Genomic DNA, 57,671 nt, shown 5'->3' on the forward strand with positions numbered 1-57,671 from the left:
GTGCCGGGGTGGCACTCTATAACGGCGCCTCGGTTCTGGCACGAGGCAAGCGGAACCTGGCATTCGCGGCAAAGATGCTGGAAGAATATCTCGCCAATTATCCAAGAACAGAGGAAGCACCGGCGTTTGTTGCCTACACCCGCCTTGCAAAGCTAAGAGCACAGTTGGGCGATAAGAACGGCGCCTGGCAGGCGCGAACAGCCGCACTGAATCTTGCACACGATTACAAGCCGGCACTGGGGCTGACATTTTGATGGATTCGCGACCACGAACGAACAGCGGGAGACCAAGGACGGCAACGGTCATTGCCGGACTGGCAGCTGGACTTGCCTACGGGCTGGTTGGGTTGCCCGCTGCGGCACATGCCCAGGTGTCGCTTGCGACAGTGGTGGACCTGGCGCAGCGCAACAGTACAGGCGTGCGCGCGGCACAGGCCGATGTGAACAAGGCGAATGCCGTACTGTCTGAGACGAAGGATGCCGTGATTCCATCCCTCGAAGTCAGCACTGGTCTGCCTGTTTTTCCTGAGATAGGCTTCACGGGCTCGCCGCCGTCCATCTGGAGTGCAACCGTGCAGGCGCTGGTCTACAGCATTCCGCAGAAGCGCTATATCGATGCAGCAGGACTCGGGGTGCGTGCCGCGAGTGCCCGGCTGAAGGATGCGCGGGAGCAAGTCGCGCTGGACGCGTCGACTGCCTATATCGAACTCGACGCGGTAAACCAGGAACTCGAAGACGCGCGCAAGCAGGAACAGTTTGCCGGACGACTCGAGGACATTGAGCAGCAGCGCGCCGAGGCCGGCGTGGATCCGCTGAGCGAATTGTTGCAGACGAAGCTGACGGCCGCCGAGATCAAATTGAAACGGCTGCACCTCGAGGCGCGGGCGGCAGTGCTGAACAAGCAGCTGACAATTTTGACGGGACTTCCAGAGGGATCCATTCGGATCGACCACGCAAGTATTCCGGAGATTCCTCAGGTGCGTGGCGAGAAACCGACGCGAGGCCTTTTCGGCGTACATGCAGCGGAATTGATTGCGGAATCGAAGATCACCCAGGCAAAGGGGGACGCGGAAAGCAGTTATTTACCGGAGTTGCGCTTTTTTATGCAGTACAACCGCAACACCAACCTTCTGAACGATGTCAGCAGTTTCTTTGCGAAGCCACTTCCGCCAAACAACCTGGCTTCTGGAATTTCGATACAGGTTCCGATTTTTGACATGGGGCGGCGCGCGCGGGCCAAGGAGTCTGCCGCGGATGCGCTTCGTGCCAAGGTAGAAGCGGAGCAGGCAGAGAAGCAGAACGACCTTGAAATTGCAGATCTTAGCGGGAGTATTTTGGAGTTGGATACCCAGGCGGAGATCGCGAGTCTAAAACAGCAGATCGCGGACGAGCAGTTGAAGACAGTGATGGCGCAGTTGCAGTTGGGCAACGGAACCGGAAGTGGACCGGGTTCTCAACCCCAAACCAGCCCCAAGGCCGAGCAGTTGGCGCTGATCGATGCGCGCCAAAAGACTGAAGATGCACTGGATGCGGGTTTCGAGCTGGCAAAGGCACGTTTGAGCCTGCTGCGGGCACTGGGCCACATGACGGACTGGCTCAACGAATTGAAGGCCAAGTAACCACCGGGATACACACCCTGAAGCCGTATAAAACCTCGCTAACTGATAGAATTGGAGGGATGCCTATGCCTCTGAAAACACTCTTCCTGAACCCACCTTCGTTTGAGAATTTCGACGGAGGCGCAAGCTCGCGCTGGCCCGCAACGCGCGAAATCGAGTCGTACTGGTACCCCGTGTGGCTCACCTACCCGGCAGGTCTGCTGGAAGGATCGCGCGTGCTGGATGCGCCGCCGCACCACGTATCGGCGGACGAGACGATCAAGATTTGCAAGGACTATGAATTCCTTGTCCTGTTCACCTCGACGGTGGGATGGGAGGGCGATCAGCGGTTGGCTGAAGCCATCAAGAAGGCGAATCCATCGATTCGGATTGCGTTCGTCGGACCACCGGTGACGACTGATCCGGACCGTGCGTTGAACGAGTGCGCCGTGCTGGATTTTATCTGCCGCCGCGAATTCGATTTCTCTGTAGTGGAGTTTGCCCAAGGCAAGCCGCTGAACGAGATACTTGGAATCAGTTACAAGCAGGGCGACAAGATCCTCCACAATCCGGATCGTCCGCAGGTGGAAGACCTGGACGCGATGCCGTGGGCGACCAAGATCTACAAGCGGGACATGGACGTGACCAAGTACAACGTGCCGTTCCTGCTGCACCCATATATCGCACTGTATTCGACGCGCGGATGCCCGGCGCAGTGCACCTTCTGCCTGTGGCCGCAGACGCTGAGCGGACATGCGTGGCGCAAGCGGTCTACCGAAGACGTTGCGGCGGAATTGAAGTGGGCGCATGAGAACTTCCCGCACGTGAAGGAGTTCTTCTTTGACGATGACACGTTCAACATTCAGAAGGGCCGGACGATTGAGCTTTGCGAAAAGCTCAGGCCTCTCGGGATCACGTGGAGCTGTACCTCAAGAGTTACAACAGACCGCGACACGCTGAAGGCGATGAAGGATGCGGGATGTCGTTTGCTGATCGTGGGATTTGAATCGGGCGATCCGCAGATCCTGAAGAACATCAAGAAGGGCGCGACGGTTGAACGTGCGCGGGCCTTTGCGAAAGATTGCAACGATCTCGGCCTCGTGGTTCACGGCGACTTCATTCTGGGGCTGCCGGGCGAGACGAAGGAGTCGATCCGCAACACGATCAACTTTGCCAAGACGCTTGATTGCGAAACGATCCAGGTTTCAATTGCGCACGCCTACCCAGGAACGGAATTCTACGACTACGCCAAGGCCAACGGCTTCATCACCAACGAGAAGATGGAAGACGGCGGCGGACACCAGATGGCGCATATCGAATATCCCGGCCTGCCTGTAGACTACGTGATGGAGATGGTGCATCGCTTCTACGACGAGTACTACTTCCGTCCGAAGGCGGCGTTCCGCGTGGTATGGAAGGCGATTGTGAATCGCGATGTGCCCCGACTGTACGTTGAAGCGAAGGCATTCATGAAGCTCCGTTCAGAGCGCAACAAGGCGGTCAAGCAGAAGCGCCGCCAGCCTGCTAAGCCCACTGCACCGGTGAACGCGGGCGCGTAACTGGCGCTTTAGCATTCAGCGGCACGATACATTGGAGGGCGGCGCGCTGCGTCTGCCCTCCTTTTCTTTTGCGGGAAAGGATGCCGCGGCAGACGCATGACTCATCACCGGCTCACTTTCAATCAGTATCTGATCCTGGCGTTTGTGTCGGTGAGCGTGCCGCTGGGCGACGCTGCTCTTTCGCGCGGCATGAAGAGCCTTCCGCCGATTTCAGCCGGACATCCTCTGTCGCTGATTGGTGCGGTGTTTACCCCGTGGATTGCGCTGGGCATTGCGCTGCTGATCGGATATTTTGCCAGCTACCTCACCGCGCTGTCGTGGGCAGACCTGACTTTCGTGATGCCGGCGACCGCGCTCGGCAATGTGTTTCTGGCGCTGCTGGCGCACTTCTGGCTGCGCGAACAGATTTCGTTGATGCGCTGGATGGGGATCGTATTAATCACAGTAGGTGTAGCGTTCGTTGCGCGCGGACCAGTGAATACGACTCCGCCGATAAGTGCCTTGGCGGCCCCGACGCCGGAAGAACTCGACGCAAAAGGGGCGGGACGATGACGCTGGCGGGAGTGCTGCTGGAGGCCTCGTTCTGGAAGGCCGCGGGGATGATCGCGACGATTGTGATTACGTCGTCGACGGGCGAGGTGCTGACAGCGGCCGCGATGAAGTCGATGGGCGACCTCGATGATATTCGCGCGAAGAGCGGACTGGGCGGCGCGATCAAGGCGGTTGTGACTTCCCCGCTGTTTGTGAGTGGGATCTTTTTTATGGCGGTGGCGTTCTTCTCGCTGCTGTTCGCTTTGAACCATATGAACCTGAGCCTGGTGGGTCCCGCGGCGGCTTCGCTGACGCTGGTGTTGAACACCGTGGCGGCGCAGTTGTTTCTGCATGAGAAGGTCGATCGGCGGCGATGGACGGCGGCGGTGCTGGTGTGCGTTGGAGTCTATTTTCTCGCACATTGAAAGACACTTTCCAGTCGTCAGTTGTCAGTTTTCAGGATCAAACGCCTCGGTGTCCGGTGAAAACCCTCCCATCATTGGGTGGCCACTTCCAGATGTCTGATCAACGAGCGATGAGCCGCATCAGGCCTTGGGGCTTGAGGTCGGGGACGAGGAAACGGCAGTCTTCGATTTTGCTCGCGTAGAGGGCGTCGGCGGCTAGATGGCCGGAGCGGGCGGCGCTTTCCATCGTTGAGGGCCAACCGGTGGCGATCCAGTCGCCGGCGAGGAAGCAGTTGGGCCAGGGGGACGCTGAGGGTGGTCTGAGGCTGTCGATTCCCGGCGGGACGCCGAAGGTAGCGCGGACTTCTTTGATGAGAGCGGCCTTTTCGAGCTTCGCTTCCTTAATGGTCGGGAAGAACTCGGCGAGTTCGTTGAGAGCCTGATCGATGGCTTGCTGGCGTTCGAGTTCGGCGAATTTTCGCGACGCGGACTGGACGAGTTCGAGGTAGCTGCCTTTCGTATTACGCCACGGCTGCAGGACGCTCTTGTTATACATCCAGTGGACTTCGCGATCGAGCAGGACGGCGTGAGGGAGATCGGTGATCTGGCGATCGAACCAGAGGTGCACGCTGCAGATAGGCCAGTGCTCAAATCGGTCGACCTGGCGCGCGAGTTCTTCCCCGTGCAGCGCGGGCGGCATGTGCGGCAGCAGCTTCTGCATGGCTTCGAAGGGCAACGCGATGAGGAGAAATTCAGAGATGAGCGGCCCGGTGCGCGTGTTAATTGTCCACTGAGAGACTTCTTCGTCCCATTCGGCGGATTCGACGTTGGTGTTGAGGTGCACGGTCGAGCCGTGTTCTTCCAAGAATGATTTTGCTGCACCGTAGAGTTCGCTCAGCGGAACGGAACTCATGCCCATGGCGCCGGCTTCGGCGGAGTTCATGAAGAGTTCGCGGATGACTTTGGCGGCATAGGGGACAGCGATGGCGTCGAGGTCGGCATTGAGGGCGCTGGCGATGACCAGGCGCCAGAAGCGCTCGATGGTGCCGGGGGTTTGTCTGTGGCGAAGGAGCCAGGCGGAGAGCGATTCGGTCGAGTCGAGTGGGATGGGGCGCATCATGGCGCGAAATGCGCGGGCGAGGGCAAACTTGTCGGCACGGGTGAACGCGTGGGCGCTGAGTAATTTGGGCAGCCCGTGAAGCGGAGCGGGAAGTGAGGATGGACCGAGCTTCGAGCGCCAGCCGCCGGGCTCGATCATGGTCATCTCGCGGGTCCAGTGGATTTTCTTTTCGACGCCGATGCGGCGATAGAAGCCGATGAGGTTGGTGCAGCAGCCGAATAGGACGTGCTGGCAGTTGTCGATGACTTCGTTGACGCCTGAATGCAGATAGGAGGAGGCACGGCCGCCGAGATAGCCGCGACGTTCGACGAGTTGCACGCGATAGCCCGCTTCGGCGAGGGCGCAGGCTGCGCTCATGCCGGCTACTCCGCCGCCGATGACACTGACGGTGCGAAGTGTCTTTTTTTGTAGAGCTTCCTGCAAACTTTACCTCAGGGCTAAAGACCGAATCTTATTGACTCTGTTTCGGCACGACTAAAATCGTGTCCTGACGCTTCTTGCCGTCCTGAAATCTATTAGATGGTTTCGGAATTTGTGCTCTGGTACAAACCGCACTGTGCCTCCTGATCCATTCATTCACGTTGAGAGACGTTCAACGGCCATGCGGGCCATTCCGGCAGCGAGAATTGTGACTTTCTGGGCTGTGGGAACACTCGCTCTCTCTGTAAAGACATCGTAATTGGCACGCTCAATGCGACGAAGAAGCGCGTGATAGATCGAGACCAGAACCCACATGGCGGGGCGGCTCTCGCGATCGATCAGCGGGAGCAGTTTGGCGGCAGAGGCGTAGTAGGACGCAGCACGCTTGCCGATCCCGGCCAAAAGCGTGCGTTCATCCGCTGACGGTGGCGTTCTCTTCGCACGGTGCAGCAGCGAATTGAGCGTGACGTGATGAGCGGCGAGGTCTTCAAGGGGCAGATAGACACGGCCTCTCTCGGCGTCCTCGGCAACATCGCGCAGGATGTTGGTGAGCTGAAAAGCGATGCCGGTTTCCTCAGCGAGTTTCTCGGCGGCGGGGTCGGTGTAGCCGAAGATGCGGATGCAGACGAGGCCAACGACCGATGCGACGAGGTAGCAGTATTGATAGAGATCAGCAAAGGTGGCGTACGTATCGGGACCGTCGCCGGGGTTTGTTTTCAGGTCTGACGTCGTGCCGGCGATGAGCTCGTCGAGAAGGCTGAGAGGGATGTTGAAACGCTGTGTGGCATCGCGAACGGCAATGAACACGGGGTCTTGGGTCGCTCCAGTTTGCGAAGCGCTGCGCCACGCGCCCTGCCATTGCTCGATAATCCGGAGGCGCTGCTCGCGGGGAATGCTTTCGTCATCGGAGAGGTCGTCGGCCTTGCGCATGAATGCGTAGATGGCGCAGATGGCGTTGCGGCGCGGTTCAGGAAGGGCGACGAATGCGTAGTAGAAATTTCTAGCTTCCCGTTTGGCGATGGCCCTGCATGTTGCGTACGCCGATTCCAGTGTGATCGCTTGCGTCAATCCGCTTTCCCTTTGGGTCCCAAACGCAGGAACGGTAGAAATTTTCCGCTTACGGCGCGCAGAGCAAGTTGAAGCTTCGTTCGTTTTGAAATCGCGGGGCGAGCGCTGAGCACATCATAATCTCGATGCTCGATGGCGTTGAGGATTTCGAGGCCGCCACGGCTGAAGAGATCGAGATCGAGGGCGAGATCGCGGTCGACCATGTTGATGAGCGGCAGACCTTCGTAGAAGAGATTCCGTGCGAATTCCACTTCATGCTTGAGGAGCGCGCGGAATTCAGGGGTCGCGATTCCCTGCTGGATAATTGCATCGCTGACACCGAAGCGCTGCATGTCGTCTTGCGGAATGTAAACGCGGTCTTTGGCGAAGTCGACTTTGACATCCTGCCAGAAATTCGCGAGCTGAAGCGCAGAGCATGTGGCATCAGACAGGCGAAAGCGCTCTTCGTCGGTGTAGCCGCAGGTGTAGAGGACGAGGCGACCAACGGGGTTCGCTGAGTTGCGGCAGTAGCCGAGCACGTCCTGCATGGTGGCGTAACGGGTAACGACCTGATCCTGACGGAACGCGGTGAGCAGATCAGCGAACGGCTCTTTGGGAATGTTGCAGGCGCGGATGGTTTCAGCCAGTGCCACAAATACAGGATGGCGCGCGCGGCCTTCGTAGCAGGCGTCGAGTTCGCAGCCCCACAGATCGAGAAGAGCTAACGACTGCTCGGTGTTGCCGACTTCGTCGCCGAGATCATCGGAGACCCGGCAGTAGGCGTAGATGGCGTGGAAGTGCGGCCGCAAAGCTTCGGGCAGAAACCATGAAGCGACGTGAAAATTCTCGTAGTGCATTTCAGCGAGATGTTTGCACCAGGCGCGGGCTTCGGCCAGGGTGGGTGCGATGTCGGGAATACGATAGCTGGCGGGGAGCGCGGACCATCCAAGCGCGATTAGGTCGTCGTGTTGGGCCGCGGTAGGCATACTGACATTTTAACGAGTGCAGGGTCGGGGTTCCCGAGATTCGCAAAAGCAGATCCTTCGCTTACCACCCCCAAGCTCTGCCCCAAAGAGCCCAAATCGCTCATTGGGGACCCCGAGAAGAAAACGCTTGGGGACCCGTGCGCTCAGGATGACGGCTGATTTAGGCACCAACTCTCATGGCACAATCGCGGTCTTGATTTCGCTGGAGCGGTTCATCAGCTTCTCAAAGACGCGATTGAGTTCGTAGAGGTGAGCATGGCCGGTGATGAAAGCACCCGCCTGGAATCGGCCGCTGGCGATGAGGTCGAGGGCTTTGCGACAGATGGCCGGGGTGTGGTGGAACGTGGCGCGCAGGGTGATGTCGCTGTAGTGGATGCGATTGGTATCGAGTGTGACACGGGTGCCGACGGCGCATCCGCCGAAGAAGTTGACTGTGCCGCCTTTGCGCACCATTTCGACGGCTTCTTCCCACGCCTCGGGAACGCCGACGGCTTCGATGGCAATATCAACTCCGCGATTATTTGGCGTGAGAGCGCGGGTTTCGCGGATTGCCTTCTGAATCGACGAAGACTTGATGACGTGCGCTGCTCCCAACTGTTTCGCTGCAACCACCTGGCCGTCGTGCTTGACGATGGAAATGACGTTGCACCCGGAAAGCGCGGCGACGTGGACCATCATCAGGCCCAAAGGGCCACCGCCGATTACTGCGATCGTGTCTTCAGGATGCGGGTTGGAATCGAGAAAGCCATGGACGGCGCAAGCGAGGGGTTCAGTGAGTGCGGCGTTCTCCAGCGGAACATGGTCGGGCACAATAAGCGTGTTCTTGGAGACGATGCGGGCGGGGATACGGATGAACTCGGCATAGGCGCCGTTGTTGAAGAGCAGGTCGTCGCAAAGATTCTCCTGACCACGCTTGCAGAAGTAGCACTGACCGCAGGGGGCAGAATTCAGGGCCACCACGCGGCTGCCGTTCGGAAAGCCCTCAACTCCCTCCCCCGCCTCGACGATGGTTCCCGCCAGCTCGTGGCCGAATAGGGCGGGAGGGACGATCATGCGGGCATGGTAGCCGCGGCGAAAAACTTTCAAGTCTGTTCCACACGTGAGGGCAGCGCCGACGCGGACAATCAGCTCGCCATACGCAGCACGAGGAACTGGCACGTCTTCGATTCGGATGTCCTGACGGCCGTGCAATACCGCTGCCTGCATGGTTCCCTGGCGCAGTTGGCGCGCAGACTCGACGGTATTGCGGCCGACCTGAATGACCTCTTCAACGGTGCTTCTGCCAACGTGGAGGACTTCCTCGACGGTATTGCGGCCGATCTGGAGCACATCGCCGACGGTACTGCGGCCGACCTGAAGGACATCCTCGACAGTCGGGCGGCCGCGTTTCACCGGGTTTGGCATCGATTGCTCCTCAAGCGGCTCCGGAAAAGCTCGCTCATTGGCCCAGTCCGGAAGTGGCCGCGTTCAAGAGGCCCGATACCTGAGAAGGAGCCTGCGAAAAGGCGACGGCGGAAGTCCGGCAAAGGGCCCCTCAGATTCATCACTTTGCTCCCTCGCCGGAAACGGGCTCGATCATAATCTTCATTGAGTCGGCTTTGGGGTGTGATGCGATATCGATTGCCGATACGGCTTCGTCGAGCGGAAAGCGATGCGAGATGAGCTGAGTCAGATCAAATCCATTGCGGTAACCGTTGAATACCAGGTCCGTGACTTCGTCGAGGATTGCAAACGAAGAAGAGTAGGACCCCATCAGCGTCTTCTCGTCCATACAAACCACGCCGGGATCAAAAGTTGCGTCGCCGCGCTGGGTCTGGGCAAAAAGCATGACCTTTCCGCCGCAGCGTGCCGCGTCGATCGCGGTCCGGATGAGGGCGTTGCCGCCCACGGCGAGAATGACGGCATCGGCGCCGCGGCCTTCCGTCTCGGCCAGGACGCGTTCGACAACATTTTCGCTGCCTGCGCGAATGGGATCTTTGAGGCCATATTTCGCGGCAATGGCATGGCGCTCGGGATAGAGGTCCGAGGTGAGAACACGAGCGCCAGTGCGGCCGGCGAGAACGGCATGCATCAGGCCGATGGGTCCCTGGCCAATGACAAGCACCGTGTCGTCGGAGTGGAGGTTGAGCATCTTTATGCCTTTCAGCACGGTGTTGACTGGCTCGACAAAGGCGGCCTGCTCGAAGGGGACGTCGTCAGGAATGGGGACGACGCCGCAGCTCGAGGCCACCCAATCCATCACGCGAATATACTCCGCGAACCCGCCTCCGGACGGTTCGAAGCCGGCCGTAACGCCAACCTTTTTGTAGAGGGGACATTGGGCGGGGGTGCCTTTGCGGCAGTAGAAACATTCTCCGCACGGGACGTGATGGTGAACAACGACGCGCTCGCCGCCCTGGAAGCGGGTTACTCCTTGGCCCACAGACACGATGGTGCCCGACATTTCGTGGCCAAAAATGCGGGGGGCGGAGTGGGAGCCGGTATGGATTTTCTTGAGGTCGGTGCCGCAGATGCCGCATGTGGCAACTTTGACGAGCAGCTCCCCGGGGCCGATGGGTGGCACTGGCACTGTCTCGACACGCATGTCGTTGATACCGCGGTAGACTACGGCGCGCATGGTTGCGGGGATCCGGTTGGCGATGTTGCTGGCGGCATTGGTGGTTTGGGTAGCCATCCGTATTGGTGTGACCTCACTCGTTATTAATTCGTCATTCGCTCAGGAGTTCGTGGATCTGCTCCGCAATGCTCTGGGAAGCTTTCCTACTATTTTCGCCCATTTGGACGAGCGAAGGCCATATCCACGGCCTGAGGAGAGCAAAAAGTACCAACTTCCGCGTCAGAAACTGGCCATTTTGATCGATAAAGCGGTTGAAATCAGGCAACTTCGCGTCAAGTAGGTCGCTAATGCCCTTGATCGCGTAGAACGGGATGCTACGCATGGCGGCGAGACGGGCGATGGCGGCAGCTTCCATGTCGACCAGGGAAGCTTTGTAAGTGGTGGCGAGGCGGTGCTTTTCGGGTTCGTCGGCAACGCGAGGACTAGTGGCAAGCCAGAGAGGACCGGCACCCGCGTCGCACCGAAAGCGCTCGCCGGTGCGCGCATCGACGACGCCGGCACAGTTGTGGGCGCTGCCGGCAGCGACGTCGGGCGAGAGGGCGCCAGCCCAGCCGATCGAGAGGACGAGGTCGATGGGTCCGCCGTCTTCGATTCCGGCGAAGGCGCGAGTAACCGCGTCGAGGCCGGCTCCGGCGCAGGCGGCGATCCATTCTTCTTCTTCGGTGCGCTGCGCCCAGAAGTGGACGGTGCCGCGGGTTGAGTGAGGCCAGTTGCGGACGAGGGGTTTGAGTTCGCCGGGCATGGCGGCGATGATGGCGACTCGGGTCATGGATGCCCTTCTTCTTTTTCCGAGTCGGGTTCGTGGCACCATGTGCTTTTTAAAAGCACCTGCAGGTTCCTCCGCGCGCTGCGCTTGGTCGGAATGACAATGCTGTTGAGATTCTTATAGCTTCGGTCATGGGGCGTAGCCGTTGGCGCGAAACCACTCTATGGCGGCGCGCATGGCGGGGTAGACGGGGACAATGCGAAAATCCAATTCCTGCTGGGCGCGCGCTGAACTTGCGAACATTTTCTTGCGGCCCATGCGGACTTCTTCGAGCGTGGCGCGAGGCTCCTTGCAACGGATTTTGCCGGTGATAGTTTCTTCGAAGAAAGCGTAAGTGGCCGCGATGGCGAAGGGGATTTTCGTCGTTGGCGAGGGGATGCCTGTGATGGCGGACATCTTGTCGAGGATCTGCTTGAGGGTGAGATTCTCGCCGCCGAGGATGTAGCGGCGGCCCGGCTTGCCGATACTGAGCGCGGCGACGTGCGTGCGGGCAACTTCGACAACGTCGACGAGGTTGAGGCCGGTGTCGACGTAGGCCGGAAATTTGTGATTGAGAAAGTCGACGAAAATGCGGCCGGTGGGCGTCGGCTTTGCGTCGTTGGGGCCGATGGGGGTTGTGGGGTTGAGGATGATGACCTGCTGTCCGTCCTGGGCCGCGGCGATGGCCTGCTGTTCCGCGAGAAACTTTGAGCGCTTGTAGTGACCAACCATGTCGTCGATGGTGACGGGGGTGTCTTCATTCACCACAATTCCATCTGTCCGGAAGGCCATGGTGGCGACAGACGACGTGTAAACGACACGACGAATACCGAATTCACGGGCGAGTTTCAGCAAATCGCGCGTGCCGTCGACGTTGGCGCGGTACATCGCGTCGGGATCGCGAATCCAGAGGCGGTAATCCGCAGCGACGTGCATAACCGCGTCGCAACCTTGAAGAGCGGGGGCGTACGAATCGGGCTTCGACAGATCGCCGACGACCGTGTCGCCGGCGATGCCTTCGAGATTCGAAAGCTTGCTGGACTTGCGGACGAGGAGGCGGAGATCGGCGCCCTCGCCAGCCAGGGCCTTGGCAACGTGGTGACCGACAAATCCGGTGGCGCCTGTCAGAAAGATCTTCATGGCGAAGCTGCGCGAACTCCCATTTTAAGGGTTCGGGCAGGGATCGGACTTGTCTGTCGCTTTTGGGTATCGCGAAGGCCTAGCGTGTGGAAGCGATGGTCTCAGGCTGGACCATATTCCTCATGTGCCGGCGAACGGATGCTTGTCCCTGTGTGTCGCCGAGGGCACCGTAGAGTGCGAGGGAGTGCTGAAAGGTGAGAGATGCCAACTCCGGCTTCCCAAGTTTCAGCCATAGTTCTCCCATCAGGTCGAGGGCGTTCGCTTCAGAGGCCCGGTCGTTGAGCAATTCCAGCCGGGTGACAGCATCCTGGAAGAAATCGAGTGCCTTGTGCGGATCATTGATCAGGAATGCGTAGGTGGACCCTAAATTCGTGATGGTGAGAGCTTCTCCTCGCCTGTCTCGCTGAGCGTGATAAGAGGCGACCGCCTGACCAAGATAGGCAAGACACTTCTTCTTGTCGCCGAGCACGAAATAGGTGAGACCCAGGTTGTTGAAGACAGCTGCCTCTTCTGCCTTGTTGTAATTGCCTTGATAGAGCTTCAAGGCATCGCGATAGGAGTGAATTGCCTGATCACGGAAGCCCCACTCGCGGTAAACATCGCCTATGTGTGCGAGCATGGTTGCCTGGTTTTGCTTGTCGCCGAGGTCACGCCAGATGGCAAGTGCCGATTGATAGAGTTCGACAGCTTTCTGTTGCTGGTGGAGCGTGCTATAAGAGTCAGCCAGAGCGGAGAGGGTATGCGCTTCGGCCGAATGATTGCCTGATTTTCGATAATCCGCGAGGATGCGCGTGAGAGCCTCTACCGCGAACTCGGTCTGCAGCCTGGTGGTTTCGGACTTGGCCGGAGTTGCGGTGGAGACAACAGTTGTATTCGCTGGCGGGAGCTGGGGGGGTGGTATCGAAGCGATCGATGCGACGGAGGTCGAAGGCGCCTCTGTGACCTCGCCGGGCGACAAGGCATTCTGCTGTGCCTGAAGAAGCATCGATGTGACGAAGAGCGATGCAAGTGCTAGAACCGTCGACACGACGGGAACACTCCCCTTGCGCATGCGGTGACCTCCGGATTGATGGCGCCAATCTTTTTTCGGAGCGTGGAAAGAGCCCGAAAACCAAGCGGGTGAACAGGAAGGAGAGGGAGAGGGGAAAGAACTGCTCTCGGAGCGGTCCGCTGCATTTCAGTTTGATGCACGTTTCCCTTAACATCAAATGAAATGTGTTCTTCTGATCCGAAAAAGGAAGCGGTAGTACTGTTGAGCGGCGGTCTGGACTCGGCAACGGTTGCGGCGATCGCGCAGAGCGAAGGCTTCGAGGTGAACGCGCTTTCGTTCGCCTACGGGCAGCGGCACAGTTTTGAACTCGAAGCAGCCCGGCGCGTGGCGGCCTCACTGGGGCTGGCGCAGCACCGGGTAGCAACGATTGACTTGCGAGTGTTCGGCGGGTCCGCACTGACCGATGATATCGACGTGCCGAAGGGGCGGGACAGTGCGGAGATGGAGCACGGAATTCCGGTGACGTATGTGCCGGCGCGGAACACGATTTTTCTTTCGTTTGCGCTGGCATGGGCCGAGGTGCTGGGAGCGAGCGATGTGTTCATCGGCGTGAATGCGCTGGATTACAGCGGCTACCCCGATTGCCGGCCGGAATTCATTCATGCGTTTGAGTCGATGGCGAACCTGGCCACGAAGGCGGGTGTGGAGGGGCGACAGAAACTTGAGATTCATGCGCCGCTGATGCAGATGACAAAGGCGCAGATCATCAAAAGAGGCCTGGAACTGGGCGTGGACTATAGCCTGACGAGCAGTTGCTACGATCCGGCTCCAGATGGGAAGCCGTGCGGACAGTGCGACTCGTGTTTCCTGAGGAGAAAAGGATTCAGGGAAAACGGGATTGACGATTCCCTGCCCTATCCGGATGTGAAGGCGACGCGATGAGCTATGCGGTCAAAGAGATTTTCTATACTCTGCAAGGCGAGGGCGCGCAGGCGGGACGCGCGGCGGTGTTCTGTCGGTTTGCGGGATGCAATCTGTGGTCGGGGCGTGAGAGCGATCGCACATCGGCGATCTGCCGGTTTTGCGATACGCAATTTGTGGGCGTCGATGGCGAGGGCGGAGGGCGATTTGAGACCGCCGGCGATTTGGCAGAGGCGATTGGAGCAACATGGCCGGTGCGTGGAGCGGAGGGCGCGCGATTCGTAGTGTGTACGGGAGGCGAGCCACTGCTGCAATTGGACCGCGTGCTGATCGATGCGCTGCACGAACGCGATTTTGAAATTGCGGTGGAGACGAATGGAACGGTAGAGGCACCGGCAGGGATCGACTGGGTATGCGTGAGTCCGAAGGCAGGCGCGCGCCTGGTGCAAACGACGGGCGATGAATTGAAGCTGGTGTTTCCGCAGTTGAACGCGCAGCCGCCGGAGTTTGAGGGGCTGGGTTTCCGGCATTTCTTTCTGCAGCCGATGGACGGGCCTGACCGTGTTTTGAACACGGAGTTGGCGGTGCGGTATTGCATGGAGCACCCGAAGTGGAGGCTGAGTCTGCAGACGCACAAGATTGTCGGGATTCCATGAGTGGTTTGATTGCGTGGCCGCGATAGGGCCGCGATAGGGCCGAGGTCATGACTGGGATTGCAGGCGGGTTAAAGAACAACTGCAGGTCCCTCGACTCCCCGTTCGCTGCGCTCAGGGTTGCTCGGGATGACAATGCGTATTTGTTGGATGAACAGGGGCGCGATGGCTTTGACCATCGCGTCCCTTCTTGTTTTTCTTGCTGTGGTTTAGAAGACGATCTTGCCGCCGAACTGGAGTTCGCGGGGATCGTAGGTGCTGGTGACCTGACCGAAGTTGCCATCGGTAAAGCCTGTGTCGACTCCGTTGAATTGGGTGTGGTTGAAGGTGTTGAAAGTTTCAACGCGTAGTTCGACGTGCGGGTTCTCCTTTCCGGTAAAGGGAAAGCTCTTAAACAGCGCGAGGTTCCAGTTGAAAAGACCGGGGCCGACGACGCTGTCCTTGCTTGCGGTGCCGAACCCCTGGTTAAGGCCGCCATTCCACGGGGCGACCGGGGCCGTGAACGCGCCGGTATTAAACCACTGCGACACGGTCTTTGCCCCGTTGCGGGCATTGCCTCTGACGTCGGGCCGGTTGACGGTGCCGCCCCCCAGACCGAGCGTGTCGGGCGAATAAGTGACATTGATCGGCGATCCCGATTGCGCGACGGTCACGCCGGAGACTTCCCATCCGCCGAGGACGCCATGTTCCAGGATGTTCCCGCCGTGAAGCCAGAATGGCAGACGGTAATCGTAGTTGGCGTTGAATATGTTGCGGCGGTCAAGCACGCCGGAACCGCGATCGTATTTGAGGTTGAAGGGATCGGATACGGTGCCGCCCGATCCGGAGATGTTGGTAGACCCGAGATCGCCGCTCTGGATGTCGATCTCGTGCGACCAGGTGTACGCGAACTGCATGGTGAGGTTGTGCCAGTTCTGAACGCGAACACTGGTTTGCAGCGAGTTGTAATTCTGGTTGGTCGCGCTTTCGATCTGCGTGATGTTGGAGTAGCCGAGGAACTGGCGGTAGAGGTTGGCATTGGCGCCGGAAGCAACGGCCTGGCGGTCGGTGAGGTCGCCGATCGGCAGCGTGTTGATGTTGCGTTCATCCGACTGGTTCCATCCAGCCGAGCCGACATACTGCGCGACAAAGACAACGGAAGGAGCAAGCTGTTGCTGGATGCCCAGGCTGTATTGCATGGTTGCAGGGTCGGGGTAGTAGTAGTTGAGGTTCTGCATGCCGGCCGGGAAGGTCGGCGTGGCCGCGGTGCCTCCGGTGATGGCGCTGGTTGTGGGGCTGGAGAAGTAGACGCTGTTCGCCGATGGGTGATAGGCGAAGGGCGGGTTGGTGGCTGCGCCGTAGATATCGTTGCCCTGGATGCGCTCATAGAACATGCCGGCGCCGGCGCGCAGAACGGTTTTACCGGTTCCGAACACATCCCAGGCAAAGCCCACGCGAGGCTGGATGGTCTTGTAATCATTTTGCACGATGCCGCGGGGGAACCCATTCTGTCCGGCGAGTTCAATGCCGTTCAGATAGAACGTGCCTCCGTTGAGAGTGGTAAGGCCGGGACTGACGGCCGTACACGTGCCTCCGACGGCGGTGCAGATGGAGCCGCTGCCTGGATCGAGAACTGCTGCGGCAGCGGGGTTGTAGTTGGCAGGAACGAAGTTGGCAACCTGGTTGTTCTTCTCGTACACGTGCGGCATCAGGTCCCAGCGCAGACCGATGTTCAGGGTCAGCCGGGGAGCGATGCGCCAGTTGTCAAGCCCATAGAAGGAGTACGTGTTGTTGAGCCAGTGCGCGGTGTTGAGGCTTTGCAGTTGCTGGTAGCTGTCCGCAAATCCGAGCAGGAAGTTCAAGTACGAATCTCCTGAGAAATCGGTGCCGAAGGAGTAGTCGCCCTGCGTGTCTGCCTGTAGTTGCTGATTCTTGTCGACGCGCATGTAGGAGAAGCCGAATTTGAAGCTATGTTTTCCTTTATTCCAGATAACGTCGTCGCGAAGCTGGTAGTCAAGGAAAGCATTGCGCCATGGCCAATAGATCTCGGTCCACGTGGTGCCGAGAGGACTGCCGAAGCCGACCTGCGGCAGGCGATTCAGCGCGTTGTTGCCCTGGAAGAAGCTTCCCGCGTTCCATCCGGAAGGCTCGGTGAAGGAGGCTCCGCCCGCGGAGGTAGGACTGATGTTGATGGTGTTCCCGTTCACATCGAGTCCGACTTCATTGAGCAGGTTTGGCGTAATGGTGTGGGAGAGTTGAATGACCGAGGACCACGACGGATTCTGGAAGACATCGCCGACGGTGTCGTAACTGTCGCCGCTCCACATGGTGGGGATGATGGTCTGTGTCATCTGGTCATGCATCCAGTGGCCCATCAGGTGCATCTTCGAGTTGATGTCGTGATCGATGCGCACCACGTCTTCGCGCACATACGTGGGCTGCTTGGGCGACGCGATGTATTGCGGATTGGTGGCCGAGCCGGTATTGGGCTTGGGGATGTTGCCGGTACCCATGAACAACACCGCGTTAGGATCAAGCAGGTTGGCGGGGATGACATTCCCGGGGAAAGGTCCGCCAGGTGTAAGACCGTCTTGCGCGTAGATCACAAGCTTGGCTGGATCGTTGGTCTTGGGTACACAGGGAGGAGCCACACCAGCATTGCAAACGCCGGAAGGCAGGCTGGACGCCGCGAGTTCGTTGAAGGGTGTGTAGGTTAACGCCGATCCTGCCGTTGGAAAGTCAGAGGCGGGAACGGTGTTTTCGGGGCTGGGATTGACGCCATTGATGAAGCGACGCCACTCTTCGTTAACGAAGAAGAACGTCCGGCTTTTGCTCTTCGGATAGATGCCGGGAATGAAGACCGGACCGCCGACGTTCCCTCCGAAGATATTCAACCGCAGTTCGGGAGTCGGAGTGCCGCTTCGCTTGGCGAAGTAGCTATCGGCATCGAAGGCGTCATTGCGATCGAATTCCCACAAAGCGCCGTGGAAATCCTTTGTGCCGGACTTCACCACCATGGTGATTGTGCCGCCGGAGGCGATGCCGTAGTCCGGGCTGTAGTTGCTGCTCAGGGTCTGAAACTCCCCGAGCGCATCGGGCGAGGGCATCAGGTCAAACTTGCCGCCGCTGCCGCGATCGTAGGCTTCGCCGCCGTCGATGAGCCAGTCGTTATGGTCAGGACGCATGCCGTTGAAGCTGAGACCGAATCCGCTGCCCTGTGCAGTGACGCCATTGAAGGAAGGAAGGTTGTTGGCGACGCCAGTACCAAGCGTGGTGAGCGACACCATGTTGCGGCCATTGGTTGCGAGTTGCGTGATCTGCTGGCCGGTGATGAGATTGCTGACCTCATTGGTCTCGGTCTGGAGGTGGAGCGCATCGGCCGTAACGGTGACAGTCTGAACTCCGGCGCCGACCACCAGGGTTACGTTTTCTGGAACGGTTGCCGCGACATTGACAACGATCGCGGTGATTTGCGCGGGATTGAAGCCTTTGGCCTCAGCCTTGAGGTTGTAGTTGCCGTGTTCGAGGTTGGGAAAATCGTAGAGTCCGGCGCCATTGCTGGCCGAGGTTCTGCTTTCGCCGGTCGCGGTGTTGGTAATAGTGATGGTAGCGTTGGGAACAACGGCCCCGGAGGGATCGGTGACCGTGCCCTTGATTTCAGCATTCTCCTGCGCCCATGCTGATGCAACGCACAAGAACGTCACCAGCACGACACAGAGTGCGCACTTGACCACATTCATTTGTCCTCCTAAAAACGGCCCGGCATGCGACGGGGATCCACTGTTCTTTCCTCGAAGCCGGGAGCAAAGGGGCGACGGAGGCACACCCTTTCCGCTCGCGCGAATCGTCGTTCGCACGCGCACTTGCGCACCGCAAAAAAACACAGCGACGCAATGCCGCGGAAGGGATCTAACCCCTCGACCCGTGTTTACCTAGACTTTCGGGAATGTGCAACGGCCAGAACGGCGGCCAAATCCGGGTTAGCACCAACCGGGAAACACGACCGACGACTGGACCGGCCTTACAGGTCTTTAAGGACCCTTGTTGATTGTGAACACGCCAAGGCCCGGAGATCTCCGAGGCCGCCGTCGAGAGCATCTTTCAGTAGGAGTCAGCATTTAGACACACTCTGGTACGCTGCGTTCTGGTGGTCTTTGACGTAGCGAGAATGCTGAAAGTTGCGAACTCCGAGCCATCGAAGACAATCGTTTGGATAAAAAACTAAATGCTTTCATTGCGATGAAAACTTTCTGCGCACGCAGATTTTCGCAACGGGGCATTCCTGCACCTCGCGTACTTTGAGTGCACGTTCGCTGCCAGATGTCCGTGGGTCATTCACGCCACGGTAAGTTGAAGAAGTGTTTCAGGATTTACCTTAGTTGACGGCCCTGCGGCGGGCGCTCGGTTATGAGAAACTGGAAGGGCGGCAGTTCTAGAGCGGGATCAAATCTGCAATCGCGAATCCCGAAATTCTGAGCCAATTTGAATCTGCATCGGGCCGGCGCGGCCGATACTGCGCAGCGGTTCGCGCACAGGAAAACGAAACGAATGTTGAGTGTAAGTAATGTGTCGATGCGCTACGGCGCAAAAGTGCTGTTTGAAGATGTGTCGGTGAACTTTACGTCGGGGCGGCGCTATGGACTGACCGGGCCGAATGGGTCGGGCAAATCCACATTCATGAAGGTGCTAACGGGCGAACTTGATGCGCAAAAGGGAACGGTGGTGCGTCCACGCAAATTCGGCGTGTTGCGCCAGGACCAGTTCGCATTCGACGCTTACCGCGTCATCGATACCGTGATCATGGGCAACAAGCCGCTTTGGAGCGCGCTCGAAGAGCGGGATCGCATTTATGAGAAAGCTGAACTGAGCGATGCGGACGGCATGCGGCTGGGCGAGCTGGAAGGTGTGATCGGCGATGAGGACGGCTACACGGCCGAGGCTGACGCTGCCATTCTATTGGACGGCCTGGATATCACCGAGGACTTGCACGAGCGCAAAATGGGCGAGTTGCAGGGCGGGCAGAAGGTGCGCGTGCTGTTAGCGCAGGCACTCTTCGGAAAACCTGAAGCGCTGCTGCTGGACGAGCCAACCAACTACCTCGATCTGGATTCGGTGCACTGGCTGCAGGATTTTCTGAACTCATACGACGGCACGCTGATCGCCATTTCGCACGACCGGCACTTCTTGAACAGCGTTACCACGCACACGGCGGATATCGATTACCAGACCATCATCATCTACAGCGGCGGCTACGACGACATGGTGATGGCGAAGACGCAAATCCGCTCCACACTCGAATCGCAGAACGCCCAGCGCGATAAGAAGATTGCGCAGCTTAACGAATTCATCGCGCGATTTGCAGCGGGCACGCGGTCTTCGCAAGTGACGAGCCGGCGCAAAGAAGTGGAGCGTCTCCAAACCAACGAGCTGGCGCGGTCGAATATTCAACGGCCTTATGTTCGTTTTGACCAGATTCGACCGAGCGGCAAGCATGTGCTGGAATTCAAGCACCTGACCAAACTCTACGATGACAAAAAGGTGATCGATGGATTCACTGCGAATGTGCTGCGCGGCGAGAAGATTTGCCTGATGGGTCGCAACGGTGCGGGCAAAACCACACTATTGAAGAGCCTGCTGGCCAACTATCCCGGTCTCGCGGACAAGGAATTCACGCTGGATTCGGGAGCGGTTTTCTGGGGACACGAGGCGCAGATCGGATACTTTCCGCAGGATGTGGGTGCGACGATCGAGCACGGGCTGACGGTCGCGGAGTGGCTGCATCGATGGAATCCGGCGGCGCACGTGGAAGAGATTCGCGGCATTCTTGGACAGATGCTGTTTTCAGGGGAAGAGGGCGACAAGCAAACGAAGGCCCTGTCGGGTGGCGAGCAGGCGCGACTTGCGTTCTGCAAGTTGATTCTGACCAAGCCGAACATCCTGATCTTTGATGAACCGACAAATCATCTTGATCTCGAAGCCATCAATGCGTTGAATATCGCTCTGCAACGATTTGAAGGCACTGTGCTGCTGGTGACGCACGATCACGACTTGATCGACGAGGTGGCGACACGGCTGTGGAACTTCAAGGCCGACGGGATTGAGGATTTCCAGGGGCCGTACTCGGAGTGGAAGGGCAAGCACAACTAGCGGCTTTCGCAGGCCCTGTTGCGCTTCTCGATATGCTTTCTTCCCCAGGCGCAGATGTGTTCGAGCACCGGAAGCATCGTCATTCCATACTCGGAGATTGAGTAAATGACGTGCGGGTTAGTCCCCTGCTCATGCTGGCGAATCAGGATGCCGTCGCTGACCAGGTCTTTGAGGTGGCGGATCAGCATGCGCTCGGTGATTCCGGGAATGCTGCGCAGCAATTCGCTGGTGCGCATCGGCTTTTCAGAGAGCCGCCACAGGATGGTTCCCTTCCATCGGCCGTCGATAACGGACAGCATGGCGTCGATGGGACACTCGGAAATCTCCTTTTTCGAAACCGGCATAGTGTGGCCTGGGCGGGGAATGTGCGCCTGACATATTTGTCAGTACCGCTTACTGAATCATTCTATCGCCGTGCAGAGTCTGAGGCTCAGGAGTTGAATATGAGACCTCTACTGGATATCGTCACCACCGTTTGCATCGGGCTTTTAATCGGCACCGAATTTGCAGTCGCCGTTTTCATCAATCCAATTTTGCGCAGGCTCGGTGTGCGCGAAGAGTTGCGGGCGATTCGGCTGTTCGCGGCAAAGTTGGGTGCTGCAATGCCATTTTGGTACGGCATTTCTCTCCTCCTTCTGATTGCCGAGGCGGTCTTGAGGCATGGCGAGAATGGCTATCTGCTACTGATTGCGGCCAGTGCGATCTGGGCTGCGGTGATCGTGCTGACGCTTGTCTTTCTGGTGCCGATCAACAATCGGATGGCGCGTGTTGATCCGGACGCTGAGACTGAGCAGGCACTGACGGAGCACGGGCAGTGGGATGCAATGCACCGCTGGCGTGTAGCGACATTGACGGCAGCAATGATTTGCTTTCTGGCTGCTGTACTTCGAGTCGGGTGACCGAAGCCCTGAAATCCTGAATGCAGGCTCCCGCATGTTGGACAGAATGAGTATTTTCCCATCCATGAAAGCCCAAAAGCGCTGTCATGGATGGGCACCCGGCAGAAGCGGGATTGCAAATAAGAGCTCCGATACGCACTCGTCACTTGACACCCAAATGCAGACGCCGTTGTAATAGACGCAGTGGTAGTGGTGATGGAGTTCACCGCGCAGCTTGCAGATCGTGCTCGCTGTTAACCGCTGTCCCGCCCGATTGCCGGACAGATGATGACTCCTGACAGGTGGTCCTGTCGGGAAGTTACGTCCGGCGCGATCCCCGCAAATTAGATTAAGAGACGCACGAAGCCGCGTGTTGCTTTGGAGTTGTGTCTCACTCATGAGGGCAAACGGCTCTTTCATGAATGGGGCAACAGGCCATGGCACATTTTCTTTATGGAAAATGCTGCGTCTTTTTGGAGGGGGACGGATTGCAGAAATATCTGCTCATTGCTATTGGCGGCGCGCTGGGGTCGATTGCGCGCTATTGGGTTGGCTCATCGATCGCGGGGCGCATGGGAATTCGCTTTCCGTATGGCACGCTGGTTGTGAATATCACTGCGTGCGTGATTATTGGATTTTCGATGACCTACCTGGGAAGGCGCGCCGATCTGAATCCGGCATGGCGGTATCTGGTGCCGGTGGGGTTTATCGGCGCGTACAGCACGTTTTCAACGTATGAGTGGGAGACGTTGTCGACGTTGCGTGCAGGCGCTTTCGGCATAGCGGCGCTGTACGCGGTGGGGAGTTTTGTGCTGGGGCTTGCTTCGGTTTGGGGCGGGTCGGTGCTGGGAGAGATGATTCTGTAGAAACTCGGAGCCCGGGTGAGGACTTTGAAATGAGCGGCCGCGGCAGGATGTGCGCGATTCGCTCACACGCCGGCTGAAGTCTGAAACTCAGGGAGCCGGTAACCTTCGGATTCATTACGCAAATGAGGCACGTCGATTACCAAGTCCGTGATTTCAATCACAGTGAGAACACAGGTGCCAACCTAGACTAGCACCATAGTTCAGTTAAGAAAGATGGTGAGAACTGTGGTTGCTACTGAGAACGAAAGCGCAGTCAGCAATTTACTCGCAGCGTACGAGGGCGAGTTGAACTCGCATGCTCGCTACAAGGCCTACGCGGCCAAGGCCGAGGCCGAGGGAATGAATGGGGCGGCGAGCCTCTTTCGGGCGGCCGCCCGGGCCGAGCAGATTCATGCCGGCAACCACGCCCGCGTTATTCGCCATATGGGCGGCGAAGCCGTGGCGAATATTCTCCCGTTTCGTGTGAAGTCGACGCTCGAAAACCTGAAGACTGCGCTAGGTGGCGAGCAGCACGAGATCGACTCGCTCTATCCAAAATTCCTGGTGCATGCGACTTCGCAGCTCGATACCAGCGCGATGCGGTCGTTTATGTGGGCGATGGAGTCGGAGAAGACGCATGCACGCCTCTACGAGGATGCCGTGGCCTCAATGGAAACCGGACCGGGATGGACGAGCTACCAGCTCGACTTTTATGTATGCACGCTGTGTGGCTACACTTCGAGGCTGCAGGAGGCCGACAACTGTCCCGCGTGCAACTTTGTCTGGGACCGGTTTGAGCGGATTCACTAAGACGCAGTGGCTGGTCAATTCTTTGGTTTCGATTCGGTAAAAGAGCGCCGCGATTTCGATTTTCTTTCGACAATTGAGTGTGATTTGCATCACCTGCATAGTTCTCATGCATCTAAACAAACGAGGGTATTTGCAGGCTATGGCTACGGATCGCATGATCGCTCACGTCGTCGGAGTCGAGGATCTTACGGTGATCCGCAACCTTGAGACCGCTTTCGAGGAAGAAACCAAAACAAGCACCTCCTATAAAGCATATGCAGCGCGGGCGGACGAAGAAGGCTTTCCAGGTCTCGCAAGCCTGTTTCGCGCCACGGCGCTGGCTGAACAGATTCATGCCGGCAATCACGCGCGGGTGCTGCGGCACATGGGTGGCACACCGGCGATCGACGCACCCAAGTTGCGCATCGACGGAACGCTGGAGAACTTGAAGACGGCATTGGTCGACCAGAAGTTCGAAGTGGATTATCTGTACCCTGCGTTTCTCACTACGGCGGTTCCGCTGTTTGACTCAACGGCAATTCGCAGCTTTCACTGGGCGCTGGAGGCCGATAAGTCGCATGTGCGGCTTTATGAGGACGTTATAGCGCGCGTACAAACCGGTGGCACCCCCGGTTGGGAGTACGAGAAACACGCGTTCTTTGTCTGCGGTCTGTGCGGATACGCAGCCGAGCATCCGGAAGGCGAGAACTGCCCCGGATGCAATTATTTATGGGAAAAATTTGAAGCGATAATGTAACTCAGAACCAGGGACGTTTCTTTCCTTTTTTCCCTCTTCAGATTCTATTCCACTCAAGAGAATTAGGAGTCGGGGCGCTCCGGCTTCCATTGGTCAGGGAGATGCGGATCGAGGCGATCTTCGCGATCTTCCCGCTCTTCTTGTTCGCGACGTTTTTCGCGTTCTTCGCGCTCTTCGCGGCCGTCGCTCATGATGTTCTCTCTCAGATCAGTCTAATTAGTCGGCGACCAAATGGCGCATGAGTTCAGCTGGCGAGCACGGCGTGAGATTCGTAGATTTCCCTCGCGCGGTCGAGAGCGGCCTGGATGTTGGGCATAATGTTTTCGCGGCCTACATGGTCGAGGAAGCGCGGCTGCTGGAGGAGTTTTGACGGCTGCTCCATGGCTCCGCAGAGCAGCAATATGCGACCAGATTCGGTGAGGCGTTTGGCAAAGGCCTCGATCGCGTGAATGCCGGTGGCGTCGATAGCGGTCATGTTGCGCAGGCGGAGAATGACGACCGGCTCAAAGGCTTCGATGTTGGAAGTGGACTCGACCAGTTTTTCGGTGGTTCCAAACAGGAACGGACCATGGATGCGCAGCAGCGTGACGTAGGGCGGAATGATGCGTCCCTGGAGCGTGTGCGGCAGGCCATCGCGGATGTAGTCGTCGGTGACTGCGCTGACGGTTGTGGTTTCGGCGATGCGGTAGATGTAGACGAGCGCGGCCAATGCCATCCCCACACTGACGGCGACGGTGAGATCGGCAAAGACCGTGAGCGCAAAGGTGACGAGCCACACGGCGATTGCCGTGAAGCCGAGTTGGAGGATTCCGCCAATCTCGCGCCACTCGCCCATATTCCAGGCCACTACGAAAAGGACGGCCGCAAGCGTTGCGAGCGGAATATAGCTGGCCAGAGGTGCTGCGACGAGAAGGATGCCGAGGAGGGTGAGCGCGTGCACCATGCCGGAGACCGGAGAGCGCGCGCCGGAACGGATGTTGGTTGCGGTGCGGGCGATGGCTCCAGTAGCGGGAATTCCGCCAAATAGCGGTGAAGTGATATTGGCAATTCCCTGGGCAACAAGTTCAACATTGGGATTGTGACGGTCGCCGGTCATGCCGTCGGCGACGACTGCGGAAAGCATGCTCTCAAGTGCGGCAAGCAACGCGACCGTAAACGCCGACGGGATGAGCGGCAGGATGTGCTCGGCATGGAAATCCGGAATAGCGAATGGCGGGAGGCCCCGTGGGATTCCGCCGAAGCGGGAGCCAATGGTTTCAACGGGCAGATGAAACAACGCGCACGCAAGAGTGCATCCCAGCAGGGCGACGATCGATGCGGGAACGCGTTTGGTGAATCGCGGCAGGATCAGCATGATCGCCAGTGTGCCGGCACCGAGTGCAAGCGCCTGCCCGTTGAGGCTGGATATGTGGCCGACCAGCAGCTTCATCCTGGGCAGGAATTCGCTGGGAACCGCTCCGACGCGGAGGCCGAAGAAGTCCTTGATCTGCGTTGAGGCAATGAGAACGGCAATGCCGTTGGTGAATCCAATGACAACGGGACGAGGGATAAAGCGTACCGCCGAGCCGAGACCGGTGAGCCCCATGGCGAGCAGGATTACGCCTGCCATCAAGGTGACCATGGCGAGGCCACTCATGCCGAAACGGGCAACGATGCCGGCAACGATGACTACGAAGGCTCCGGTGGGCCCGCCGATCTGGGTGCGCGAACCGCCGAGAGCGGAGATGACAAAACCGGCGACCACCGCGGTATAGAGTCCGGCCTGCGGCGTAACTCCGGAGGCGATGCCGAAGGCCATGGCAAGCGGCAGCGCGACCAGACCTACGGTGATACCGGCGAGAAGGTCGTGCAGAAACATCTGCCCGTTGTACTGGCGTAGAGACACGACCAGCTTGGGCAGGTTGGGATTGCTGATGGACATGAGAACTGTTCTTATTTTAGCGGGATTCCGGTGTGGAGACGGCGAATAGCGGGACGGTGGTGCCCGCGAGTAACGACCCTATCGCATTCAAGCCAATTTCTTTACGTAGATAGCGGCGGGGCGATTGCGGGCGTAGTAGTGGTTGGCACGACTGGTTTTGCGATAGTCCAGGCGCTCGTAGAGACGGATGGCAGAAGCATTTTCCATGTCGACGTGAAGCCATATCCCGGTCGCACTTTCGGCGTTGGCGGAGCCTTCAAGACGACGGAGGAGTTCGGCGCCGATGCCATGTCCACGCTGAACGGGCAACACCTCGAGGGTGGAAATGTATGCAACGGTGGGGGCGACCTGCCGAATGAATTCGACGATTGCGAAGCCGGCCATGTGACCGTTCTCTTCGGCGATCCAGGTCGCGGATTCCTGTGATGCGATGAGTTCGCGCATGTAGCGACGTGTGAAGCGTTCCGGGGACTGAAAGCAGACTTCCTCGATGGCATAGAGGTCGTCGAAGTCGTCGTAATCGTAAAGGCGGTAATTCATGGGGAAAGAAGAGCAGGGTTTGCGGAGTTAGCGGCCGCTGCGCGGCAGGTTAGCGGAGCTATCGAGATTGCGGAATCGTACCTGGGATAAGTGATGAGGTATTCCAACCCTTGCCGCGATAATACTGCACCAAGGACGGAACACCTCGGTCGATTCGCCAAGCTTATACAGGTCAATCGGTTAATGAAATTACCTAGACTTTTGCTTCAAGGTCGCGAATGACATCAAAGAAGCGCTGGTCGAGTCGGCGGTTGGTGGCGATCGCTTCCTTGATGGTGATGTCGGTGACGTCGAGACCGCGAAGGACGGCGATGCGGCCCCACTTCTTCTCGTGCACCATGTCGATGGCGTGGAGGCCGTAGCGTTGGCCGAGGACACGGTCGAAGGCCGTGGGCACTCCGCCGCGCTGGGTGTGGCCGAGGTTAACGGAGCGGGTTTCAAAGCCGGTCTTCTTCTCAATGAGGCTGGCGAGCGCTTCGCCGATACCGGAGAGGCGCGCGTGTCCGAATGAATCGACTTCCTTGGAACCGGTCACCTGGCCGACTTCCGGCAGATGGCAGCCTTCGGCGACAACGACGACTCCGTAGTGCTTGCCGTGATCGTAGTTGTACTTGAGCAGGGCGCAGACGTGGTCGATGTCGATCTCCTTTTCGGGAACGAGAACAACGTGGGCGCCGGCAGCAACACCCGAGGCGTACGCGATCCAGCCGGCGTCGCGGCCCATCACTTCGACCACGATGACGCGATTATGGGAGTCGGCGGTAGTGTGGATGCGATCGATAGCCTCGGTGGCGATCATGACGGCCGTGTCGAAGCCGAATGTCTGGTCGGTGCCGCTGATGTCGTTGTCGATGGTTTTGGGAACGCCGACGGCATTGATGCCGTTTTCGGCGAGGAAGAGAGTGACAGATTGCGTGTCGTCACCGCCGAGAGCGATGAGGGCATCGATCTTGTTGAGCTTGAGGACTTCCTGCACTTTCTCGATGCCGCCGGGAATCTTCTTGACGTTGGTTCGCGATGAATGGAGGATGGTGCCGCCCTTGAGCTGGATGCCATCGGTGTTTTCGAGAGTGAGCGGGATGAAGTTGTTATCGAGCACGCCACGCCAGCCGTTAAGGAAGCCGATGAACTCGTCGCCATAGGTCTGGATTCCTTTGCGTACCGCCGCGTAGATGACAGCATTCAAGCCGGGGCAGTCGCCGCCGCCGGTCAATAGTGCAACTCGCATCTTAAATTTCTCCTGATCGAATTCGGGCTGCAGCGCACAAAACGTGCCGCTCCGGAAAGAACCCTGAACCGCTGGTCGGACGCGCAATGAGGATTCATAAGCACCCCATCGACGAAGACCTTTCAATGGCCCCCGCCGTGCCGCTTCTCGACGCCTTAACCAGTATATTCCGCGCTTGTAAAGCAATATCGTGACACCGCTCACGCGGCTGATAACCCAAACCATTCGATAGAGGCCGTTGGATTCCCTGCGAGAAAAGGCGCCTCGGGATGGTTGAATAGGAACGTATGCCAATCCCCGGAACTGGAGCCCTGATCCTGCTTGCATTTGCAAGCCTGGTCGTCGTCGTGCTGCTGGTGCTGTTGCAGCTCACGCGGCTGGGCTTCCTGGTTCGGTCGACGATTCCGGACCGGCCGCGCCGCCGCATGTTCATTGCCTCGACATCATTCCTGATCACGTTTGCCGGCGCACGGGTTCTGGTGGGGTTGATTATTCACAATCACGGGCCGTTCAACTGGGTGGTGGTGCGCGGGCATCACATCCACCACCTGGTGTGGGGCATCATGATCCTGCTGCTGGTTGGCTACGGATGGCTGCTCGACCTGGGTCGGAGCCACTCGCCACTGTCGATCTTTTTCAGCAGGCTGATGAGCGTGAGCTACGGTGTGGGTGCGGCGCTGACGCTCGATGAGTTTTCGCTGTGGCTGAACCTCGATCCCCTTGACTACTGGTCGCGCGAAGGGCGCATCAGCATTGATGCGGTGATTCTTTTTGGCGGGATCCTTGCGGTTGGAGCGTGGGGAGCACCATTCTTTCGCGGCCTGCAGTTGATGTGGACCAAGGGGAAAACTTTTCGCAAGGAGATTGGGCGGATCGAGTCGCCTATTCGGCGCGTGCGGTTGCTTCGTCCGCGTAAAGTTCGTCGATTACCGACGCATACTTTGCCGAAATAACGCGGCGTTTGAGCTTCATGGATGGAGTCAATTCGCCGGAGTCCTGCGACCACTCGTCAGCAACGAGGCGGAAGCGCTTGATGGTTTCGAAGTTGGCAAGGCCGGCATTGGCTTCGCGGACAACCTCGCCATAGAGCGCGACGATGCGGTTGTCGGCGACGAGCGCCGGGCGGTCAAGGCCTTCGAGGCCGGCGTTTTTGGCCCACGCCTCGAGCGCGGCAAAATTGGGCGAGATCAGAGCGGCGATGAACTTGTGCTTATCGCCGACGAGCGCGCATTGTGCCACCATGACGGAGTTCTTGAGCTTGTTTTCGATCGGCTGCGGGGCGACAAGCTTGCCGCCTGAGGTCTTGAGCAGCTCCTTCTTGCGATCGGTGATGTACAGGAATCCGTCGTCGTCGAGGCGGCCGATGTCGCCGGTGCGGAAGAATCCCTCGGCATCGAAACATTCCTTGTTGGCCTCGGGCTTCTGCCAGTAACCGACGAAGATGGAAGGTCCGCGAACGAGAAGTTCGCCGTCTTCAGCAAATTTGAGCTCAAGATTCGTGAGCGGCTTGCCGACGGCTCCCATGCGGTGAACTGCCGGATTGTTGAGGGCGATGACGGGCGACGTTTCCGTGAGGCCATATCCCTCCCATGCGGCGATGCCGGCGGAGGCGAACCACTTTGCCGTGTCGATACCAAGCGGTGCTCCGCCTGAGACCCATATCCGCACGCGCCCGCCGAAGGCTTCCCGCACTTTGCTGTAAACGACCTTGTTGGCTATCTTCCAAAGAAACGAAGAGGGCTGGTTGCCGCCGTAGACCGTGTCGCGATGGTGCGCACCCACGTTTAACGCCCAGGCAAGAATCCGCTTCTTGATGGGCGAGGCGTTGGACTTTTGTTCAACCGCCTGGCGGATCTTCTCGTAAACACGCGGAACTCCGACGAAGACCGTGGGACGAACCTCTTTCATCGATTGCGGGAGCTTGTCAAACTGGGAGCAGTAGGCGACCTGCGCATGGTGGTTGTACATCACGTAGTCGAGCGCGCGGGCAGTAATGTGCGACAGCGGAAGAAATGAGATGCAGGCATCGGTTTCGTCGAAGCTGAATTCGCGCGCTGCAAGATTCTGGTTGGTCGCGATGTTAGCGTGCGTGAGCATCACGCCCTTGGGTTCGCCCGTGGTTCCCGAGGTGTAGATGAGGGTAGCGAGATCGTCGGGCACAACGGAACGGACGAGCGCATCGAAGACCGGATCGCGATAGGGTCCTGCATCGTCGGCTCCGGCCAGGATCTTGGAGAAGCCGATAGCCCCGTCCGGGGCCTTGGCGTCCATCATGAGGATGCGGTCGAGGGATGTCCGCGAGCGGACGGCATTGAGCTTGTCGTATTGCTGGCGGGTGGAGACGATGGCGATACGGCAGCCGGCGTCGGCGAGAAGGACGGCGATCTGGTCACCGGTAAGCGTGGGATAAATAGGAACGTTGACGCCATTGATGGCGAGGATGGCGAAGTCGGAGACAGCCCATTCCCAGCGGTTTTCAGCGATCAGGGCGATGCGGTCACCCTTTTTTGCGCCCCAGGAAAGAAAGGCCTCAGAGAGGGTATGGACGCGCTGGTAGATCTGGTCGGAGGAGAGAGGTTGCCAGGCGCCGAACTCGTCCTGCCAGAGGATGGCGCGGGGATTTGCGGCCGCGGCGATGCGGCAAAAAAGGTCGTTGATGGTGGAGAGCGGCGGAGGGATCATGTCGGGCGTTTCGTTCCGGCGATCGATTTGAATTGAGGCCAAGGGAGAGTGTAACAGCGCCGGGATCGAGCAGGAGACGCGTTACGGAGGACGGTCTTGGAGCGAAACGGATCATAAGTCCCTGTGTTCTGCAAGGTTTCGGGCCAAACTTCCGTTTCAAAGGTATGCGGTTGGTCACCCTGGAAACGGCTCATTGTGCGGTAAGATCACTCCAGCCAAACGGTACCAGCCGCCGTCTAAGACATGCCTAAGCGCACTGCATCTCTGCCGCCCGGAGAGCCCGACCCAGCTCTTCTTGAGAAGCTTGCGGTCCTGCAGCAGGCCTGTCTTCTGGTTGTAGCGCTGATGGCGCTCACGGTTTTTGCCAGCTGGCTCTTCCCTCCTATTGCGACATACCTGCCCTCCGCGATGACGCGCATGAGCGTCCCCATGTCGCTGACGGTGCTGTTGTCCGCACTGAGCCTCGCTCTGTCAGAACCCGGAAACCACCTGTCATTGCCGCGTGCGAGCCGATACATCGCAGCACAAGGCGGCCTGCTGGCGATTCTCATCCTGCTGGAATCAATGTTTCGACTCTTTCCGGCAGTGGACATCCTGCTCGAAGCGGATCGCGCGCCGGGAAACACGGGAGCGCTGCCGGTCCATTCTCCGGCGGCCTTTGCGTTGCTTAGCGTGGCGATGATCCTTGTGAGCAGCTCGGGATCGTACCTGAAGCGCGTGGCCGATGGCCTTGTGCCGGTGATGTGCCTCGTGACCCTTGTCTTGCTGAGCGAGAACCTGTTCGGGTCAGTCGGGCTTTTGCGGCTCTCGGCAAACAACATGATTTCGCCGCTGCTGCTGATGTGCCTGGTGCTGCTGACGTGGGTAGTGGCCATGAGGCAGGCCCAACAAGGTGTTTGGTCGATCTTTGTGGGTGCCGGGATTGGAAGCCGGATCGCACGCGGTTTTGCCCCAGTGCTGCTGGTGATTCCCTTCCTGATCGAGGTAGCAAGAACCCGCTTCATCCTGAAGGATCTGGTGCCGGAACAATACGGGGCTGCGATTCTGACGTCGCTGGCGGCGGGGCTCTCCATGGTGCTGCTGCTCGTGCTGGTGTGGCGCATCAACACGATGGAAAAAGAGATTCACGACCTGACGCTGCGCGACGAGCTTACAGGCCTCTACAACATGCGCGGCTTCTATCTGCTGGGCGAGCAGACGCTGCGACTCGCGCAGCGAGCGGAGTTGCCTTTCTCCGTTCTGTTTATCGATCTAGATGGCTTGAAGAAGATCAACGACAACCAGGGCCACAACACGGGATCCATGTACCTCGCCGAGACGGGTGAGTTAGTGCTGGCGTGTTTCCGCGAAACCGATGTGAAAGGCAGATTTGGCGGAGACGAATTTGTTGTTGCGGGTCAGTTCAGCATGGTGGGAATCGAACTGGCCGCTACTCGGCTGAAGGCGGCCGCAGCGGAGCGCACTGCTGCCGCTGGCAGAAAGTATCCGCTGAGTCTGAGCATCGGCTGCGTGACGCTCGATCATCCTTCGAACGAGAGCCTGAAGGAACTGGTGCGCCGGGCTGATGAAGCGATGTACAGGGACAAGCGAAGCAAGAGAGTGGCGCGCGCGTGAACGAGTTCAAACCGGCACCTCACGACGATGAAGGCGCAACGCGAAGTCAGCGGAATGCGGGGCTCTGCAATAGCACGCCCTTTGGGCCGCGAAAAGCATTGGTACCCATTTATGAATGAGATGGTTCCAGAAACGCTTACCGTATTGCCCGATCCGAAGCTCTTTCGTGCGGCGCGCTGGGGGCAGCGAGTTTGCCTGGGCGTGGCTGCAATCGGAATTCTGTTTGGGCTGATGCCACTGCTTGGAATCCACCTGAGCGGCTCATCGTCGACCGCGGCGCGCGCCAGCCTGCCCTTCCTCGTCACCGCCCTGCTGTGCGGCATAAGCCTGCTCTTATCGCAATCGGAGTGGACTGGAGTCGCCATCACCTACGCGGGGCGCGCGACGAATTTGCTTGTCCTCTGCGCGGCTGTGGCGATCCTTTTCTCTTCGCGCACCGGAGGCGGAACGTCCCCACTACGTGAGAGTGCGCTTCTGGCGGCGAGATTTTCGCTCGGGTTCGTCGTGCTCGCGCTGGTTGTGGTTCTCGTCGACAAAACGAACTGGCTGATAAACCAAGTGGTGGACGTCCTGGTGTGCGGACTTTGCCTCCTGGGTCTACTGCTGGTTTCAGACGCAACATTCGGCAGGTTTGCGCTGTTCGGAAGAGCGACGGGAAGCCCTGGGGCGGCCGCTCTGCTCATCTGCCTGGTCGCGCTCACGGTCGCAGTGGCGCTGCGACAGGCCGAACACGGCGTCCTCTCGATTTTTCTGGGAGTGGGCGTGGGAAGCAAGCTGGCCCGGATCTTTGCGCCAGTCCTGATCGCGCTGCCATTTGTTTGGGAGGCGCTTAGTGAATGGATGAGTCGCGTTAGCCCTGCTCGACATCTGAATGCAGCATTGGCCGCTTCAGCCGGCGTCGCGGTGGCGGTCGGCATCCTGCTGTTCTTTACGTGGCACATCAGCAAGATGGAAAACAGGATTCACGATCTGGTTCTGCGCGACGAGGCGACGCGGCTTTATAACTTCAGGGGATTCCAGATGCTGGCCGAGCATGCACTGCGCCTGGCCCAACGCGCCAATGTTCCCTTCAGCGTGCTCTATGTCGATCTCGAGAATCTCGCAGAGATCCATACGGAACTGGGGCCGAACGTTGCCGCAGCAACCCTGAAAGAGGCGGGTGAGTTATTGCGCGCAACGTTCCGCGAGTCGGACATCAAGGGCCGCATCGGCGCGGATGCATTTGCCGTGGCGGGACAGTTCGACCGCGCAGGCATCTCGGTGGCCGCGCTGCGTCTTGAAGCCGCAACGGCCGCGCGCAGCGCCAGGAGCAACAGACCTATTCCGATCCGGTTCAGCATGGGGCACGTGACGACTTCGGATATGAATGCGCCGGAAAGCCTGCGTGAATTGCTGGAGCGCGCTGGGCAGGTTCGAAACCGTCAGGAGAGTTTGCTTAAAGAGGCGCTGGTTAATTAAGGCACGACATTTTTTCGCGGAAGAACCACTTCAACTTGGATCAAAACTGCGGCTTCGGGGTAAGCCGAACGAATTTCCGCGCCTCCGAGTTCCAGTTTCCAAGCAGCCATTGTGCGCGCGTGCTTGCGGTCTTGCTGGCGTGCAGCACTACGAGCTCGCGGATGGAGTCGCGGGCATCGTCATCAAGCTGATCCCAGTTATCTGGTTGCAGGAACGCGCTGTGATAGCGGGTCTCGCTGAAGAAGTCGCCGTCTTCGTCGTAGACCCATGCAAGACCGCCGGTCATGCCCGCGCCAAAGTTGATGCCGGTTCGGCCGAGGACCACAGTGAGCCCTCCAGTCATGTATTCGCAGGCGTGATCGCCGACGCCTTCGACGATGGCGCGTGCGCCGGAGTTGCGAACCGCGAAGCGTTCGCCGGCACGGCCCGCGGCAAAGAGCCATCCGCTGGTGGCGCCGTAGAGAGCGACGTTGCCAAGGAGCGTGTGAGCTTCGCTCTGCTGGGCAACGCGGCCGCGGCCCCGAATGACGACTTCGCCGCCGCAGAGACCCTTGCCGACGAAGTCGTTGGCGAGGCCCTCCAGCTTGAGCGTCATCCCATTCGTGGCGAAGGCGCCGAAAGACTGGCCGGCGACGCCCCTCAGATTGAATGTGAGGCTTGAGCCCGTTGCGCCGGGAGTGTCGGTGCGGTATTGCGCGATATGGCCGGCTAGGCGCGCGCCGAGGGTGCGGTCTTCGTTGGTGACACGCGACTCTATGCACCAGGGCTGGCCCGCTTTGTAGGCTGCGAGCGCAGGCTCGACCCAGGCATCGTCGATAGGAGAGTGCGTCTCTGGGCGGTCGTTGCGCTTCCCTTCCCAGCGGATTGCGTTGCCGGTTGCAACGGCAACTGCGGTCGCCGCAAGCACCCGTTTGAGGTCTAGACCGGCATTGCAGCGGACTTGTTCCAGCAGATCGGTGCGGCCGACAGCGGACTGAAGTGACGGAAGTCCGAGTTTCGCGAGAAGCTGGCGCACTTCTTCGGCGAGTTCATTGAAGAAACGCACGACATGCTCAGGCTTGCCGCGGAATTTGGCCCGCAGGTCAGGGCGTTGGGTGGCAATGCCGGTGGGACAAGTGTTGAGGTGGCATTGTCGGGCCATGTCGCAGCCAAGCGCGACCAGGACCGCTGTGCCGAATGCAAATTCGTCCGCGCCGAGCATGGCCGCCACCACGATGTCGCGCGCGGTGCGCAGTCCGCCATCGGTGCGGAGGCGAACGCGTCCGCGGAGGCCGTTGTGGATGAGCACCTGCTGCGCCTCGGCAAGGCCCAGTTCCCAGGGGTTGCCGGCGTACTTGATGCTCGACAAGGGCGACGCGCCGGTGCCGCCCGCGTGGCCGGCGATGACGATGTAATCGGCGTACGCCTTGGCCACGCCAGCAGCAATGGTTCCGATGCCACAGCCGGAGACAAGCTTGACCCCGACCGCGGCGCGCGGATTAGCACGTTTCAGATCCCAGATCAGTTGCGCGAGATCCTCGATGGAGTAGATATCGTGGTGCGGTGGCGGCGAAATGAGCTGCATGCCGGGCTGCGCGTGGCGCAGGCGCGCGATAAGCTCAGTTACTTTGTGGCCGGGAAGCTGGCCGCCTTCACCAGGCTTGGCGCCTTGCGCGATTTTGATTTCAAGTTCTTCCGCGTGTGCGAGGTACTCGGCCGTGACGCCGAATCGTGCGCTGGCCACCTGCTTGATCTTGTTGTTGAGCAGCGACGGCGCGCCGTTGACGGGCGCGTAAACCGAGGGGTCTTCGCCGCCTTCTCCGGTGTTGGAACGCGCACCGAGTAAATTCATCGCTTCAGTAATAGTTTGGTGCGCTTCGGGCGAGAGCGATCCAAAAGACATGGCGCTGGCGATGAAGGTGCGCGTGATGGTTTCGGGCAGCGCAATTTGATCAAGCGCAAGCTCAGGCCCGGAGGGCCGGATTTCCAGCAGGTCGCGCAGATGCGCGGGCTCGGCCTCGACGGTCTGGGCGGCAAATGTGGCAAATGGCGAGAGAGCCAGCGCAGCGCCCTGCTTTGTGGATCCAACGACGGTTTGCAGTGCGCGCACGGTTGTCGGCTGCCAGCCGTGCGACTCCGCTTCATCGGCCTTCCGGAAACGCACAAAACCATAGTCCGGCAATTCGCGAACGGGAGCGGCGGGAAATTCCGCGGGGTCCTGTTCGGCGGTTTTCTCGATGACGGGATCGGCGCTCCAAAGCTGGCGTACGTAGTTTTCAATCTCCGTAAATCCGATGCCGCCGATGGGAGCCGGCACACCGGCGAAGCATTTGTCGACGACGTGCTGCGAGATTCCGATGGCGTCGAACAAATGCGCTCCGCGATAGCTGTCAACGACGCTGATGCCCATCTTCGACATCACCTTGGCGAGGCCGAGTTCCAAAGCGTGCAGCAGATTCTCTTCACCGTGATCGGGGTTGAGGCTGCGCGCGGTTTCAAGAGCGAGCCAAGGACAGATGGCGCCCACTCCGAGGCCCAGCAGAACCGCGACGTGATGGATTTCACGACAGTCCGCAGCGTCGACGGCGATACCAACTTCGGCGCGGACACCAGCCTTGGTGAGCGCGAGATGCACGGCCCCTGCGGCCATCGCCATCGGGACCGGGAGCGACTCGTGCGTCGCGCCGCGATCGGTGAGGATGAGCAGCGATGCGCCGTCGGCAACAAGCTGAATGGCGCGCTGCGCGAGGATGTCGACTGCGATCTCGAGCGTTGTCTCCGGCGAGTAGAGACAATGCAGGACAGCGTGCGGCATCTTTGCGGCTTGTGGATGATGCCCTTCGAACAGTGCGTGCATCTGGCCGAGCGACAGGATGGGCGAGCGCAGCGAAAGGCCGGGAAGTGGCTCGCGCAGTTCGAAGATGTGCGGCCAGGGGCCAAGACGCGTGTGCATCTGCAGCACGACAGTTTCACGCAGCGGATCGATGGGAGGATTGGTGACCTGCGCGAAACGCTGGCGGAAGAAGGCGTAGAGCGGCCGCGGGGCGCGGGCCAGCGGGGCGATGGAGGTATCGTCTCCCATGGACCAGACTGCGTCTTTGCCGTCAGTCACCATCGGTTGGATGATCATGCGAACGTCTTCGCGCGTGTAACCAAAGCGATGCTGCAGGCCGTTGAGTCCCGCATCTTCGAGCGCCGGCGGTGCTTCGATGGAGTCCTCGAGTGGTACGTCTTCGCTGACGAGGTCCTGGTAATGACGCTTGGTGTCGTAGATGCGGAGAATCTCGTCGTTCTCGAAGAAGCGATGGAAGTCGAGATCGGCGATGATCATCTGGCCGGGGCCAAGACGTCCGCTGTGCAGAATGTGGTCGGGGTCCATATCGACAAGCCCAGCTTCAGAGCCGGCAACCACGATGCCGCTGTCATCGAGCGCGAATCGACAGGGGCGCAGGCCGTTGCGGTCGAGAATGGCGCCGACTTGGTGGCCGTCAGTAAATGCCAGCGCGGCCGGGCCGTCCCAAGGCTCGATGCAATCACCACAGTACTGCAGGAACGCCGACGAGTTGCCAGGATTTGCGGGAGGCACGATCATGCGCACGGCCTCGCCGACGGTGCGTCCGTTGTGGGCGAGAAGTTCAACGATCTCGTCGAGCGATGTCGAATCCGATCCACCCTGGGACAGTACAGGGTAGACATCGAGCGGCAGCGTGGCGGAGCGGGCTTCCATGCGGGCGCGGTTGCCCCAGATGGTATTGATTTCGCCGTTGTGGGCAATGGTGCGAAAGGGCTGAGCACGCTCCCACGAGGGCAGAACGTTGGTGGCATAGCGCTGGTGGAAAAGCGCGAACGGCGTCTTGTACTCCGGATCGGCGAGGTCGGGGTAGAACTCCGAGAGCAGGCGGCCGGCACAGAGCGCCTTGTAGATCATCGTGGACGACGAGATGCTGACGAAGTACCCGGGGAGTTCGGAGCGCTCAAATTGCTTGCGCGCGAGAAAGAGGCGTCGATCGAAGAATTCCGAGTCGTCGGAGGTGGTAAGAACGTGCCAGATTTCAGGACGCGAGGATGCCGCGATTTCGCCGAGCACTTCGGGCCGGATCGGAACCGGGCGCCAGGTGAGCATCTCCATGTCCTGCTCGAAGAGAGCGGATTCGATGGCATCGCGCTGGGCCGTATCGTCCTTGGGCAGAAAGACCACGCCGACACCAAGGGGACTGCTTTCGTCGAGCGAGAGGCCGCACTGGGCCAGAAGCCATTCGCGCGGAATAGCGGTGGTGACTCCGACGCCGTCGCTGGATTTGCCGTCGGCCGCGACTGCTCCGCGGTGCTCAAGGCGCGCGAGAGCACCGAGAGCGTGTTGCAGAATCTGATGGGATGGCTCGGCGGAGAGTTGTGCGACGAAGCCGACGCCGCAGGAGTCGAAATCGAACCGCGGGTCGATCAGGCTTCCATCTATATAGGAGGGCAAGGGCCCGAAGGCACCACACCCGGCAGAGAATGCCGGAGAGTCGGATGTACGACGCGATGAGTGCCGGTGGGAGAAGCCCATATTCAACTATACGACCTTTGAAGATTTTGGGTGGTTGCGCGAGCGGCTTAAGCAGCCGGGACAAATGGACAAGCCGGACAGCCTGCAATTGGCGCTGGGCGTCGACAACTTGAGACTCGAGTTCGCAACTTGATATCAGGCATGTTACTTAGGTGATTCCGCCGAATCGCGCCGGGAAAGCGACCTTGCATACTTATACAGTTTCTATGTATATTTATGCAAGCGCGGCTGTCTTTGCGAGCCGCGTTTTTGCTTTGCCGGGAAAGCGGCCATTCTTGCTTGTCCGGAAATGGAAGATATGAAGTTTCAAAGGCACAATGCGATTCGGGAACTTGTAGCGCACGCGCTGGTGGCCAACCAGGACGAGTTGCGGCGCAAGTTGCGGCGCCGAGGATTTGAAGTGACCCAGGCTACGCTGTCGCGCGATATTCATGAGTTGCGCTTGACTAAAGGGCCGGGCGGCTATTCCCTTCCCAATGGAAATGGAAATGGCACGGGTACACATGCCGGAGACGATCGACCACCTTCGGTAGCGGAGATGGTGGAGAGCTTCGCACTAGCCGTCCGCCGCGCGATGAACCAGGTTGTGCTGCGCACCGTGATGGGCGGAGCGCAGCCGACGGCTGCGGCGCTCGATCGCGAAGACTGGAACGATGTGCTGGGGACGATTGCAGGCGACGATACTGTTCTGGTGATCTGCCCGGATTTGAAACGCGCGCACGAGGTGGAGGCGCGCCTGAGAAAGATGCTGGAGTCATGACGAAGGCCGTCCAAACCGCGGTTGTGGGCGTAACGGGCTACGCCGGCGCGGAGCTTGCGCGCCTGCTGCTTCATCATCCGCGACTGAAGGGCAAGCCTCCTGTGTTTGCAGGCCGCGTGGATGAGAAGGATGCTGCGCGCGGCGGAGTGCCGCTTGAAGAAATTCATCCACAGCTCGCGGATAACAACGGCAGTGGCTCGCTGAAAGTTGAGCCATTCTCGTGGGAGCGGCTGAAGGATCGCGGAGTGGAGGTGCTGTTCATGGCAGCTCCGCATGAGCAATCGCGCGAGTGGACTCCCGAGGCCCTGAAGCATGGATTACGCGTGGTGGACCTGAGCGGCGCATGGCGTTTGAGCGACGCGAAGAATCGCGCGGTGTACGCGTTTGAGGATGAGGGCTCGAAGGTTGCCGCGGCGACGCAGGCGAAGGCCGTTTACGGAATGCCCGAGTTGCATCGCGAAGAGATTTCCGGCGCGAAGCTGGTTGCGAACCCTGGTTGCTATGCAACGTCGGTGATTCTGGCAGTACGGCCGCTGGTGGCTGCGGGCGTGGTCGACCTGGCGCATGGGATTGTTGCGGATGCAAAGAGCGGCGTGAGCGGAGCAGGCAAAGTGCCGACATCGAAGACGCACTTCATGTATGCGGCAGACAATCTGTCGGCATATGGCGTGTTCAGTCATCGCCACACGGGCGAATTGCTGGAGCAGATCGGGATTGCCGCGAGCGACATTGTGTTCACGCCACATCTGCTGCCCATTCCGCGCGGGATCATGTCGACGATCTATCTGCGTTTCAGAGAAACGCAGACACACGACAGCGTGGCCCGAATTTATCGTGATTTTTTTGCATCCAGTCCCATGGTGCGCATCTATGAGAAAGCACTACCGCAGATTCAGTATTCGGTGCGCACCAATTTCGCGGATATCGGGTATCAGATTTCAAGCGATGGGAGACGGGCAGTGATTGTGAGCTGCCTTGACAATCTTCTGAAGGGCGCTTCGGGGCAGGCGGTACAGAACATGAACGTGATGCTTGGCTGGGATGAAGCGGAGGGGCTGGCATGAAGTATGTGGTGAAGCTGGGTGGTGCCGGCCTGGATACTCCTGAGCTGATGCAGGGTTGCGTTCGCGCTATAACCGACCTGGTCCGCGATGGTCATCAGGTGGCGGTCGTGCATGGCGGCGGAGTTCAACTCACGCGCATGATGGAACGTCTCGGCGTGAAAAGCGAGTTTGTGAACGGGCTGCGCGTTACGGATGCTGAGACGCGCAATATCGCGGTTATGGTTTTCGCGGGCAAGGTAAACAAGGGGCTTGTCGCTGCTTTGGGTGCGCTAGGGCAGCCTGCCGTGGGCATGACGGGCGGCGACGGATTGCTATTTCGCGCGCGGAAGAAGCGGACCGCACCGGACCTCGGATTTGTGGGCGAAATCGTGGCGAGCGATCCGAGGTGGATTGAGTCAATTTGGAAGTTGAATGGTGTACCGGTGATTGCGCCGATCGCCCTGGGCTTCGATGGCGAGTATTACAACATCAACGGAGACGAGATGGCCTCAGCGTGTGCCGTTGCGTGCCACGCGGATGCGCTGGTGTTTTTGACAGATGTTCCGGGCGTGAAGGGGGCAGACGGCAATGTGCTGCGCTGGCTCAGCATCGACCAGATTGCGGAGATGGCGAAGAGCGCGATTATCTCCGGCGGCATGTTGCCCAAGCTCGGCGCTTGCCGCGAAGCGCTCCTGAACGGCGTGAAGCGTGTAAGGATTCTACCCGCGGCGGCGGCGGGTTCCCTTCCCGACCTTTGTAGCAGCCGCGTTGCCCACGGCACTGAAGTGATGGTTGCCTAGGAGAGAGTGAATTGACGAAGCTTGATCAAATTCGTGCGGCAGAGTCGAGACTACTGCTGCAGACCTACGAGCGGAACCCGATCCTGTTTGTTCGCGGAGAGGGCGTGCACCTGGTGGATGAGGACGGTGCGAAGTTTCTCGACCTGCTGAGCGGCATCGGCGTAAATGCGCTGGGATATGCTCACCCGGCGATTGAGCGAGCCATCGTGAACCAGAGCCGCGCACTGATTCACACATCAAACCTCTTCTATCACGAAGGGCAGGCTGAACTGGCGCTGCGCCTGACCGAGCGCACGGGCATGGACCGCGTGTTCTTTTCAAACACCGGCACCGAGGCGTGGGAGGGTGCGTTGAAGCTGGCACGCGCGCATGCCGGGCTGCTGCGCAGCGAAGGCAAGCAGATCGGAACGAAGTTCCTCGCCTTGGAGCAAAGTTTTCACGGCCGTACATATGGGTCGATGTCGACGACCTACAAGGCGAAGTATCGCGAACCCTTTGCACCTGGGGTGCCGGGGGTCGAGTTTGTGAAGTTCAACGACGTGGCCGACTTGCGTGCGAAGTTTTCCGACGATGTTTGCGCCATTCTGGTGGAGTCGATCCAGGGCGAGGGCGGCATTCGACCGCTGATGCAGGAGTTCTTTGCAGAGGCGCGGAAGCTGGCGGACTCGACCGGCGCATTCCTGATCGTCGATGAGATTCAGGCGGGCATGGGGCGCACGGGCAAATGGTGCGGATACCAGCATTACCGCATTCAGCCCGATGTAATCACGCTGGCCAAGCCGATCGCTGGCGGCATTCCGCTGGGCGCGATTCTGTGCACGGAAGAAGCGGCGCGGGCAATTCACGCGGGCATGCATGGCACAACGTTTGGCGGCGGCCCGCTGGCATGTGCCGTGGCGATTGCCGTCATCGACGCAATCGAAAACGAAGACCTGCTCAACCATGCGACCGAAGTTGGCGACTATTTCCAACAACAATTGCGGGATTTGGCAAGGAAGCACGAGTGCATCAAGGACGTGCGCGGCAAGGGCTTGATGCTGGCGGCTGAGCTTGACTCCGCGGACCTGGCAAAGCTGACCGTCGCCGAGATGCTCAAGCGGCACATCGTGATCAACTGCACCAGTGATACGGTGCTGCGCTTCCTGCCGCCGTACATTCTCGAGCGCAAGCACGTGGATGAAGCCATCAAGGCGTTGGACGAGATTTTCACGGAGAACACCGCCGCAGTGAGTGCCGCACATCAGAACGCAGGAGGAAACAGCCTTGGCTAGCAGAGCAACCATGGAGCGCCGGACGCCGGCGGTTCCCGTGCAGAAGGACGAAGACATCCTGTCCGCGGCAGCGCGGCTGGCGGGTGAAGATTTGTGTTCGATAGCCGACCTCTCGAGCAGCGAAGTGCGAGCGATCGTAAAGCTCGGCCACGACGTGAAGCTGAATCCGCGCGAGTATCGGCACGCGCTCGATGCGAAGCAGATGGTGCTGATGTTTGAGAAGGCGAGCTTGCGTACGCGGCTGGCATTTGAGACAGGCATCAACACGATGGGTGGCAACGCAATTTTTGTCGACCAGACCGGCTCCCCCCTTGGCGAGCGCGAGGCAGTTGCCGACGTAGCGCGCAACGTGGAGCGGTGGGTCGACGTGATTGTGCTGCGCACCTATGCGCACGACACCATCACTGAGATGGCCGTGAATTCTCGTGTGCCGGTGATCAATGCGTTGTCGGACTTCGAGCACCCATGCCAGGCGCTGGCAGACTTTATGACGCTCGAAGAACACTTTGGCACGGCCGCTGGTTTGAACTTTACTTATGTGGGCGACGGCAACAACGTATGCCACTCGCTGATGCTGACTGGCGCGCAACTGGGCGCGAATGTGACTGTGGCAACGCCGCGCGGCTACTCGCCCGATATCGAGATTGTTACCAAGGCGCGCGAGATTGCCGAGGTAAACGGCTGCGAAGTGAAGCTGACGCAGGATCCGCAGGCTGCAGCCGAAAACGCGGACGCTATCTACACCGATGTGTGCGTAAGCATGGGTATGGAACACGAGTCCACCAAGCGCGCACCAATCTTCAGACCCTTTCAGGTGAACGAGGCGCTGATGTCGAAGACCGCGCCGAATGCGGTCTTTATGCACTGCTTGCCAGCGCGTCGGAATGCGGAAGTGACAGACGCGGTGCTCGACGGGCCGCAGTCCATCGTGTTTGACCAGGCCGAGAACCGCATGCATGCGCAAAAGGCGCTGTTGCTGCTGTTGCTCGACGGTTTGCCCAACGTTAGTAAGTTCACAGTTCTTAGTTCTTAGCTCTGAGTGCCTGGTTTTCAGTCGCAAATGCAAGAACTGAAATCTGATCGCTGACAACTGAGAACTGTCTTTGAGGTTTTGCAAGCATGTCTGTAATTCTCGAATCTTTGCCCATCGGTCAGAAGGTGGGGATTGCCTTCTCCGGCGGGCTCGACACCTCCGCTGCTCTGCATTGGATGAAGCAGAAGGGTGCGCTCCCTTATGCCTACACGGCTAACCTGGGCCAGCCTGACGAAACCGACTACGACGCCATCCCGCGCGCAGCCCTGGAATACGGCGCCGAGAAAGCCCGCTTGATCGACTGTCGCGGACCACTCGTCCGCGAGGGTATCGCAGCGCTGCAGGCCGGTGCATTCCACATCAGCACCGCCGGCGTCACCTACTTCAACACCACTCCCATCGGCCGCGCCGTCACGGGCACCATGCTGGTCACAGCGATGAAAGAGGACGACGTTCACATCTGGGGCGACGGGTCCACCTTCAAAGGCAACGACATCGAGCGCTTCTATCGCTACGGACTGCTGGTCAATCCCGGCCTCAAGATCTATAAACCCTGGCTCGACACCGCATTCATTGACGAGCTGGGCGGTCGCGCCGAAATGTCTGCCTTCATGCAGCGGGCAGGCTTTGCGTATAAGATGTCTGCCGAGAAAGCCTACTCCACCGACTCCAACATTCTGGGCGCAACCCACGAAGCCAAAGATCTGGAGCATCTTTCTTCGTCGATCAGGATCGTCGTTCCGATCATGGGGACAGCCTCGTGGCGAGACGACGTAGAGGTTCCTTGCGAAGAGGTTTCGGTGCGCTTTGAAGAGGGCGTCCCAGCAGCTCTCAACGGCGAGAGATTCGATGATCTCGTCGCCCTCTTGCTCGAAGCCAACCGCATCGGCGGCCGCCACGGGCTGGGCATGTCCGATCAGATTGAAAACCGCATCATCGAGGCCAAGAGCCGCGGCATCTACGAGGCTCCAGGCCTTGCTCTGCTATACATCGCCTACGAGCGTCTCATCACCGGAATTCACAACGAGGACACCATCGAGCAGTACCGCGACAATGGCCGCAAACTCGGCCGCCTGCTTTACCAGGGTCGGTGGTTCGATTCTCAGGCCATCATGCTGCGCGAATCCGCCCAGCGCTGGGTCGCTAAGCCCATCACTGGAGAGGTCACGCTTGAGCTGCGCCGCGGCAATGATTACTCGATCCTTAACACCGCGTCGCCCAACCTCACCTTCCATCCCGAGCGCCTCAGCATGGAGAAGACTGATTCCGCCTTCTCTCCGCGGGACCGCATCGGCCAACTCACCATGCGCAATCTGGACATTATCGACACGCGGGAAAAACTCCTCACCTATGCCGAAACCGGCCTCCTCACCTTGAGCACAGGCTCAGAAATGCCCCAGCTGAACAGCGGTAAGGGAAAGAACGCTTAAAGCAATGTTGAACGAACAACAATCCGGGAAGATGTGGTCTGGTCGCTTTCGCGAGCCGCTGGATACGGAGTTCGAGCAGTGGCAGCGCTCGATTGTATTTGACTGGCGGCTTCTCGATCCCGAGATTGCCGCCAGCAAGGCCCATGCGTCCGCCCTTTGCGCGGCTGGAGTCCTTTCGGATCAGGAAGCATCAGGGGTGCGTGCGGCGCTCGATGCGATTGGAAAGGAATTTCGCACCGCAGAGGGTGCGGGGCGCATGCGCAACCATCCGGTTGCGGAAGACATCCACCATTTTGTTGAATTGTCTCTCGTGGAGCGGGTCGGCGATCTGGGGCGGAAGCTGCATACAGGGCGCTCGCGAAATGAGCAGATCGCGACCGACCTGCGCCTGTATGTGCGTGCGCAGATCGAACTGGTGGTTGACGCGTTGGCCAAGTGCGCCGAGGCGCTACTGGAGAAGGCAGAAAAGACCGGCGATGCCGTGATGCCGAGCTACACGCATATGCAAAGGGCAGAGCCTGTGCTGGTGGCGCACTGGTTGTTGGCATACGTAGAGATGATCCTGCGCGACGCCGATCGCCTGAAGGACTGCTCGGCGAGGCTGAATTATTGTCCGCTCGGCTCGGGCGCCGTGGCTGGTGCAACGCTCAAGCTGGATCGTACGATTGCGGCGCGGGAGTTGGGCTTCATCGCTCCGACCGCCAATTCGATGGATGCCACCAGCGACAGGGATTTCATCCTCGAATACCTGCAGGCGCTGACGTTTGTCGGTTTGCATCTCAGCCGCTTTGCTGAGGAGATCACGCTGTTTGCGACGGCCGAGTTCGCATTCGTCATTCTGCCGGAGGCGTTTTCAACGGGGTCGAGCGCAATGCCGCAGAAGAAGAATCCAGACTTGACCGAGTTGATTCGCGCGAAGGTTGGGCGCATCCACGGCGCGGCAGAAGCGGTTACTCTGCAATTGAAAGGATTGCCCCTCGCCTACAACAAGGATATGCAAGAGACACAGGAGCCCGCGTTTCAGGTTGAGTTTGTCGCGCCCATGCTGGCGCTGGTGGCGCGCTTCACAGCCGCGCTCACGTTCAATTTCGAGCGTATGCGAGAGGCATCGCAGACAGGGTACCTGAATGCGATGGCCGGGGCGACCTATCTCGTGCACAAAGGTGTTCCCTTCCGCACCGCGCATGAAAAAATCGGCAACGCCGTTCGTTTTGCGCTGGAGAAGGGTGTGGAGTTGGGCGAACTGAGCATGGACGAACTACGGCAGTTTGGCAGCGAGTTCGGCGAGGACTTCTATGCGGCCGTTACTCTCGAGGCGACGCTCGATTGTCACGATGTGGTTGGCGGAACGGCAACCCACCGCGTGAAAGCAGCATTACGCGACACGGCCCATCGTGTAGCGGCAATGAAGAAGTCGAACGCACCGGAGGTGATTCATGCTGGTGCGTAAGGCGCTCCTGAAGGATGCGACGAATATTTATGACCTGGTGAATTCGCTCTCCGGCGATGGCACGCTACTGAAGCGTTCGTTTGCCGAGATATGTGAAAACGTGCGCGACTTTACGGTGGCGGAGTCAGACGGAGGCGTATTTCAAGGCTGCGGCGCACTGCATTTTTATGGGCCGCACCTGTGCGAGGTGCGCTCGATCGTGGTGAAGCCTGAGGCCAAGGGCCAGGGCGCGGGCGGACGCATTCTGGGCGTTTTGATTGAAGAGGCAGAGGAGCATGGCATCCAGTCGGTATGCCTGTTCACGCGGATTCCCGACTTCTTCTTCAAATACGGCTTTCGCACCGTGGAAGACAAGACGGAGCTACCCGACAAGGTCTTCAAGGACTGCCAGAACTGCCCTCGCTTGCATCGCTGCGACGAAGTCGCGATGGTGCGGGGCCGCATTCCGCGCGTCTCCATTCTCGGTCCGAAAATCGAAGCGGAGCAGCTGGTAAAGCTTTCGGGATAATTATCTGCCCTGCCAAAGCGACGATTGATCGTCGGCCAATTGCGCCAGAAGACACAAGATGACGACCGCAAAAAACGTCAGCATCATATTGGTGCTCAACGTCTGCATCACCGTCGCAATCAAGCTCTGGCAATAGCCCAGTTCCGAACACGTCCGCCAGTTGAGCGTGGAGTAGGCGCCAAGATAGGTGAGTGCCATCAACGAAAGCACAAAAGCGGCGCGCCGGGGCGGACGCACGAACAGGAAGACCGGAAAACAGAGTGCCGGCAGGCCGCAGTAAAGAAGGCAGAGCAAGGTATCCTGGCGCAGGTCTATGCGGATAGCGGCGATGATGCCAAAAAGACTGACCCCGGCGCTGAGGATCCCGGCAAAGGCTAACAGTACCACCCAGAGAATTCCACGAATCGTCATGGGTTCAATCCTTGTTGTCTGATTAACGAATAACTTCACTGTACAGGATGGACGCGGCGACGGCCGCCTGACCGTAGCTGAGGCCCCCATCGCCGGGGCTGACGCGGGTTTGCTCAAAGACCTTGAAGCCCCCTTCTTCAAGTCCGGCACGAAGGAGCCTTGCGAGCCGGCGATTGTGCATGCACCCGCCGGAGAGCGCGACCTGCTGAATGCCCGTAGCAACGCGAGCGCGCTCTGCTGCGAGCACAAAAGCCTTGGCGAGGGCTGCGTGAAAGCGTGTCGCGATCTCCGGCGCTTCAACGCCGGCAGCGAGATCAGCGAGAATCGCGCGCCAGAGCTGAGCGACACTGATGCGCACCGGCTCTCGCCGGATCCAATCGCCGCCCAGCAATTCCACCTGGTACCGCACCGGCGCGCGGAGTTCGACCGGCGATTCGGCGGCGGCCCCTTCCAGTTCAATCGCCGCCTGCGCCTCGTAGTCAACTTCGCGGCGATGCAAAACCACGGCGGCGACCGCATCGAAAAGACGCCCACAGCTTGACGTCAGCGGCGTATTTACTCCGCGCTCTATCATGCGCACGAGGATGCGCGCTTCGTGCTGTGTCGCGCCGAGAAGTTCCAGAAAAACTGGGTCCGCGATATCGAATCCAGCAGCGACAAGGTGACCAAACGCCATGCGCCAGGGTTCACGAACGGCAGCATCTCCGCCCGGCATGGGCACATAGTCCAGATGGGCAAAGCGTTCGAATTTGTCGAGGCTGCAGATCAGCACTTCCCCGCCCCAGATGCGGCCGTCTGTGCCATAGCCTGTGCCGTCGAGCGCGAGCCCGATAACCGGGCCCGCAAGCGCATGCTCGGCCATGCAGGCGGCGATATGCGCATGATGATGCTGCACGCCGATCAGGCGCAAACCGCGGTCGGCGGCCCACTGTTTAGCCCAGCTTGTAGAAAGATAGCCGGGGTGCAGATCGTGCACAACGGTCTGCGGCTCGATTTCAAAGGTATGCATCAGGTGTTGCAGCGATTCTTCGAAGAACCCCAGACTCGTCGCGTTTTCGAGATCGCCGATGTGCTGGCTCTGATATGCCAACCTGCCGCGAGCTAGCGCAAACACGCTTTTCAGATGGCCTCCAACGGCGAGCAGCGGCGGGGCTTCGAGCGGCAGAGGCACAGCGAGTGGAACAAAACCCCGGGCACGTCGGATGATCTGCGGCTCGCTATCGACAAGCGCAACGACGGAATCGTCGCAGCGCTGCAAGATCTCGCGGTCGTGCATGAGGAATGCGTCGGCGATAGCAGCAAGGCGGCTGCGGGCTTCGTCGTTGTCAATGGCGATGGGCTCTTCGCTGAGATTCGCCGAGGTCATCACCAGCGCCTTCACGCGCGGATCGGCAAAGAGCAGATGCTGCAACGGCGCGTATGGCAGGAAGACGCCAAGCCACGGAATGCCCGGCGCGACTGCGGGAGCAATTCCGTTGTAGTGGCGTGCCTGCGCCAGCACGATAGGGTGTGCGGGCGTCTGCAGCAGGGCTTCTTCCGCGTGAGTCAGCTCGCAGAGAGCGCGGGCCGCCGAGAGATCGCGGACCATGATGGCGAGCGGCTTGCTGTAGCGGTGTTTGCGCTGGCGAAGGCGCGTGACGGCATCCTCGCAGGTTGCGTCTACGCTCAAGTGGAATCCCCCGATACCTTTAATCGCCATGATTTCGCCGCGGAGAAGCCGCTCGATCGTTTCTGCCACGGTATCGGTGCTCTCAAGGGACGAACCTTCCGGCGATTCGAGCCAGACGCGCGGACCACAGCGCCAGCAGGCATTCGGTTGCGCGTGAAAGCGGCGGTTGAGGGGATCGTTATACTCGGCCTGACACTCGGAGCACATCGGAAATTTCGCCATTGAGGTCTGCGGCCGGTCGTAGGGGATGCGGCGGGTAATGGTGAAGCGCGGCCCGCAGTTGGTGCAGTTCAGAAATGGATAGCGATAGCGGCGGTCTGCGGGATCGAGCAGTTCGCGCAGGCAATCGTCGCATGTCGCTGCGTCTGCGGGTATCCCGGTGCTGACGCGGCCTAGCACTTCGCTGGCCACGATGCGAAAGCCGGTTTCGCCGGTGGGCACAAGGTCGCCGGCAGTGACGGAGTCAATGCGCGCCAGCGGCGGCGTTTCCGCGGTAAGCCGCGCAACAAACGACTGAATATGCGCTGCCGGCCCTTCGAGTTCGATGATCACGCCATCTGTGTCGTTTCCGATGAGGCCGGCGAGGTTCTCCTCGATTGCAAGGCGGTAGACAAAGGGGCGAAAGCCGACTCCCTGCACCACTCCACGGACGCGAATGCTCTTCCGCTCGAGAACGGAAGAAGATTGCGGTGTTGGGGATGGGGAGAAGGTCAAAAGGCTGCGCCTCAAATTCAAGCATAGCCCATGCGCAAATCAATGCCCTACAGAAACTTCGGGCGATCTCCGGGAGCAGGATGGCCGTCCGGGGGCAACCAAAAACTCCATCTTTTGCTCCAACTGGTGAGCGGGTATTTGAAGTGCACACGAATCCGTAACTCCGCTCGACAGGCGCAAGAAACAATCGAGAAAACAGTTCCCTCCCCCCCAACTCCCCGAGGGCCATTCAAGGGTTTCCCGGCAGGTGCGAAAGGTGAATGATATGAAAAAGATTATGATGACGCTCGCGGTATTCGGGCTCGCGGCCATGACGTGCGCAGCCGAGCAGGATAAACAAGACACCACCGAACGGCTCGACAAGGCCGCGGCAGTGCTGCATGAAGTGATGGCGGCCCCCGACAGGGGAATCCCCGAAGAAGTAATGGAACATGCAAAGTGCGTCGCCGTTGTGCCGCACATGGTGAAGGGCGGATTCGTGTTCGGCGCAGAGGGCGGCCGCGGCGTGGCCACCTGCCGTACGGATCATGGCTGGAGCGCACCGGCATTCTTCGCGGTTACGGGCGGAAGCTGGGGCCTTCAGATCGGCGTCGAGGGCATAGACCTGGTGATGATTTTCCAGACCGATGAGGGCATGAAGCATATGCTCGCGAGCAAGTTCAAGGTGGGCGCGGATGCCTCTGCGGCAGCGGGACCGGTAGGCCGTCACGCATCGGCGAACACGGATTGGAAGTTGAATGCCGAGATCCTTACCTATTCGCGCGCCAAGGGTGTCTTTGCAGGGCTGGCCCTTTCGGGCGCTTCCGTGCGACCGGATGACGACTCTATGAAGACCGTGTACGGTCCGGAAGCCTCCTTCCGTTCTGTGCTTACCGGATCAGTTCCGCCGCCTCCGCAGGCCCACGCGTTCCTCGCGGCTGTGCGCGGCGCAAAGGCTGAGTCGGCTTCACGGTAATTCCAGATGTGTTGCGAAAGGCAGCGGGCATCCGGGAGCAAATTCCCGGATGCTCGTTCTGTTTGGGAGCTCCTTGCGTCAAATACTGTGCGGCATTCGCACCACGGACCTGGACGGGCATGAATGTTCGGACATACTCCAGAAATTCTTTCCCGCATGAAAGAATCAAATCATGATGGAACGGCGGCGACTCTTCTTCGCCAAATTCGCGCTTGTTTTTCTGGCTCCTTATACCGTCGCTTCAAGCCGAGCAGCGGCTCAGCAGCCGGACATCGGCAGCGTTGTTCGCGGCGTCGATGCATCGGTGCAGGGCCGGATCGATCGGCTCGCCGGATACTCCGTCACAGAACATTACGCCGTCTTTCGCGGGAAGGATGACACGCATCCGGCTGCGGAGATGCTGGTGAAGACCACCTACACCAAGCAGACCGGCAAGAGCTATGAAATCGTGTCGCAGAGCGGCTCGTCCCTGTGGCGCAACGAGGTTCTCCTCACCCTGCTGGATCATGAGAAGCGCATGAGCCAGCCCGGCAACGTGCAAACGGCCCTCATCGACAGCGCGAACTACGAAATAAAGCTGGACGCCAATCCCCGGGATCGCCTGAACGACCGGGACTGCCTGGTGCTGGATATCACGCCGAGACGTAACAGTGAGTATCTGTTTAAAGGAAGGCTGTGGGTGGATGCGCAGGACTTTGCGATCGTGCAACTGAAGGGAACGGCTTCAAAGAGCGCGTTCTTCCTGGCAAGCGCCGCTGAGGTTTCGCGCCAATACGATGAGATGGACGCGTTGCCGATGGCCACTCATGCCGAGGCCGTCTCAGGCAGTGCGCTGCTGGGCCAGACGACCGTCAAGATCGATTACTCGAACTATCAGCTGCAGCTGATTCCGGATAGGCAAGCGCAGGTCAAATAAGGCGTAGGAGGCACCGGTTGAATGGGTCTCCGAAGACCGGTACCCGGCCAAACCGGGTGACGAATGAACGCGCCAGACGTAATAGACCTGAACTATACTGGGCTCCTGTGACACCGATCTTGAGCGACTGGAAATTGATGGCCGCCCTCGGCTCCTGCCTCGTGTTGGGGCTCAAGCACGGGTTCGACTACGACCATCTGGCCGCCATCTCCGATATCACGGCCGTTCAGAAAAACTGGCGCAGCGGGCTGCGGCTGGGAGTGACCTACGCCCTTGGCCACGCCTTTACCGTGGTGGCGCTGGGCGTCGCCGTGCTGCAACTGCATCTGGGACTGCCGGAGGGATTGGATCATTGGACCGAGCGGCTGATCGGCCTGACGCTGATCGTCCTGGGCATTGGCGTGGTGGCGGGCATTTTGCGCAAGGATGCGCACGGGCACCGGCACGGACGCATCGAGAGCCGCCTGGCAATTGCAATCAACGGCGTGCTGTGGATGGCGTGGCGCGTACGCCGCATCTGGAGTCCGGCAGCGCCGAAGCCGGAACGGTTTCAGTGGATGTACAACGGCAAGTCGGTCTTTGTGATCGGGATCCTGCATGGAGTTGGCGCGGAGACTCCAAGCCAGCTCGCACTCTTCTTCCTGACGGCCAATCTTGGCGGAACCTCCCGGGGCATGCTCGGCCTCGGCGCGTTTGCCATTGGCCTTGTCGCCATGAACGCGCTGATGACGGCGTCGCTAGGCGGCGCCTTTAACGCAGGCGGACAACATCCGCGCTTTTACTATGTGATTGCATGGACGGGCGCGGTGTATAGCTGCGCCATCGGGTTGATCTTCCTTTTGGGCATCTCCGATCACCTCCCTGCTCTCGGCTGAACCGCGGAGTCGTCACGCTAAGTCCCTCAATCTTCGTCCGATATCGGCCGCATGTTCCACCCTGTGAAATCGCAGCCAAACCGCGTGACCGTGGTCACGGTTGATCGTATGCTTGCGGGCGTAAAACAACACCAGACAGAGAGCGGAGCGTAGGAGTGGTAAGTGCTTCGTCCTCAATGTCTGGAGGGATTTGTGCCCGCATTCACACCACCGCCGCTGCCCAGCGACGACAAACGCTGGAAAATCGTGAACGGCACCATGCGCAAGAATGGGTTTGCCCGCCACGCGCTGATCGAAACACTCCACACCGCGCAATCTGCATTCGGGTTTCTCGATGACGACGCGATCCGGTTTGTCGCAAAGTCGCTGCGCGTGCCCCTGAGCCAGGCCTATGGGGTTGTGACTTTTTATCACTACTTCAGCCTTAAGCCGCCAGGCAAGCACACCATGACCATCTGCACAGGAACTGCCTGTTACATCAAGGGCACCGACAAACTGGTAGCCGCGGCCGAGAAGCGGCTGGGCATTCCGCAAGGCCAGACGACCAAGGACGGGAAGATCAGCCTGATGACGGCGCGTTGCGTTGGCGCGTGCGGGCGCGCACCTGTGGTCTTGACCGACGGCGAACTGCAAGGCCAGATGATCGGCGAACACATGATCGAGCAACTGGAAAGGTGGGCAGTCGAATGACACTCGAGGAGCTTGATCAAATTGCTGAATCCGTTCGCGCGGAAAATGCGAAATTCGACCACGAAATTAATGTCTGCATGGGCACCGGTTGCCTCAGCCAGCACTCCGACAAGCTGAGAGATGCGCTGACCACTGCGGTGTCGGCATCTGGAAAAAGGGCTTTTGTGCGCCGCACCGGATGCATGGGATTGTGCGCTGCCGGGCCGCTGGTATTGGTTGACCCAGAAGAGACGCTCTATCAGCATGTCAAGGCGGACAACGCTGAAGCAGTCGTGAACAGTCTTGGTGGCCAACCGGTGGCCTCGCTGCAATGCGACCTTCGCGAGCACTTTGACCAGCAGGTACACGTGGTTCTGGAGAACTCCGGCCACATCGATCCGGAAAAGATCGACGACTACATTGCCCGTGACGGTTACCGGGCGCTCCTGACTGCCATTACCGACATGACGCCCAACGGGGTCGTTCACCAGATCACCGCAAGCGGCCTCCGCGGTCGTGGCGGCGGCGGATATCCGACAGGCTTGAAGTGGGGCACCGTTGCCAAGGCAACCGGTGACTTGAAGTACGTAATCTGCAACGGCGACGAAGGTGACCCCGGCGCGTTTATGGACCGCAGCGTTCTTGAAAGCGATCCGCAGCGCGTAATTGAAGGCATGGCCATTGCGGCCTATGCGGTCGGCGCCAGCAAGGGCTATATCTATGTGCGTGCGGAGTATCCTCTGGCGGTTGCCCGCCTGACCGCTGCGCTGCGCGATGCGCGCCGGCGCGGCCTGCTCGGCAACAACATCGGCAACACGGCATTCAACTTCGATGTGGAGATTCGTCTCGGCGCCGGAGCCTTTGTCTGCGGCGAAGAAACTGCGCTCATCGCATCGATCGAAGGCAAGCGCGGCACTCCCAGACCACGGCCGCCATATCCAGCGGTCAGCGGACTCTGGGGCCGCCCCACGTTGATCAATAACGTGGAGACATTCGCGAACATCGCACCCATCATTCGCAACGGCGGCAAGTGGTTCGCGAGTATGGGATCTGCCCGCAGCAAAGGCACCAAGGTCTTCGCGCTCACCGGCAAAATCACCAACACCGGCCTCGTCGAAGTGCCCATGGGCATCAAGCTGCGCGAAATCATCGAAGTCATCGGCGGCGGCGTGCCCGACGGACACACCTTCAAAGCCGTGCAAACCGGCGGCCCTTCCGGCGGATGCCTTCCGGCAGAGATGCTCGACATCGGCGTCAGCTACGACGCCCTGGTCGCGGTCGGTTCCATCATGGGCTCCGGCGGCATGATCGTGATGGACGATACCTCCTGCATGGTCAACGTGGCCCGCTTCTTCATCGAGTTCTGCATGACGGAGTCCTGCGGCAAGTGCATTCCCTGCCGCGCCGGCACCGCCCAGATGCACACCTTGCTTACCCGCATCTGCGACGGCTCCGGCACCATGGCCGACCTTGAGCTGCTGGTCGATCTCTGCGCCACGGTGAAGGAAACCAGTCTCTGCGGCCTTGGACAGACGGCGCCCAACCCCGTGCTGAGCACGCTGCGCTACTTCAAAAACGAGTACATCGAACACATCGTGCACAAACGCTGTCCGGCCGGCGTCTGCAACATCGCTGGAGCCACCGCCGCCATAGAAGCTCCCGAGGAGGTATTGGCATGAGCGAAAGTGTTGGAGTAAAAACACTGCTGATCGACGGACAGGAAGTCAGCGCGCGCGCCGGCCAGACCATTCTGGAAGTGGCGAAGGAAAACGACATTTACATTCCTACGCTCTGCCACCTCGACGGCCTCACCGACGTGGGTGCCTGCCGCCTGTGCGTGGTTGAGATCAAAGGCAATAACAAGCTGTTTCCAGCTTGCGTCACCAGCGTCTTCGAAGGCATGGAAGTCACCACGGATACTGAACGGCTGAAGAAACACCGTCGCACCATTCTGGAACTGCTCTTCGCCGAACGGAATCATGTCTGCTCAGTCTGCGTGGCGAACGGTCACTGCGACCTGCAGGCAATGGCCCAGGAACAGGGTCTGACCCACGTCCGCCTGCCCTATCGCAATCCGGAGCTTACGGTCGACGCATCGCACGAGCGCTTCACCGTCGACCACAATCGCTGCATCCTGTGCACACGCTGCGTGCGGGTCTGCGCCGAGATTGAGGGTGCGCATGTCTGGGATGTAATGGGCCGCGGCATCAACTCCATCGTGATCACCGACCTGCATGAGGACTGGGGAAAATCCAGTTGCACACGCTGCGGCAAGTGCGTACAGGTCTGCCCCACCGGAGCGCTTTTCGACAAGAGCAAGATTGGCTCCGATCACCCCAAGTACCCGGATTTTCTGCCTTACCTGAATCAGATGAGGGAAGCGCAATGAGCAAACTGAGATTGGCAACGGCCTGGCTGGACGGATGCTCTGGATGCCACATGTCGTTCCTCGACATGGACGAAAGACTTCTGGAACTGGCCGCGCTCGTCGACGTGGTATATAGCCCCATCGTGGACACCAAGGAATTCCCTGACGACGTGGATATCGCGCTGGTCGAGGGCGCTGTAGCTTCGGTCGACGACGAGAAAAAAATCAAAAAGATCCGCGCCCACTCCAAGATGTTGATCGCAATGGGAGACTGCGCCATCACGGGTAACGTTCCTTCGATGCGCAACCCGATCGGCCCGGAAGCGATTCTCGATCGCGCCTACTTTGAAAACGCCACGATCCAAAAGCAGATTCCCTGCGTCGTTGTGCCGAAGCTGCTCAAGATCGTGCGGCCCATTCATGAATTTGTGAAGGTGGATGTCTATCTTCCCGGTTGCCCGCCCTCCGCCGACACATTCCACACAGCGCTGACGGCGTTGATTACCGGTGAGCCGCTGGATATTCCGGCCCTCACCCGCTTTGGAGCCTGATCCCCGAAGGAGTTCGAGTTATGACGCAAACCATCACGATCGATCCGGTAACCCGCCTTGAAGGTCACGGCAAAATTACGATCTATCTGAATGACCAGGGCGACGTGGAAAACGCGCAATTTCATGTCACGCAGGTCCGTGGATTCGAGAAGTTTTCCCAGGGTCGGCCATTCTATGAGATGCCTTCTCTCACGGCGCGCATCTGCGGCATCTGCCCTGTATCGCATCTGCTGGCCTCGGCCAAAGCATGCGAGGCCATCATGTCGGTGCGCATTCCGCACACCGCCGCGCAGTTGCGCCGCATTCTCAATCTCGCGCAGATGGTTCAATCGCACGCACTGAGCTTTTTCCATCTTTCCTCTCCGGATCTGCTGCTCGGCATGGAGTCGGACCCTGCCCAGCGGCACATCTTCGGCGTAGCGGCCGCACGGCCTGAACTGGGCCGCGCAGGCATCGGGTTGCGGCGCTTTGGCCAACATATCATCGAACTGCTGGGCACCAAGCGCATCCACACCGGATGGGTGGTCCCGGGCGGCGTAACCGAGCCGTTGAGCGCCGCCAAGCGCGACGAGATACTGGCCATGCTGCCCGAGGCCTATGCCAATGTGAGCCTGGCGCTGGCTGCCTATAAGCAGATTGCCGACCGCTTTCAGCAGGAAATCTCGGTCTTCGCCAACTTCCCGTCGAACTACCTGGGCCTGATCAACGAAGACGAGTCCATCGAGTTCAATGACGGCGCGCTGCGGCTGATCGGGCCGACGGGCGACACCATCGAAAACGGCATCACGGCACAGCGTTTCACCGAGGTGATCGGTGAAGCTGTGGAGAATTACAGCTACACCAAGTTCGTCTACTACAAACCGCTCGGCTACCCCGAAGGCAGCTACCGCGTCGGCCCGCTGGCAAGGCTGAATATCGTCAAGAGCATGGGCACGCCGAAGGCCGACCAGGAACTCGTCGAATTCAAGCAACTCGCCTCCGGTCCGGTCGAGAGCTCGTTCTTCTACCACCATGCGCGGCTGGTTGAGGCACTCTACGGAATCGAGAAGATCGAACACATTCTTGCTGACCCGCAGATTCTCGATACGCATGTGCGCGCTACTGCCGGCGTGAATCGCCTGGAGGGCGCGGGACAGATCGAAGCGCCGCGCGGCACCCTCAGTCACCACTACAAGGTGGACGAGAACGGCCTTATCACATGGGCCAACCTCGTCGTCGCCACGGGTCACAACAACAATGCAATGAATAAGGGCGTTCTACAAGCGGCTAAGGCCTACGTAAAGGACGGCAAGTTTAGCGCCGGCGCTTTAAATCGCGTCGAAGCCGTGATCCGTACATTCGACCCCTGCCTGAGCTGTTCGACCCACGCCTTCGGGCAAATGCCACTGGCAATGACGCTTCTCTCCGCCGACGGCGAAGTTGTCGATCGCGTCATCCGTTAGATTCTCCCTCAACCTGGGTGCCCCGGTCTCGACTCTGAGACCGGGGTATTTCAGTCTAAACTTGGCAATCATGAATCAGACCTTCAATCAATGTCTCATCCTCGCTTGTGGCAATACTCTCCGCGAAGATGATGGCGTCGGGCCTTTTCTTGCGCAGTGGGCGGAAGAGCACTGGCGTGATGATCCGCGGGTGCGCGTGCTCTGCGATCACCAGTGGACTCCGGAGATGGTGGAAGAAGTCGCGCAGGCGGAGTCGGTAATATTCGTCGATTGCGCAACAGACTGCGAAGCGGGCCTCGTACGTACGATGTCCGTCGAGCCAGCCGAAGACAATACCAAACTCAGCACGCATCATCTGGATGCAGGCCAGTTACTCGCGCTGAGCCAGCAACTCTACGGCGCGATACCTCGCAATTCCCTGCTCCTGACCGTCGGTGCAGGCTCGCTGGAGTTGCGTGAGGGGTTCAGTGAGGTGGTCGACAAAGCATTGCCGGACGCTTCGAGAATACTTGAGGAAGCCGTGCGGCGATTCCTGGATCCGAGTGATTAGTCTTGAAGAGAGATATATTGCATGACGTATCCTGGCACCTTCACGACGTAGGCGTATTCCCCCGGAAGCTTCTCAGGCAGCTTCACCTTTAAACCTCCATCGAACCCCGAAACCTCCAGAGGTTGATTCTGCCCGAGAAGAGAAATCACAGGCGGACGA

51 protein-coding genes and 1 riboswitch (2 of these 52 cut by a window edge) are annotated in these 57,671 nt (G+C 59.4%); of the genes, 32 read left to right on the plus strand and 19 right to left on the minus strand.

All coding sequences use genetic code 11. From position 1 onward, the window contains the following. The 5 genes from VK574_RS09195 to VK574_RS09215 form a co-directional block, all read left to right on the plus strand. On the plus strand, positions 1-254 hold the end of the coding sequence (locus VK574_RS09195; protein ID WP_472799538.1) for a tetratricopeptide repeat protein. It extends 706 nt beyond the left edge of the window; only the last 254 of its 960 coding nucleotides appear in the window; its start codon lies beyond the left edge, outside the window; it ends in the stop codon at positions 252-254. Beyond that, the gene (locus tag VK574_RS09200) at positions 254-1,618 is read left to right on the plus strand and encodes a TolC family protein (RefSeq protein ID WP_472799539.1); all 1,365 of its coding nucleotides are present in this window, start codon (positions 254-256) and stop codon (positions 1,616-1,618) included. The genes VK574_RS09195 and VK574_RS09200 overlap by 1 nt, the downstream gene beginning before the upstream one ends. A 65-nt stretch (positions 1,619-1,683) precedes the next feature. Next, positions 1,684-3,156, plus strand: coding sequence for a hopanoid biosynthesis associated radical SAM protein HpnJ (gene hpnJ, locus VK574_RS09205; RefSeq protein ID WP_472799540.1), 1,473 nt, complete (start codon positions 1,684-1,686; stop codon positions 3,154-3,156). A 30-nt stretch (positions 3,157-3,186) separates the two neighbouring features. Further along, positions 3,187-3,708, plus strand: a complete 522-nt coding sequence (locus VK574_RS09210; RefSeq protein ID WP_472799619.1) for an EamA family transporter — start codon at positions 3,187-3,189, stop codon at positions 3,706-3,708. Continuing rightward, entirely contained in the window at positions 3,705-4,112 is a 408-nt protein-coding gene (locus VK574_RS09215; protein WP_472799541.1) for an EamA family transporter, read from the plus strand. Before VK574_RS09210 ends, VK574_RS09215 begins: the two co-directional genes overlap by 4 nt. Positions 4,113-4,212: 100 nt before the next feature. On the opposite strand, the gene hpnE is transcribed toward VK574_RS09215, so the two are convergent. The 8 genes from hpnE to VK574_RS09255 form a co-directional block, all read right to left on the minus strand. Next, positions 4,213-5,634, minus strand: a complete 1,422-nt coding sequence (hpnE, locus tag VK574_RS09220; RefSeq protein ID WP_472799542.1) for a hydroxysqualene dehydroxylase HpnE — start codon at positions 5,632-5,634, stop codon at positions 4,213-4,215. Positions 5,635-5,787: 153 nt separating this feature from the next. Beyond that, positions 5,788-6,699 (minus strand): phytoene/squalene synthase family protein, encoded by a 912-nt coding sequence (locus tag VK574_RS09225; protein WP_472799543.1) that lies wholly within the window; start codon positions 6,697-6,699, stop codon positions 5,788-5,790. Next, a complete protein-coding gene (hpnC, locus tag VK574_RS09230) occupies positions 6,696-7,664 on the minus strand; it encodes a squalene synthase HpnC (protein ID WP_472799544.1) in 969 nt (322 codons plus the stop codon). Before hpnC ends, VK574_RS09225 begins: the two co-directional genes overlap by 4 nt. Positions 7,665-7,838: 174 nt before the next feature. Beyond that, positions 7,839-9,068: an alcohol dehydrogenase catalytic domain-containing protein gene (locus VK574_RS09235; protein WP_472799545.1), complete on the minus strand. Its 1,230-nt coding sequence runs from the start codon at positions 9,066-9,068 to the stop codon at positions 7,839-7,841. A 139-nt stretch (positions 9,069-9,207) separates the two neighbouring features. Continuing rightward, positions 9,208-10,338 (minus strand): zinc-dependent dehydrogenase, encoded by a 1,131-nt coding sequence (locus VK574_RS09240; RefSeq protein ID WP_472799546.1) that lies wholly within the window; start codon positions 10,336-10,338, stop codon positions 9,208-9,210. Positions 10,339-10,372: 34 nt separating this feature from the next. Continuing rightward, the gene (locus tag VK574_RS09245) at positions 10,373-11,050 is read right to left on the minus strand and encodes a phosphorylase family protein (protein WP_472799547.1); all 678 of its coding nucleotides are present in this window, start codon (positions 11,048-11,050) and stop codon (positions 10,373-10,375) included. A 126-nt stretch (positions 11,051-11,176) separates the two neighbouring features. Next, positions 11,177-12,166, minus strand: coding sequence for a hopanoid-associated sugar epimerase (hpnA, locus tag VK574_RS09250; protein WP_472799548.1), 990 nt, complete (start codon positions 12,164-12,166; stop codon positions 11,177-11,179). 79 nt (positions 12,167-12,245) lie between these two features. Then, on the minus strand, positions 12,246-13,217 hold the full coding sequence (locus tag VK574_RS09255) for a tetratricopeptide repeat protein (protein ID WP_472799549.1): 972 nt from the start codon (positions 13,215-13,217) through the stop codon (positions 12,246-12,248). A gap of 162 nt (positions 13,218-13,379) precedes the next feature. Here VK574_RS09255 and queC point away from each other — a divergent pair, with 162 nt between their 5' ends. Next, entirely contained in the window at positions 13,380-14,099 is a 720-nt protein-coding gene (queC, locus tag VK574_RS09260) for a 7-cyano-7-deazaguanine synthase QueC (RefSeq protein ID WP_472799550.1), read from the plus strand. Further along, entirely contained in the window at positions 14,096-14,734 is a 639-nt protein-coding gene (gene queE, locus VK574_RS09265; RefSeq protein ID WP_472799551.1) for a 7-carboxy-7-deazaguanine synthase, read from the plus strand. The genes queC and queE overlap by 4 nt, the downstream gene beginning before the upstream one ends. 206 nt (positions 14,735-14,940) lie before the next feature. Here queE and VK574_RS09270 read toward each other — a convergent pair whose 3' ends face one another. Next, the gene (locus tag VK574_RS09270) at positions 14,941-18,450 is read right to left on the minus strand and encodes a carboxypeptidase-like regulatory domain-containing protein (RefSeq protein WP_472799552.1); all 3,510 of its coding nucleotides are present in this window, start codon (positions 18,448-18,450) and stop codon (positions 14,941-14,943) included. 808 nt (positions 18,451-19,258) lie between these two features. Between VK574_RS09270 and VK574_RS09275 the strand changes: the two genes are divergently transcribed. Next, complete coding sequence (locus VK574_RS09275; protein ID WP_472799553.1) at positions 19,259-20,857, plus strand: ABC-F family ATP-binding cassette domain-containing protein; 1,599 nt, start codon at positions 19,259-19,261, stop codon at positions 20,855-20,857. On the opposite strand, the gene VK574_RS09280 is transcribed toward VK574_RS09275, so the two are convergent. Then, the gene (locus VK574_RS09280) at positions 20,854-21,201 is read right to left on the minus strand and encodes a winged helix-turn-helix transcriptional regulator (RefSeq protein ID WP_472799554.1); all 348 of its coding nucleotides are present in this window, start codon (positions 21,199-21,201) and stop codon (positions 20,854-20,856) included. The genes VK574_RS09275 and VK574_RS09280 overlap by 4 nt on opposite strands. 3 nt (positions 21,202-21,204) lie before the next feature. On the opposite strand from VK574_RS09280, the gene VK574_RS09285 reads away from it, so the two are divergent. The 4 genes from VK574_RS09285 (at position 21,205) to VK574_RS09300 (ending at position 24,126) form a co-directional block, all read left to right on the plus strand. Then, on the plus strand, positions 21,205-21,756 hold the full coding sequence (locus VK574_RS09285) for an anthrone oxygenase family protein (protein WP_472799555.1): 552 nt from the start codon (positions 21,205-21,207) through the stop codon (positions 21,754-21,756). 182 nt (positions 21,757-21,938) lie between these two features. Beyond that, positions 21,939-22,040, plus strand: a riboswitch (Fluoride riboswitch). Positions 22,041-22,223: 183 nt separating this feature from the next. Continuing rightward, the gene (gene crcB / locus VK574_RS09290; protein WP_472799556.1) at positions 22,224-22,601 is read left to right on the plus strand and encodes a fluoride efflux transporter CrcB; all 378 of its coding nucleotides are present in this window, start codon (positions 22,224-22,226) and stop codon (positions 22,599-22,601) included. A 213-nt stretch (positions 22,602-22,814) separates the two neighbouring features. Next, positions 22,815-23,390, plus strand: a complete 576-nt coding sequence (locus VK574_RS09295) for a rubrerythrin family protein (RefSeq protein ID WP_472799557.1) — start codon at positions 22,815-22,817, stop codon at positions 23,388-23,390. A gap of 139 nt (positions 23,391-23,529) precedes the next feature. Beyond that, positions 23,530-24,126, plus strand: coding sequence for a rubrerythrin family protein (locus VK574_RS09300; RefSeq protein ID WP_472799558.1), 597 nt, complete (start codon positions 23,530-23,532; stop codon positions 24,124-24,126). A 62-nt stretch (positions 24,127-24,188) separates the two neighbouring features. On the opposite strand, the gene VK574_RS09305 is transcribed toward VK574_RS09300, so the two are convergent. The 4 genes from VK574_RS09305 to VK574_RS09320 all read right to left on the minus strand — a co-directional run bounded on the left by VK574_RS09305 (position 24,189) and on the right by VK574_RS09320 (position 27,815). Continuing rightward, the gene (locus tag VK574_RS09305; protein ID WP_472799559.1) at positions 24,189-24,317 is read right to left on the minus strand and encodes a hypothetical protein; all 129 of its coding nucleotides are present in this window, start codon (positions 24,315-24,317) and stop codon (positions 24,189-24,191) included. A 53-nt stretch (positions 24,318-24,370) separates the two neighbouring features. Beyond that, positions 24,371-26,047, minus strand: coding sequence for a SulP family inorganic anion transporter (locus tag VK574_RS09310; protein WP_472799560.1), 1,677 nt, complete (start codon positions 26,045-26,047; stop codon positions 24,371-24,373). 87 nt (positions 26,048-26,134) lie between these two features. Next, entirely contained in the window at positions 26,135-26,587 is a 453-nt protein-coding gene (locus tag VK574_RS09315; protein ID WP_472799561.1) for a GNAT family N-acetyltransferase, read from the minus strand. A gap of 193 nt (positions 26,588-26,780) precedes the next feature. Further along, positions 26,781-27,815 (minus strand): 6-phosphofructokinase, encoded by a 1,035-nt coding sequence (locus tag VK574_RS09320; protein ID WP_472799562.1) that lies wholly within the window; start codon positions 27,813-27,815, stop codon positions 26,781-26,783. Positions 27,816-28,102: 287 nt separating this feature from the next. Here VK574_RS09320 and VK574_RS09325 point away from each other — a divergent pair, with 287 nt between their 5' ends. Continuing rightward, positions 28,103-28,768 (plus strand): hypothetical protein, encoded by a 666-nt coding sequence (locus tag VK574_RS09325; protein WP_472799563.1) that lies wholly within the window; start codon positions 28,103-28,105, stop codon positions 28,766-28,768. Here the strand turns inward: VK574_RS09325 and VK574_RS09330 are convergent. Further along, on the minus strand, positions 28,698-30,497 hold the full coding sequence (locus VK574_RS09330) for an AMP-dependent synthetase/ligase (protein ID WP_472799564.1): 1,800 nt from the start codon (positions 30,495-30,497) through the stop codon (positions 28,698-28,700). The genes VK574_RS09325 and VK574_RS09330 overlap by 71 nt on opposite strands. Positions 30,498-30,740: 243 nt before the next feature. On the opposite strand from VK574_RS09330, the gene VK574_RS09335 reads away from it, so the two are divergent. Together VK574_RS09335 and VK574_RS09340 are read left to right on the plus strand one after the other, a co-directional pair. Continuing rightward, entirely contained in the window at positions 30,741-32,111 is a 1,371-nt protein-coding gene (locus VK574_RS09335) for a GGDEF domain-containing protein (RefSeq protein ID WP_472799565.1), read from the plus strand. 111 nt (positions 32,112-32,222) lie between these two features. After that, a complete protein-coding gene (locus VK574_RS09340; RefSeq protein ID WP_472799566.1) occupies positions 32,223-33,569 on the plus strand; it encodes a GGDEF domain-containing protein in 1,347 nt (448 codons plus the stop codon). A 40-nt stretch (positions 33,570-33,609) separates the two neighbouring features. Here VK574_RS09340 and gltB read toward each other — a convergent pair whose 3' ends face one another. After that, positions 33,610-38,016, minus strand: a complete 4,407-nt coding sequence (gltB, locus tag VK574_RS09345; protein ID WP_472799567.1) for a glutamate synthase large subunit — start codon at positions 38,014-38,016, stop codon at positions 33,610-33,612. 379 nt (positions 38,017-38,395) lie between these two features. Here gltB and VK574_RS09350 point away from each other — a divergent pair, with 379 nt between their 5' ends. The 8 genes from VK574_RS09350 to VK574_RS09385 all read left to right on the plus strand — a co-directional run bounded on the left by VK574_RS09350 (position 38,396) and on the right by VK574_RS09385 (position 46,392). Next, positions 38,396-38,857: an arginine repressor gene (locus tag VK574_RS09350; RefSeq protein WP_472799568.1), complete on the plus strand. Its 462-nt coding sequence runs from the start codon at positions 38,396-38,398 to the stop codon at positions 38,855-38,857. Then, positions 38,854-39,921: an N-acetyl-gamma-glutamyl-phosphate reductase gene (gene argC, locus VK574_RS09355; protein ID WP_472799569.1), complete on the plus strand. Its 1,068-nt coding sequence runs from the start codon at positions 38,854-38,856 to the stop codon at positions 39,919-39,921. Before VK574_RS09350 ends, argC begins: the two co-directional genes overlap by 4 nt. Next, complete coding sequence (gene argB / locus VK574_RS09360) at positions 39,918-40,700, plus strand: acetylglutamate kinase (RefSeq protein WP_472799570.1); 783 nt, start codon at positions 39,918-39,920, stop codon at positions 40,698-40,700. Before argC ends, argB begins: the two co-directional genes overlap by 4 nt. 11 nt (positions 40,701-40,711) lie before the next feature. Beyond that, positions 40,712-41,971, plus strand: coding sequence for an aspartate aminotransferase family protein (locus VK574_RS09365; protein ID WP_472799571.1), 1,260 nt, complete (start codon positions 40,712-40,714; stop codon positions 41,969-41,971). 10 nt (positions 41,972-41,981) lie between these two features. Then, positions 41,982-43,004, plus strand: coding sequence for an ornithine carbamoyltransferase (argF, locus tag VK574_RS09370; protein ID WP_472799620.1), 1,023 nt, complete (start codon positions 41,982-41,984; stop codon positions 43,002-43,004). Positions 43,005-43,090: 86 nt separating this feature from the next. Next, positions 43,091-44,434: an argininosuccinate synthase gene (gene argG / locus VK574_RS09375; RefSeq protein ID WP_472799572.1), complete on the plus strand. Its 1,344-nt coding sequence runs from the start codon at positions 43,091-43,093 to the stop codon at positions 44,432-44,434. A gap of 4 nt (positions 44,435-44,438) precedes the next feature. Next, on the plus strand, positions 44,439-45,884 hold the full coding sequence (gene argH, locus VK574_RS09380; protein ID WP_472799573.1) for an argininosuccinate lyase: 1,446 nt from the start codon (positions 44,439-44,441) through the stop codon (positions 45,882-45,884). After that, positions 45,871-46,392: a GNAT family N-acetyltransferase gene (locus tag VK574_RS09385; RefSeq protein ID WP_472799574.1), complete on the plus strand. Its 522-nt coding sequence runs from the start codon at positions 45,871-45,873 to the stop codon at positions 46,390-46,392. The genes argH and VK574_RS09385 overlap by 14 nt, the downstream gene beginning before the upstream one ends. Here the strand turns inward: VK574_RS09385 and VK574_RS09390 are convergent, their stop codons facing one another. Continuing rightward, positions 46,393-46,803 carry a hypothetical protein gene (locus VK574_RS09390; protein ID WP_472799575.1) on the minus strand — a complete coding sequence of 137 codons (411 nt, stop codon included), beginning with the start codon at positions 46,801-46,803 and terminating at the stop codon, positions 46,393-46,395. A gap of 22 nt (positions 46,804-46,825) precedes the next feature. Continuing rightward, on the minus strand, positions 46,826-49,186 hold the full coding sequence (gene hypF / locus VK574_RS09395) for a carbamoyltransferase HypF (protein WP_472799576.1): 2,361 nt from the start codon (positions 49,184-49,186) through the stop codon (positions 46,826-46,828). Positions 49,187-49,451: 265 nt separating this feature from the next. Between hypF and VK574_RS09400 the strand changes: the two genes are divergently transcribed. The 9 genes from VK574_RS09400 to VK574_RS09440 all read left to right on the plus strand — a co-directional run bounded on the left by VK574_RS09400 (position 49,452) and on the right by VK574_RS09440 (position 57,512). Next, entirely contained in the window at positions 49,452-50,141 is a 690-nt protein-coding gene (locus VK574_RS09400; protein WP_472799577.1) for a lipid-binding SYLF domain-containing protein, read from the plus strand. A gap of 172 nt (positions 50,142-50,313) precedes the next feature. Then, positions 50,314-51,057 (plus strand): LolA-like protein, encoded by a 744-nt coding sequence (locus VK574_RS09405; protein ID WP_472799578.1) that lies wholly within the window; start codon positions 50,314-50,316, stop codon positions 51,055-51,057. Positions 51,058-51,176: 119 nt separating this feature from the next. Next, positions 51,177-51,932: a hypothetical protein gene (locus tag VK574_RS09410; protein WP_472799579.1), complete on the plus strand. Its 756-nt coding sequence runs from the start codon at positions 51,177-51,179 to the stop codon at positions 51,930-51,932. A gap of 192 nt (positions 51,933-52,124) precedes the next feature. Then, positions 52,125-52,622 carry an NAD(P)H-dependent oxidoreductase subunit E gene (locus VK574_RS09415; protein WP_472799580.1) on the plus strand — a complete coding sequence of 166 codons (498 nt, stop codon included), beginning with the start codon at positions 52,125-52,127 and terminating at the stop codon, positions 52,620-52,622. Further along, positions 52,619-54,280 carry an NADH-ubiquinone oxidoreductase-F iron-sulfur binding region domain-containing protein gene (locus tag VK574_RS09420; protein WP_472799581.1) on the plus strand — a complete coding sequence of 554 codons (1,662 nt, stop codon included), beginning with the start codon at positions 52,619-52,621 and terminating at the stop codon, positions 54,278-54,280. Before VK574_RS09415 ends, VK574_RS09420 begins: the two co-directional genes overlap by 4 nt. Continuing rightward, the gene (hoxU, locus tag VK574_RS09425) at positions 54,277-54,990 is read left to right on the plus strand and encodes a bidirectional hydrogenase complex protein HoxU (protein WP_472799582.1); all 714 of its coding nucleotides are present in this window, start codon (positions 54,277-54,279) and stop codon (positions 54,988-54,990) included. Before VK574_RS09420 ends, hoxU begins: the two co-directional genes overlap by 4 nt. Further along, complete coding sequence (locus VK574_RS09430; RefSeq protein WP_472799583.1) at positions 54,987-55,520, plus strand: NADH-quinone oxidoreductase subunit B family protein; 534 nt, start codon at positions 54,987-54,989, stop codon at positions 55,518-55,520. The genes hoxU and VK574_RS09430 overlap by 4 nt, the downstream gene beginning before the upstream one ends. Positions 55,521-55,540: 20 nt before the next feature. Next, positions 55,541-56,962 carry a Ni/Fe hydrogenase subunit alpha gene (locus VK574_RS09435; RefSeq protein ID WP_472799584.1) on the plus strand — a complete coding sequence of 474 codons (1,422 nt, stop codon included), beginning with the start codon at positions 55,541-55,543 and terminating at the stop codon, positions 56,960-56,962. A 70-nt stretch (positions 56,963-57,032) separates the two neighbouring features. Then, positions 57,033-57,512: a hydrogenase maturation protease gene (locus VK574_RS09440; RefSeq protein ID WP_472799585.1), complete on the plus strand. Its 480-nt coding sequence runs from the start codon at positions 57,033-57,035 to the stop codon at positions 57,510-57,512. Here VK574_RS09440 and VK574_RS09445 read toward each other — a convergent pair. Beyond that, positions 57,509-57,671, minus strand: partial view of an alpha-L-fucosidase gene (locus tag VK574_RS09445; RefSeq protein ID WP_472799586.1) — the 3' end only. 1,298 nt of this gene lie beyond the right edge of the window; only the last 163 of its 1,461 coding nucleotides appear in the window; its start codon lies off the right edge, out of view — the gene reads right to left on this strand; the stop codon is at positions 57,509-57,511. The two genes, VK574_RS09440 and VK574_RS09445, sit on opposite strands and share 4 nt — an antisense overlap.

The organism is Occallatibacter sp., from assembly GCF_035317045.1.
Lineage (GTDB): Bacteria > Acidobacteriota > Terriglobia > Terriglobales > Acidobacteriaceae > Telmatobacter.

What these genes read in the sequence shown, in the direction of transcription:
- VK574_RS09200 (WP_472799539.1), top strand. Translation starts at nt 254, where the DNA reads ATGGATTCGCGACCACGAACGAACAGCGGGAGACCAAGGACGGCAACG.
- hpnJ (WP_472799540.1), top strand. Translation starts at nt 1,684, where the DNA reads ATGCCTCTGAAAACACTCTTCCTGAACCCACCTTCGTTTGAGAATTTC.
- VK574_RS09215 (WP_472799541.1), top strand. Translation starts at nt 3,705, where the DNA reads ATGACGCTGGCGGGAGTGCTGCTGGAGGCCTCGTTCTGGAAGGCCGCG.
- hpnC (WP_472799544.1), bottom strand. Translation starts at nt 7,664, where the DNA reads ATGCCTACCGCGGCCCAACACGACGACCTAATCGCGCTTGGATGGTCC.
- VK574_RS09235 (WP_472799545.1), bottom strand. Translation starts at nt 9,068, where the DNA reads ATGCCAAACCCGGTGAAACGCGGCCGCCCGACTGTCGAGGATGTCCTT.
- VK574_RS09240 (WP_472799546.1), bottom strand. Translation starts at nt 10,338, where the DNA reads ATGGCTACCCAAACCACCAATGCCGCCAGCAACATCGCCAACCGGATC.
- VK574_RS09245 (WP_472799547.1), bottom strand. Translation starts at nt 11,050, where the DNA reads ATGACCCGAGTCGCCATCATCGCCGCCATGCCCGGCGAACTCAAACCC.
- hpnA (WP_472799548.1), bottom strand. Translation starts at nt 12,166, where the DNA reads ATGAAGATCTTTCTGACAGGCGCCACCGGATTTGTCGGTCACCACGTT.
- VK574_RS09255 (WP_472799549.1), bottom strand. Translation starts at nt 13,217, where the DNA reads ATGCGCAAGGGGAGTGTTCCCGTCGTGTCGACGGTTCTAGCACTTGCA.
- queC (WP_472799550.1), top strand. Translation starts at nt 13,380, where the DNA reads ATGTGTTCTTCTGATCCGAAAAAGGAAGCGGTAGTACTGTTGAGCGGC.
- queE (WP_472799551.1), top strand. Translation starts at nt 14,096, where the DNA reads ATGAGCTATGCGGTCAAAGAGATTTTCTATACTCTGCAAGGCGAGGGC.
- VK574_RS09270 (WP_472799552.1), bottom strand. Translation starts at nt 18,450, where the DNA reads ATGAATGTGGTCAAGTGCGCACTCTGTGTCGTGCTGGTGACGTTCTTG.
- VK574_RS09275 (WP_472799553.1), top strand. Translation starts at nt 19,259, where the DNA reads ATGTTGAGTGTAAGTAATGTGTCGATGCGCTACGGCGCAAAAGTGCTG.
- VK574_RS09280 (WP_472799554.1), bottom strand. Translation starts at nt 21,201, where the DNA reads ATGCCGGTTTCGAAAAAGGAGATTTCCGAGTGTCCCATCGACGCCATG.
- VK574_RS09295 (WP_472799557.1), top strand. Translation starts at nt 22,815, where the DNA reads ATGGTGAGAACTGTGGTTGCTACTGAGAACGAAAGCGCAGTCAGCAAT.
- VK574_RS09300 (WP_472799558.1), top strand. Translation starts at nt 23,530, where the DNA reads ATGGCTACGGATCGCATGATCGCTCACGTCGTCGGAGTCGAGGATCTT.
- VK574_RS09305 (WP_472799559.1), bottom strand. Translation starts at nt 24,317, where the DNA reads ATGAGCGACGGCCGCGAAGAGCGCGAAGAACGCGAAAAACGTCGCGAA.
- VK574_RS09310 (WP_472799560.1), bottom strand. Translation starts at nt 26,047, where the DNA reads ATGTCCATCAGCAATCCCAACCTGCCCAAGCTGGTCGTGTCTCTACGC.
- VK574_RS09315 (WP_472799561.1), bottom strand. Translation starts at nt 26,587, where the DNA reads ATGAATTACCGCCTTTACGATTACGACGACTTCGACGACCTCTATGCC.
- VK574_RS09320 (WP_472799562.1), bottom strand. Translation starts at nt 27,815, where the DNA reads ATGCGAGTTGCACTATTGACCGGCGGCGGCGACTGCCCCGGCTTGAAT.
- VK574_RS09325 (WP_472799563.1), top strand. Translation starts at nt 28,103, where the DNA reads ATGCCAATCCCCGGAACTGGAGCCCTGATCCTGCTTGCATTTGCAAGC.
- VK574_RS09330 (WP_472799564.1), bottom strand. Translation starts at nt 30,497, where the DNA reads ATGATCCCTCCGCCGCTCTCCACCATCAACGACCTTTTTTGCCGCATC.
- VK574_RS09335 (WP_472799565.1), top strand. Translation starts at nt 30,741, where the DNA reads ATGCCTAAGCGCACTGCATCTCTGCCGCCCGGAGAGCCCGACCCAGCT.
- VK574_RS09340 (WP_472799566.1), top strand. Translation starts at nt 32,223, where the DNA reads ATGAATGAGATGGTTCCAGAAACGCTTACCGTATTGCCCGATCCGAAG.
- VK574_RS09350 (WP_472799568.1), top strand. Translation starts at nt 38,396, where the DNA reads ATGAAGTTTCAAAGGCACAATGCGATTCGGGAACTTGTAGCGCACGCG.
- argC (WP_472799569.1), top strand. Translation starts at nt 38,854, where the DNA reads ATGACGAAGGCCGTCCAAACCGCGGTTGTGGGCGTAACGGGCTACGCC.
- argB (WP_472799570.1), top strand. Translation starts at nt 39,918, where the DNA reads ATGAAGTATGTGGTGAAGCTGGGTGGTGCCGGCCTGGATACTCCTGAG.
- argF (WP_472799620.1), top strand. Translation starts at nt 41,982, where the DNA reads ATGGAGCGCCGGACGCCGGCGGTTCCCGTGCAGAAGGACGAAGACATC.
- argG (WP_472799572.1), top strand. Translation starts at nt 43,091, where the DNA reads ATGTCTGTAATTCTCGAATCTTTGCCCATCGGTCAGAAGGTGGGGATT.
- argH (WP_472799573.1), top strand. Translation starts at nt 44,439, where the DNA reads ATGTTGAACGAACAACAATCCGGGAAGATGTGGTCTGGTCGCTTTCGC.
- VK574_RS09385 (WP_472799574.1), top strand. Translation starts at nt 45,871, where the DNA reads ATGCTGGTGCGTAAGGCGCTCCTGAAGGATGCGACGAATATTTATGAC.
- VK574_RS09390 (WP_472799575.1), bottom strand. Translation starts at nt 46,803, where the DNA reads ATGACGATTCGTGGAATTCTCTGGGTGGTACTGTTAGCCTTTGCCGGG.
- VK574_RS09400 (WP_472799577.1), top strand. Translation starts at nt 49,452, where the DNA reads ATGAAAAAGATTATGATGACGCTCGCGGTATTCGGGCTCGCGGCCATG.
- VK574_RS09405 (WP_472799578.1), top strand. Translation starts at nt 50,314, where the DNA reads ATGATGGAACGGCGGCGACTCTTCTTCGCCAAATTCGCGCTTGTTTTT.
- VK574_RS09420 (WP_472799581.1), top strand. Translation starts at nt 52,619, where the DNA reads ATGACACTCGAGGAGCTTGATCAAATTGCTGAATCCGTTCGCGCGGAA.
- hoxU (WP_472799582.1), top strand. Translation starts at nt 54,277, where the DNA reads ATGAGCGAAAGTGTTGGAGTAAAAACACTGCTGATCGACGGACAGGAA.
- VK574_RS09430 (WP_472799583.1), top strand. Translation starts at nt 54,987, where the DNA reads ATGAGCAAACTGAGATTGGCAACGGCCTGGCTGGACGGATGCTCTGGA.
- VK574_RS09435 (WP_472799584.1), top strand. Translation starts at nt 55,541, where the DNA reads ATGACGCAAACCATCACGATCGATCCGGTAACCCGCCTTGAAGGTCAC.
- VK574_RS09440 (WP_472799585.1), top strand. Translation starts at nt 57,033, where the DNA reads ATGAATCAGACCTTCAATCAATGTCTCATCCTCGCTTGTGGCAATACT.